Origin of the sequence: Pseudomonas sp. PDM21 (genome assembly GCF_014852505.2) — a bacterium.
Lineage (GTDB): Bacteria > Pseudomonadota > Gammaproteobacteria > Pseudomonadales > Pseudomonadaceae > Pseudomonas.
In genome coordinates this window covers 5,786,605-5,840,577 of the sequence record NZ_CM181223.1, presented here as the reverse complement: position 1 = coordinate 5,840,577, position 53,973 = coordinate 5,786,605, and the positions used below count along the sequence as shown (strand labels likewise).

59 protein-coding genes and 1 tRNA gene (2 of these 60 cut by a window edge) are annotated in these 53,973 nt (G+C 66.9%); 26 read left to right on the top strand and 34 right to left on the bottom strand.

The genetic code is table 11. From position 1 onward, the window contains the following. Positions 1-581, bottom strand: the 5' portion of a protein-coding gene (locus IB275_RS27015; RefSeq protein WP_192292848.1) for a LysR family transcriptional regulator. The gene continues 328 nt to the left of window position 1, outside the view; only the first 581 of its 909 coding nucleotides appear in the window; the start codon lies at positions 579-581; its stop codon lies off the left edge, out of view. A 115-nt stretch (positions 582-696) separates the two neighbouring features. On the opposite strand from IB275_RS27015, the gene IB275_RS27010 reads away from it, so the two are divergent. Together IB275_RS27010 and speB are read left to right on the top strand one after the other, a co-directional pair. Beyond that, a complete protein-coding gene (locus IB275_RS27010; protein WP_412548189.1) occupies positions 697-1,788 on the top strand; it encodes a polyamine ABC transporter substrate-binding protein in 1,092 nt (363 codons plus the stop codon). 107 nt (positions 1,789-1,895) lie between these two features. Further along, positions 1,896-2,858, top strand: a complete 963-nt coding sequence (speB, locus tag IB275_RS27005; protein ID WP_192292844.1) for an agmatinase — start codon at positions 1,896-1,898, stop codon at positions 2,856-2,858. Positions 2,859-3,069: 211 nt separating this feature from the next. On the opposite strand, the gene IB275_RS27000 is transcribed toward speB, so the two are convergent. Together IB275_RS27000 and IB275_RS26995 are read right to left on the bottom strand one after the other, a co-directional pair. After that, entirely contained in the window at positions 3,070-3,657 is a 588-nt protein-coding gene (locus IB275_RS27000; protein ID WP_405308126.1) for a methyl-accepting chemotaxis protein, read from the bottom strand. Positions 3,658-5,174: 1,517 nt separating this feature from the next. Next, positions 5,175-6,785 (bottom strand): GGDEF domain-containing response regulator, encoded by a 1,611-nt coding sequence (locus tag IB275_RS26995; RefSeq protein ID WP_192292840.1) that lies wholly within the window; start codon positions 6,783-6,785, stop codon positions 5,175-5,177. Positions 6,786-7,073: 288 nt separating this feature from the next. Here IB275_RS26995 and IB275_RS26990 point away from each other — a divergent pair, with 288 nt between their 5' ends. The 4 genes from IB275_RS26990 (at position 7,074) to speA (ending at position 11,565) form a co-directional block, all read left to right on the top strand. Continuing rightward, positions 7,074-8,138: a DUF2333 family protein gene (locus IB275_RS26990; RefSeq protein ID WP_045216423.1), complete on the top strand. Its 1,065-nt coding sequence runs from the start codon at positions 7,074-7,076 to the stop codon at positions 8,136-8,138. Positions 8,139-8,141: 3 nt separating this feature from the next. Then, the gene (locus tag IB275_RS26985; RefSeq protein ID WP_192292838.1) at positions 8,142-8,681 is read left to right on the top strand and encodes an NUDIX hydrolase; all 540 of its coding nucleotides are present in this window, start codon (positions 8,142-8,144) and stop codon (positions 8,679-8,681) included. Positions 8,682-8,990: 309 nt separating this feature from the next. Then, on the top strand, positions 8,991-9,362 hold the full coding sequence (locus IB275_RS26980; RefSeq protein WP_015479046.1) for a translation initiation factor Sui1: 372 nt from the start codon (positions 8,991-8,993) through the stop codon (positions 9,360-9,362). A gap of 289 nt (positions 9,363-9,651) precedes the next feature. Next, the gene (gene speA, locus IB275_RS26975; RefSeq protein ID WP_081515617.1) at positions 9,652-11,565 is read left to right on the top strand and encodes an arginine decarboxylase; all 1,914 of its coding nucleotides are present in this window, start codon (positions 9,652-9,654) and stop codon (positions 11,563-11,565) included. 73 nt (positions 11,566-11,638) lie between these two features. Here speA and IB275_RS26970 read toward each other — a convergent pair whose 3' ends face one another. The 4 genes from IB275_RS26970 to pdxR form a co-directional block, all read right to left on the bottom strand. Next, positions 11,639-12,337 carry an anaerobic ribonucleoside-triphosphate reductase activating protein gene (locus IB275_RS26970; protein WP_192292836.1) on the bottom strand — a complete coding sequence of 233 codons (699 nt, stop codon included), beginning with the start codon at positions 12,335-12,337 and terminating at the stop codon, positions 11,639-11,641. Beyond that, on the bottom strand, positions 12,334-12,480 hold the full coding sequence (gene nrdD / locus IB275_RS26965) for an anaerobic ribonucleoside-triphosphate reductase (protein ID WP_015479043.1): 147 nt from the start codon (positions 12,478-12,480) through the stop codon (positions 12,334-12,336). Before nrdD ends, IB275_RS26970 begins: the two co-directional genes overlap by 4 nt. A 53-nt stretch (positions 12,481-12,533) precedes the next feature. Further along, positions 12,534-14,552, bottom strand: coding sequence for a ribonucleoside triphosphate reductase (locus IB275_RS26960; RefSeq protein ID WP_192292835.1), 2,019 nt, complete (start codon positions 14,550-14,552; stop codon positions 12,534-12,536). A gap of 157 nt (positions 14,553-14,709) precedes the next feature. Continuing rightward, complete coding sequence (gene pdxR / locus IB275_RS26955) at positions 14,710-16,140, bottom strand: MocR-like pyridoxine biosynthesis transcription factor PdxR (RefSeq protein WP_192292833.1); 1,431 nt, start codon at positions 16,138-16,140, stop codon at positions 14,710-14,712. A 264-nt stretch (positions 16,141-16,404) separates the two neighbouring features. Between pdxR and cbpA the strand changes: the two genes are divergently transcribed. Together cbpA and IB275_RS26945 are read left to right on the top strand one after the other, a co-directional pair. Then, the gene (gene cbpA, locus IB275_RS26950) at positions 16,405-17,373 is read left to right on the top strand and encodes a curved DNA-binding protein (protein WP_192292831.1); all 969 of its coding nucleotides are present in this window, start codon (positions 16,405-16,407) and stop codon (positions 17,371-17,373) included. Next, on the top strand, positions 17,370-17,672 hold the full coding sequence (locus IB275_RS26945) for a chaperone modulator CbpM (RefSeq protein ID WP_225594885.1): 303 nt from the start codon (positions 17,370-17,372) through the stop codon (positions 17,670-17,672). Before cbpA ends, IB275_RS26945 begins: the two co-directional genes overlap by 4 nt. Positions 17,673-17,681: 9 nt before the next feature. On the opposite strand, the gene IB275_RS26940 is transcribed toward IB275_RS26945, so the two are convergent. After that, on the bottom strand, positions 17,682-18,437 hold the full coding sequence (locus IB275_RS26940; protein WP_192292829.1) for a hypothetical protein: 756 nt from the start codon (positions 18,435-18,437) through the stop codon (positions 17,682-17,684). A 156-nt stretch (positions 18,438-18,593) separates the two neighbouring features. Beyond that, positions 18,594-19,154: an NADPH-dependent FMN reductase gene (locus IB275_RS26935; protein ID WP_081515628.1), complete on the bottom strand. Its 561-nt coding sequence runs from the start codon at positions 19,152-19,154 to the stop codon at positions 18,594-18,596. A gap of 182 nt (positions 19,155-19,336) precedes the next feature. Between IB275_RS26935 and IB275_RS26930 the strand changes: the two genes are divergently transcribed. Genes IB275_RS26930 through IB275_RS26920 form a run of 3 tightly spaced genes read left to right on the top strand, consistent with a single transcriptional unit; the run spans position 19,337 to position 21,442 of the window. Next, positions 19,337-20,077 (top strand): NAD-dependent epimerase/dehydratase family protein, encoded by a 741-nt coding sequence (locus tag IB275_RS26930; protein ID WP_192292827.1) that lies wholly within the window; start codon positions 19,337-19,339, stop codon positions 20,075-20,077. Beyond that, positions 20,074-20,568, top strand: a complete 495-nt coding sequence (locus IB275_RS26925; RefSeq protein ID WP_192292825.1) for a cupin domain-containing protein — start codon at positions 20,074-20,076, stop codon at positions 20,566-20,568. The genes IB275_RS26930 and IB275_RS26925 overlap by 4 nt, the downstream gene beginning before the upstream one ends. Positions 20,569-20,590: 22 nt before the next feature. Further along, a complete protein-coding gene (locus IB275_RS26920) occupies positions 20,591-21,442 on the top strand; it encodes an arylamine N-acetyltransferase family protein (protein WP_192292823.1) in 852 nt (283 codons plus the stop codon). Here the strand turns inward: IB275_RS26920 and IB275_RS26915 are convergent. The 4 genes from IB275_RS26915 to IB275_RS26900 all read right to left on the bottom strand — a co-directional run bounded on the left by IB275_RS26915 (position 21,412) and on the right by IB275_RS26900 (position 25,091). After that, complete coding sequence (locus tag IB275_RS26915) at positions 21,412-22,080, bottom strand: hypothetical protein (protein WP_192292821.1); 669 nt, start codon at positions 22,078-22,080, stop codon at positions 21,412-21,414. The two genes, IB275_RS26920 and IB275_RS26915, sit on opposite strands and share 31 nt — an antisense overlap. Before the next feature lie 112 nt (positions 22,081-22,192). Beyond that, positions 22,193-22,648 carry a DUF2214 family protein gene (locus IB275_RS26910; RefSeq protein WP_138214130.1) on the bottom strand — a complete coding sequence of 152 codons (456 nt, stop codon included), beginning with the start codon at positions 22,646-22,648 and terminating at the stop codon, positions 22,193-22,195. 32 nt (positions 22,649-22,680) lie between these two features. Continuing rightward, entirely contained in the window at positions 22,681-23,724 is a 1,044-nt protein-coding gene (locus IB275_RS26905; RefSeq protein ID WP_081515638.1) for a sensor domain-containing diguanylate cyclase, read from the bottom strand. A gap of 17 nt (positions 23,725-23,741) precedes the next feature. Next, positions 23,742-25,091, bottom strand: a complete 1,350-nt coding sequence (locus IB275_RS26900; protein ID WP_192292820.1) for an MATE family efflux transporter — start codon at positions 25,089-25,091, stop codon at positions 23,742-23,744. Positions 25,092-25,374: 283 nt separating this feature from the next. On the opposite strand from IB275_RS26900, the gene IB275_RS26895 reads away from it, so the two are divergent. Next, complete coding sequence (locus tag IB275_RS26895; protein ID WP_192292817.1) at positions 25,375-26,289, top strand: fimbrial protein; 915 nt, start codon at positions 25,375-25,377, stop codon at positions 26,287-26,289. 42 nt (positions 26,290-26,331) lie between these two features. On the opposite strand, the gene IB275_RS26890 is transcribed toward IB275_RS26895, so the two are convergent. The 3 genes from IB275_RS26890 to IB275_RS26880 form a co-directional block, all read right to left on the bottom strand. Further along, positions 26,332-26,733, bottom strand: a complete 402-nt coding sequence (locus IB275_RS26890) for a YkgJ family cysteine cluster protein (RefSeq protein ID WP_192292815.1) — start codon at positions 26,731-26,733, stop codon at positions 26,332-26,334. A 104-nt stretch (positions 26,734-26,837) separates the two neighbouring features. Next, a complete protein-coding gene (gene idi / locus IB275_RS26885) occupies positions 26,838-27,377 on the bottom strand; it encodes an isopentenyl-diphosphate Delta-isomerase (protein WP_192292813.1) in 540 nt (179 codons plus the stop codon). Between the two features lie 50 nt (positions 27,378-27,427). After that, complete coding sequence (locus IB275_RS26880) at positions 27,428-27,877, bottom strand: DMT family transporter (RefSeq protein WP_081515646.1); 450 nt, start codon at positions 27,875-27,877, stop codon at positions 27,428-27,430. A 126-nt stretch (positions 27,878-28,003) separates the two neighbouring features. Between IB275_RS26880 and IB275_RS26875 the strand changes: the two genes are divergently transcribed. Further along, positions 28,004-28,405, top strand: coding sequence for an SRPBCC family protein (locus IB275_RS26875; RefSeq protein ID WP_192292811.1), 402 nt, complete (start codon positions 28,004-28,006; stop codon positions 28,403-28,405). 157 nt (positions 28,406-28,562) lie between these two features. Here the strand turns inward: IB275_RS26875 and IB275_RS26870 are convergent, their stop codons facing one another. Then, complete coding sequence (locus IB275_RS26870; RefSeq protein WP_192292809.1) at positions 28,563-30,587, bottom strand: NADPH-dependent 2,4-dienoyl-CoA reductase; 2,025 nt, start codon at positions 30,585-30,587, stop codon at positions 28,563-28,565. Positions 30,588-30,778: 191 nt separating this feature from the next. Here IB275_RS26870 and IB275_RS26865 point away from each other — a divergent pair, with 191 nt between their 5' ends. The 7 genes from IB275_RS26865 to selB all read left to right on the top strand — a co-directional run bounded on the left by IB275_RS26865 (position 30,779) and on the right by selB (position 40,389). After that, a complete protein-coding gene (locus IB275_RS26865; RefSeq protein WP_081515654.1) occupies positions 30,779-30,967 on the top strand; it encodes a hypothetical protein in 189 nt (62 codons plus the stop codon). 153 nt (positions 30,968-31,120) lie between these two features. Next, the gene (fdnG, locus tag IB275_RS26860; RefSeq protein WP_192292807.1) at positions 31,121-34,198 is read left to right on the top strand and encodes a formate dehydrogenase-N subunit alpha; all 3,078 of its coding nucleotides are present in this window, start codon (positions 31,121-31,123) and stop codon (positions 34,196-34,198) included. Positions 34,199-34,206: 8 nt separating this feature from the next. Beyond that, positions 34,207-35,139 carry a formate dehydrogenase subunit beta gene (fdxH, locus tag IB275_RS26855; protein ID WP_081515660.1) on the top strand — a complete coding sequence of 311 codons (933 nt, stop codon included), beginning with the start codon at positions 34,207-34,209 and terminating at the stop codon, positions 35,137-35,139. 57 nt (positions 35,140-35,196) lie between these two features. Then, positions 35,197-35,823, top strand: a complete 627-nt coding sequence (locus tag IB275_RS26850; protein WP_081515662.1) for a formate dehydrogenase subunit gamma — start codon at positions 35,197-35,199, stop codon at positions 35,821-35,823. A gap of 135 nt (positions 35,824-35,958) precedes the next feature. Beyond that, entirely contained in the window at positions 35,959-36,891 is a 933-nt protein-coding gene (gene fdhE / locus IB275_RS26845; protein WP_192292805.1) for a formate dehydrogenase accessory protein FdhE, read from the top strand. A 172-nt stretch (positions 36,892-37,063) separates the two neighbouring features. After that, positions 37,064-38,470, top strand: a complete 1,407-nt coding sequence (gene selA, locus IB275_RS26840; protein WP_192292803.1) for an L-seryl-tRNA(Sec) selenium transferase — start codon at positions 37,064-37,066, stop codon at positions 38,468-38,470. Next, the gene (selB, locus tag IB275_RS26835; protein WP_192292801.1) at positions 38,467-40,389 is read left to right on the top strand and encodes a selenocysteine-specific translation elongation factor; all 1,923 of its coding nucleotides are present in this window, start codon (positions 38,467-38,469) and stop codon (positions 40,387-40,389) included. Before selA ends, selB begins: the two co-directional genes overlap by 4 nt. 127 nt (positions 40,390-40,516) lie before the next feature. On the opposite strand, the gene IB275_RS26830 is transcribed toward selB, so the two are convergent. Both IB275_RS26830 and IB275_RS26825 read right to left on the bottom strand, forming a co-directional pair. Beyond that, complete coding sequence (locus IB275_RS26830; protein ID WP_192292799.1) at positions 40,517-41,971, bottom strand: alpha/beta hydrolase; 1,455 nt, start codon at positions 41,969-41,971, stop codon at positions 40,517-40,519. A 65-nt stretch (positions 41,972-42,036) separates the two neighbouring features. Continuing rightward, the gene (locus IB275_RS26825; protein ID WP_192292797.1) at positions 42,037-42,507 is read right to left on the bottom strand and encodes a hypothetical protein; all 471 of its coding nucleotides are present in this window, start codon (positions 42,505-42,507) and stop codon (positions 42,037-42,039) included. A gap of 246 nt (positions 42,508-42,753) precedes the next feature. Here IB275_RS26825 and IB275_RS26820 point away from each other — a divergent pair. Further along, positions 42,754-42,849, top strand: a tRNA-Sec gene (locus IB275_RS26820). Between the two features lie 7 nt (positions 42,850-42,856). Here the strand turns inward: IB275_RS26820 and IB275_RS26815 are convergent. Further along, on the bottom strand, positions 42,857-43,153 hold the full coding sequence (locus IB275_RS26815; protein WP_192292795.1) for a hypothetical protein: 297 nt from the start codon (positions 43,151-43,153) through the stop codon (positions 42,857-42,859). Between the two features lie 227 nt (positions 43,154-43,380). Between IB275_RS26815 and IB275_RS26810 the strand changes: the two genes are divergently transcribed. Then, on the top strand, positions 43,381-43,641 hold the full coding sequence (locus IB275_RS26810) for a DNA-binding protein (protein ID WP_192292793.1): 261 nt from the start codon (positions 43,381-43,383) through the stop codon (positions 43,639-43,641). Between the two features lie 10 nt (positions 43,642-43,651). Next, positions 43,652-44,074: a hypothetical protein gene (locus IB275_RS26805; RefSeq protein ID WP_192292791.1), complete on the top strand. Its 423-nt coding sequence runs from the start codon at positions 43,652-43,654 to the stop codon at positions 44,072-44,074. A gap of 12 nt (positions 44,075-44,086) precedes the next feature. Here the strand turns inward: IB275_RS26805 and IB275_RS26800 are convergent, their stop codons facing one another. From IB275_RS26800 to IB275_RS26780, 5 genes are all read right to left on the bottom strand, one after another. Then, entirely contained in the window at positions 44,087-44,410 is a 324-nt protein-coding gene (locus IB275_RS26800) for an excalibur calcium-binding domain-containing protein (protein ID WP_192292789.1), read from the bottom strand. Between the two features lie 77 nt (positions 44,411-44,487). Then, positions 44,488-44,706 carry a DUF6434 domain-containing protein gene (locus IB275_RS26795; protein WP_045216513.1) on the bottom strand — a complete coding sequence of 73 codons (219 nt, stop codon included), beginning with the start codon at positions 44,704-44,706 and terminating at the stop codon, positions 44,488-44,490. A gap of 83 nt (positions 44,707-44,789) precedes the next feature. Next, the gene (locus IB275_RS26790) at positions 44,790-44,993 is read right to left on the bottom strand and encodes a hypothetical protein (RefSeq protein WP_045216516.1); all 204 of its coding nucleotides are present in this window, start codon (positions 44,991-44,993) and stop codon (positions 44,790-44,792) included. Between the two features lie 72 nt (positions 44,994-45,065). Then, positions 45,066-45,689, bottom strand: coding sequence for a GrpB family protein (locus IB275_RS26785; RefSeq protein ID WP_192292787.1), 624 nt, complete (start codon positions 45,687-45,689; stop codon positions 45,066-45,068). Between the two features lie 319 nt (positions 45,690-46,008). After that, positions 46,009-46,425 (bottom strand): anti-virulence regulator CigR family protein, encoded by a 417-nt coding sequence (locus tag IB275_RS26780; RefSeq protein WP_192292785.1) that lies wholly within the window; start codon positions 46,423-46,425, stop codon positions 46,009-46,011. A gap of 179 nt (positions 46,426-46,604) precedes the next feature. On the opposite strand from IB275_RS26780, the gene IB275_RS26775 reads away from it, so the two are divergent. After that, positions 46,605-47,030, top strand: a complete 426-nt coding sequence (locus IB275_RS26775; RefSeq protein ID WP_192292783.1) for a hypothetical protein — start codon at positions 46,605-46,607, stop codon at positions 47,028-47,030. A gap of 30 nt (positions 47,031-47,060) precedes the next feature. Here IB275_RS26775 and IB275_RS26770 read toward each other — a convergent pair whose 3' ends face one another. The 5 genes from IB275_RS26770 to IB275_RS26750 are packed head-to-tail and all read right to left on the bottom strand — an operon-like array spanning position 47,061 to position 49,643. After that, positions 47,061-47,744, bottom strand: a complete 684-nt coding sequence (locus IB275_RS26770) for a M15 family metallopeptidase (protein WP_192292782.1) — start codon at positions 47,742-47,744, stop codon at positions 47,061-47,063. Further along, positions 47,741-48,223, bottom strand: coding sequence for a glycine cleavage system protein H (locus IB275_RS26765; RefSeq protein WP_405308124.1), 483 nt, complete (start codon positions 48,221-48,223; stop codon positions 47,741-47,743). Before IB275_RS26765 ends, IB275_RS26770 begins: the two co-directional genes overlap by 4 nt. Next, positions 48,199-48,573 (bottom strand): DsrE family protein, encoded by a 375-nt coding sequence (locus IB275_RS26760; protein ID WP_081515751.1) that lies wholly within the window; start codon positions 48,571-48,573, stop codon positions 48,199-48,201. The genes IB275_RS26765 and IB275_RS26760 overlap by 25 nt, the downstream gene beginning before the upstream one ends. Further along, on the bottom strand, positions 48,560-49,054 hold the full coding sequence (locus IB275_RS26755; protein ID WP_081515753.1) for a GNAT family N-acetyltransferase: 495 nt from the start codon (positions 49,052-49,054) through the stop codon (positions 48,560-48,562). Before IB275_RS26755 ends, IB275_RS26760 begins: the two co-directional genes overlap by 14 nt. 28 nt (positions 49,055-49,082) lie before the next feature. Continuing rightward, a complete protein-coding gene (locus tag IB275_RS26750; RefSeq protein WP_405308122.1) occupies positions 49,083-49,643 on the bottom strand; it encodes a DUF4136 domain-containing protein in 561 nt (186 codons plus the stop codon). 144 nt (positions 49,644-49,787) lie between these two features. Here IB275_RS26750 and IB275_RS26745 point away from each other — a divergent pair, with 144 nt between their 5' ends. Further along, the gene (locus IB275_RS26745) at positions 49,788-50,714 is read left to right on the top strand and encodes a glycerophosphodiester phosphodiesterase family protein (RefSeq protein WP_192292777.1); all 927 of its coding nucleotides are present in this window, start codon (positions 49,788-49,790) and stop codon (positions 50,712-50,714) included. Here IB275_RS26745 and IB275_RS26740 read toward each other — a convergent pair. Genes IB275_RS26740 through IB275_RS26725 form a run of 4 tightly spaced genes read right to left on the bottom strand, consistent with a single transcriptional unit; the run spans position 50,699 to position 53,322 of the window. Then, entirely contained in the window at positions 50,699-51,280 is a 582-nt protein-coding gene (locus IB275_RS26740) for a DUF4136 domain-containing protein (protein ID WP_192292775.1), read from the bottom strand. The two genes, IB275_RS26745 and IB275_RS26740, sit on opposite strands and share 16 nt — an antisense overlap. 53 nt (positions 51,281-51,333) lie before the next feature. After that, positions 51,334-52,104, bottom strand: coding sequence for a methyltransferase domain-containing protein (locus IB275_RS26735; RefSeq protein ID WP_192292773.1), 771 nt, complete (start codon positions 52,102-52,104; stop codon positions 51,334-51,336). Beyond that, a complete protein-coding gene (locus tag IB275_RS26730; protein ID WP_017520638.1) occupies positions 52,101-52,418 on the bottom strand; it encodes a nucleotide pyrophosphohydrolase in 318 nt (105 codons plus the stop codon). The genes IB275_RS26735 and IB275_RS26730 overlap by 4 nt, the downstream gene beginning before the upstream one ends. A 46-nt stretch (positions 52,419-52,464) precedes the next feature. After that, entirely contained in the window at positions 52,465-53,322 is an 858-nt protein-coding gene (locus IB275_RS26725; protein ID WP_081520039.1) for a MaoC family dehydratase, read from the bottom strand. A 205-nt stretch (positions 53,323-53,527) separates the two neighbouring features. Between IB275_RS26725 and IB275_RS26720 the strand changes: the two genes are divergently transcribed. Further along, on the top strand, positions 53,528-53,973 hold the beginning of the coding sequence (locus tag IB275_RS26720; RefSeq protein WP_081520040.1) for an AraC family transcriptional regulator. Its footprint extends 562 nt past the window's final position; the window shows 446 of its 1,008 coding nt (coding positions 1-446); its start codon is at positions 53,528-53,530; the stop codon falls past the right edge of the window.

Here is a 53,973-nt window from a genome sequence, read left to right as displayed (position 1 = left end):
TCGCGGGTCGGTTTCTTCTCGCTGAAGGCCGGGTGCCCGGCGCCGCAGTAGAGGCCCTGGGGTTCGCTGAACAGCACGACATGTTCCAGCGCCGCCTGGGTCCCGGCGAAATAGCCGACTGCCAGATGCAGGCGGTCCTGCAGCAGCAGGCGCTCCAGCTCGGCGGGTGTGGCGGTGATTAGTTCCAGGCTGACGGCTTCATTGCGCTGGCGGAAACGCCGGATGGCCCCGGACAGCTGCGCCAGTACCTCCACGTCCAGCCCTTCGGAAAGCCCGATGCGCACCTCGCCCAGTAGTTTGTCGGCGACACCGCGTGCCTCGTCGCGGAAGCCCTCGATGGCGACGAACAGGCGTCGCGTCGATTGCAGCAGGTGCTCGCCCTTGGGCGTCAGGCGAAAGCCGCCCTTGCCGCGCTCGCACAGGCGGTAGCCCAGGCGCGTCTCCAGCTTGGCCATCTGGATGCTGATGCTGGGCTGGCTCAGCCCCAGTTCGCCCTGCGCGGCACTGAAGCCGCCGCATTCCACCACGGTGACGAACAGCCGCAGCAGTTGCAGGTCGAGGTCGCGCAATTGGCTGAGCATGGCCGTCTCCAAACATTGTCAAAGGGAAATGCCAAAGTAATTAACTTTGTATTTTTACAAAGTAAAGCCCGCCCCATGCTCGCCCCATAACCACAACAACCCCGAGGCGATGATCATGCGTGCGTTCTTCCGGGCTTCTCTCACGGTGCTGGCCGTGGCCCTGGCCATGCCCCTGCAGGCGCAGGAGCGGGTGCTCAACCTCTACAACTGGGCGGATTACGTCGGCGCCGATGCCCTGCAACGCTTCCAGAAGGAAACCGGCATCCGCGTGAAATACGACACCTTCGACAGCGCTGAGGTGCTCGACAGCAAACTGATGACCGGCCGCAGCGGCTACGACGTTGTCTTTCCCGCCAGCAGCGGGCTGGCCCGCGCCATCCAGGCCAGGGCCGTACAGCCGGTGGACGACGCGCAGTTGAAGAACTTCGCCAACCTCGACCCGGACCTGCTGGCCAAGCTGGCCGCCATCGACCCCGGCAATCGCTTCGGCGTGCCCTACACCTGGGGCACGGTGGGCCTGGCGATCAACAAGGACGAGGTGCTCAAGCGCATCCCCGACGCACCGCTGGACAGCCTCGACCTGCTGTTCAAGCCCGAGTACGCCAGCCGTCTGGCCGACTGCGGCATCTCGCTGATCGATTCGCCGCAGGAAGTCATCAGCGTGGCGCTGAATTATCTGGGCAAGTCGCCGTACAGCACCGACGCGGCCGACCTGGCCGAGGTCCGCCAGTTGCTGGAGAAGTTGCAACCCAACGTGCGCTACATCGCCAGCGGCAAGCACATCAACGACTTGGCCAACGGCACGCTGTGCGTCGCCCTGACCTACACCGGCGACGCGCTGATGGGCGCTGCGCAGGCGAAGCAGGCGAACAAGCCGTTCGAGGTGATCTACCGGATTCCGAAGGAGGGCACGCTGATCTGGTTCGACACCATGGCCATCCCGGTGGACGCGCCACACCCGCAGGAAGCACGCGCCTTCATCGACTTCATGCTGCGCCCGGATTCCATCGTCGAGCTGACCAACACCCTGTACTTCGCCAACGCCAACCTGAAGGCCACGCCATTGCTGAATGCCGATGTCGCCGGCGACCCGGACGTCTACCCGGCGCCCGCCATGCGCCAAAAGCTGTTCGGCGAGCAATTGCTGACCTTGAAACAGCAACGCGAGCGCACCCGGCTGTGGTCGGCGTTCCGTACCCGTAGCTGAGGAGCAGGCTTTTGTAGGGCGGATAACCTGTTCCAGGTTATGCGCCCTACGTAGCGGACGTTCCCTGAATCACCGTGACCAACCGATTACTAAAAAATGAGGAAGCCATGGATCTCGCCCAAGACAACGACCAGGCCATCACCCGCGACAGCCTCTACGGCACCGCCGCCGAATCCACCTACGCCGGCATCACCAGCTTCATGCGCCGCCGCTACAGCCGCGATCTGCGCGGCGTCGATCTGGTGGTCAGCGGCGTGCCCTTCGATACCGCCACCACCAACCGCCCCGGCAGCCGCTTCGGACCGCGGGCGATCCGTGCCGCCTCGGTGCAGATGGCCTGGGCCCGGCACTTCCCCTGGGAATTCGACCCCTTCGACCACCTGGCGGTGATCGACTACGGCGACTGCTCCTTCGACCACGGCGTGCCGCAGGAAACCCCGGACGTCATCGAAGCCCACGCCGCGCGCATTCTCGATGCCGGCTGCGCGCTGCTGACTCTGGGCGGCGACCACTTCATCAGCTACCCGCTGCTCAAGGCCCACGCGAAGAAGCACGGGCCGCTGTCGCTGATCCACTTCGACGCCCACAGCGACACCTGGCCAGACGAGGATTGCCAGCGCATCGACCACGGCACCATGTTCTACCACGCCGCCCGCGAGGGGCTGGTCGACCCGGCGCGCTCGGTTCAGGTCGGCCTGCGCACCACCAACGACGACGTGATGGGCTTCCAGGTGCTGGACGCCCGCGAGGTGCATCGCAACACGCCGCAGGCCATCGCCGAGCGCATTCGAGCGCAAGTGGGCGACAACCCGGTGTACCTGACCTTCGACATCGACTGCCTCGACCCGGCCTTCGCTCCGGGCACTGGCACGCCGGTTTGTGGCGGGCTGAGTTCGCACCAGGCGCTGGAAATCCTCCGCGCGTTGCGTGGCATCAACCTGGTGGGGATGGACGTGGTGGAAGTCGCGCCGCCCTACGACAGCGCCGAGATCACCGCCCTGGCCGGAGCGACCCTGGCGATGGAGATGGTTTGCCTGTACGCGGCGCGGCACAAGCTGGGCGAGCGTTGATGAATTGATCTTGCAGGAGTGCTGATGAGGCGCTTCTAAAAGATCAAAGGCCCCTCACCCTAACCCTCTCCCGCAAGCGGGAGAGGGGACTGTTCGCTGCAGGATGAAACCGTGGCGTCAGCCGGCACATACGGCCCCCTCTCCCTTTGGGAGAGGGTTGGGGTGAGGGCTTGCCCGGGCACGAAAAGTTGATCCGACGGATACGGAACTATCAAACACGGAACGCCCGCACGGCGGTGTGCAACGCACCGCCCAGTTCCTGCAACTGCTCGCCCTGGCTGCGGCCCTGGCCGATCAGGCGCAGGTTCTCGCTGCCCAGTTCGTGGATGCGCTCGCTGTGCGAACGGATCTCGCTGACCGCACCGCTCTGCTGGGCGGAGCTTTCGGCGATGCGCTCGGCCATGCTGGCAATGGTGCGGATGGCGCCGACCACTTCGTCCAGCGCTCCCTCGGCGGCGCCAGCCTGGTTGGCGGTGACTTCCGCGTGCTCGACCTGGCTACGCATCGCGTCCACCGACTGCCGTGCGGCCTGCTGCAGGCGCGCGGTGAGCTGCTGGATTTCCTCGGTGGCGCCGGTGGTGCGCAGGGCCAGCGAGCGCACTTCCTCGGCGACCACGGCAAACCCACGGCCCTGCTCGCCGGCCCGCGCAGCCTCGATGGCGGCGTTGAGCGCCAGCAGGTTGGTCTGGTCGGCGATGGAGCGGATCACCCCCAGCACGTTGCCGATGGTGGCGGACTCCTCGGCGAGGTTCTCGATGGCCTGGGCGTTGCTCTGCACTTCGTCCACCAGCGCGCGCATGCCGCTCAGGCTGTTGCCGATCACCTGCTGGCCCTGCTCGACGGCCGTACCGGCCGCGTGGCTGGCCGAAGCGGCCTGGCTGGCATCGCCGGCCACCTGCTGGATCGCCGCTTCCATGTTGCCCAGCGCGTCGCGGATTTCTCCGGTATCGCTGGCCTGACGCTCGGCTCCGGCGTGCAGGCCGCCGCTGAGCTCGGCCAGGGCGCGGCTGCTGCCGGCCACTTCCTCGGCGCGCTGGTGGATGGTGCCGACCAGGGTGCCGAGGAAGTCGCGCAGGCGGTTCAGCGATTCCTGCAGCTCCACCAGGTCGCGGGTGCGGGTGGCCAGGGCGATGGGTTTGGCGAAGTCGCCACGGGCCCAGGTGGAGAGCGCCGGGACCAGTTGGCCGAGCACGCGCGCCAGGCGGCGTTGCAGGGTGTCGATAAGCAGCGCGGTGGCGAGGATCAGGGCGATCAGCGCGCCCTGGATGATGCGCACCTGGGTCTGGATCTTCGAGCGCTCCTCGCGCACCTGCGGCTCCAGGGTCGCCAGCGCCTGCTGCACGGCGCCCAGGCGCTGGGCGGTGGCATTGGCCAGCTCCTGGCGCTGGGCGATCAGCTGGCGGGTGCGGTTCAGCTCATCCGGGTAGCGGCGCAGCACGCTGGCGAGGTCGCGCTTCAAGGTGACGCCACGGTCCTCGCTCTGCGCCTGCGCAGCGGCTGGCTGGGATTCCAGGCCCATCATCGCGGCGAAGTCGTCGGAGGCGGAGGCCTGTTGTTCCAGCACGCCGAGCAGGGGCAGGGCGTCGATGCGTTCGGCCAGCTGGCGCAGGGTTTCCAGCTCGCGCTGGATGTCTTCGGCCAGCGCCGGGTTGCCGCTTTCCACCAGCTTGGCGCGGGCGTGGGCCAGGCGCGTCAGGTGCAAGCCGGCTTGCAGCAGCGGCGTGCGGTACTCGGCGGCGGCGGGGTTCTGGCTGGCGTCGGCGTAAGTGCCGAGCTGGTCCAGCGCGGCCAGCAGGTCACGCTCGGCCTGCAGCAGCAGGCCCTGCGGGTCGCCGGCAAGCTTGCCGGCGGCGAGCAACTGGTTGCCGCTGAACTGGCGCAGTTCGTCGAGGCTCTGGCCGAGCAGCTGGCTGAGGCTGTCCGGCAGTTGCGGCAGCTCCTGGGCCAGTTCGTCCAGGCCCTGCTGGGCGGCTTTCTGCTTGAGCGCGTCGCCGCTGGCGAGGTACGCCTGGATGTTCTGCGCGACCTTGCGCTCGAAGCCCTGGGAGAGCTCCAGGTAGCGGTCCATCAGCGTGAACGGGCGCTCCAGGGCGCGTTGCGACCACCACAGGGTGGCGCCCAGCGCGAGGCAGACGAGCAGGAGCAGGAAGGTGTTGAGGTTGGTGAGCAGCTTGAGGCGCATGGCAGGTCTCGACCGACAGCGAAAAAACGGCGAGCCCTGAACCTATTGCAGTTTCGTTACTGGCTGATGACACGGTGCCAGCATTCGGTCGGGAAGTGGCGCGGCAGAGCGCCGCGCCGGACCGCTGGTGGGTGTTACTTGTAGACCTCGACGCGGTTGCGGCCGCCGTGCTTGGCGGTGTACAGCGCCTCGTCGGCCTGCTTGGCAAGGGTCTTGATGTCCATCTCCTCGCCCAGCTCGGCGATGCCGCAGCTGAAGGTGCAGGACAGGTCGTGGGGCTGCGCCGGGTAGTGAATCTCGGCGAAGCGCTGGCGGATTTCCTCCAGCACCTTGTGCGCCGAGGCGGCATCGGTGTCCGGCAGCACCACGGCAAACTCTTCGCCGCCGTAACGGCCGATGTGGTCGGTCTTGCGCAGGCGCTGCTTGAGGAAGAGTGCCAGGCTCTTGATCACCCGGTCGCCCATGGGGTGGCCATAGGTGTCGTTGACCCGCTTGAAGTGGTCGATGTCGAGCATCGCGAAGGTCAGCGGACGCTCCTCGCGGCGCGCGCGGAAGCGGGCATCGTCGAGCAACTGCAGGGTGTGAGTGTGGTTGTACAGGCCGGTGAGGCTGTCGCGCACCATCCGCGCCTTCAGGCTGCGCGCGCGGGCGGCGCGGTTGCGCACGGTGGCGATCAGGTGGCGCGGCTTGATCGGCTTGGTGAGGAAGTCGTCGCCGCCTTCGCTCATGGCGTCGAGCTGCTTGTCCAGGTCGTCCTCGGCGGACAGGTAGATGATCGGCACGCTCACATAGCGCTCGTGCTGGCGGATCACCTTGGCCAGCTCGGTGCCCAGGCACTCGGGCATGTACATGTCGAGGATGATCAGGTCCGGCTGGAACTCGGCCAGTTCGGCCATCACCGAGAGCGGTGCGGTGAGCGCGCGGGTAACGATGCCGGCGCTGTTGAGGACCATCTCGGTATGCGCGGCCTGAGCGCGGGAGTCGTCGACGATCAGTACGCGGAACGGCTCGTAATGGGCCACGCGGGTCAGCGTCTCGATCTTCTCCAGCAGGCCGGAGGCGTCCAGCGCGCCACTGAAGAAGTCCTGGCCACCGGCGCGGGCAGCGGCCAGGCGGGTCGGGGTGTCGGTTTCCTCATGGCTGAAGAACAGCACCGGCAGCTTCTGCTTGAGGCCGGCCTGGGCCTCGTCGGCCAGCGCCAGGCCCTGGCCGTTGGCGAAGTCGATTTCCATCACGATGGCGGCCGGATGGCGGTCGGCCATGGCGGCGCGGAAGGCGTTGGCGTGCTCGCAGGGCTGCGCGGCCATGCCGAAGAATTCCAGCTGCTGGGCCAGGCGCTCGGCGCGCTCCTGGTCCTGCAGGGCCAGGTAGACCGGCTTGCGCAGTGGCGGAAGGTTGGTCTGCTCGAACTGGTCGCCGTGGCGCAGGCCGGTGCGCGACAGGCGCTGCATCAGGCGGTTGAGTTCGGTGATCAGCTCGCTGGAGAGACGCCCGCGATTGTCCTGCACGGCGCGCAGGCATTGGTCGATGGCCTTGGCCAGGTCCGCATGCTCGGCCTGCTCGAAACGTTCGGCATAGCGCTGCAGACGCAGGCAGGCCTCGGCCAGCTCGGCCATGCCGGCACTGTTCCACTCCGACCGCGACAGGCGCTGCCAGACTTCCAGCAGGTGACGCGCCTGGTGGATCACCCGCTGGGCGAAGTGATGCTTGAGGCGGTCGAGGGATGGATCGTCGAGCTCGGTCATCGCGCGCTTCTTTATAGAGCCGTACCGGCGGCCTGCGGGGCGAACATGTTTCCGCCGTGATACACAGTGGTGGCCCTATGCTACCAATCCTTGATGGCAATAACAGTGCCTTCGGTCAAACATCCGAAGCTTTGTATTTCGCAGCATTAACCAGCACCATGCGCAGGGTAGGCTGCGCCGACCCGCCTGCGTGCGGCATGCTTGCGCACAGCGGCCTAAAATCCCGGCACCCTGGGGCCGGTTGCGGGTCCAAGCTATCTTCGAATTCGGGACATCAAGGAACTTGCCATGTGGAACTGGAAGAAACGCGGCTCCGTGCGTGACCGCGTGAACGACTCGGTGGACGACGCGCGCGCCTATTTCGGCGGCCCCTGGCTGGGCCGCGTGCTCGGCGGTCTGCTGGGCGTCTACCTGGTGATCTGCGGCGCGATCGGCTGGTACTGGAGCCAGGAGCCGGACCTCTTCCCCGTGCAGCAGAACGCCCAGGCCGCCGCCGAGCGCGCTGGCCGGCAGATGGTGGTGGGCTATACCACGGTGGAAACCCTCAAGGAAGTGGTCGCCACGCTGCTCAACAAGCCGGGCGGCTACCTGTCCAACGACATCTTCCCGCCGGGCGTCTGGCTGGACAACATGCCCAGCTGGGAATACGGCGCCCTGGTCCAGGTGCGCGATCTGTCCCGCGCGCTGCGCAAGGACTTCGCCCGCTCCCAGTCGCAGTCCACCGAGGACGCTGACCTGGCACGCGCCGAGCCGCGTTTCAACTTCGACAACAAGAGCTGGGCGCTGCCGTCCTCCGAGTCGGAATACGCCGAGGGCATCAAGTCCCTGGACCGTTACCTGGGCCGTCTCTCCGCCGACCCGGCCGGCGCGCAGTTCTATGCCCGCGCCGACAGCCTGAACAACTGGCTGGGTGACGTTTCCACCCGCCTGGGCTCGCTGTCCCAGCGCCTCTCGGCCAGCGTCGGCCGGGTCAAGCTGAACACCAACATCACGCCGATGCAGCCGGTCACCCCCGGCCAGGCGCCGGAAGTCGAGGAAGTGATCCAGGAAACCCCCTGGATGCAGATCGACAACGTGTTCTACGAAGCCCGTGGCCAGGCCTGGGCGCTGTCGCACATCCTGCGCGCCATCGAGGTGGACTTCGCCGACGTGCTGGCGAAGAAGAACGCCACTGTCAGCGTGCGTCAGATCATCCGCGAGCTGGAGGCCGCCGAGGCTCCGCTGTGGAGCCCGATGGTCCTCAACGGCAGCGGCTTCGGCGTGCTGGCCAACCACTCGCTGGTGATGGCCAACTACATCTCCCGCGCCAACGCCGCGATCATCGACCTGCGTCAGCTGCTGGCTCAGGGCTGATCCATGGCTGGCATCAGCGACAAGGAGGCCGCCCACCGGGCGGCTTCGGACGCCGAGAAGATCGCCTGGGTCGACGAAGACGACCAGCTGCTGGGCAGCCTGCCGCGCGCCGAATTGCGCGCGCGCGGGCTGATCGGCCGCGGCACCTTCATCCTGCTGTTCAACTCTGCCGGTGAGCTGTGCGTGCACCGCCGCACCCTGAGCAAGGCGGTCTATCCCGGCTACTGGGACCCGGCCGCCGGCGGCATGGTGCAGGCCGACGAGAGCTACGCCGGGTCCGCCGCCCGCGAGCTGGAAGAGGAGTTGGGCATCGCGGGCGTAGAGTTGCGCGCCCACGGCACTTTCTTCTTCGACCAGCCGGACAATCGCCTGTGGTGCGCGGTGTTCTCCGCCGTGTCCGATGCGCCGCTGAAGTTGCAGCCCGAAGAGGTGCTGGAAGCGAAATTCATCGACCCGCACCAGGCGCTGGCCGAGGCCAAGGCGGGCACGCCTTACTGCCCGGACTCGCTGGCGGCGCTGCGCAAGTACCTGGTCAGTTTCTGATCCTCCAACCCATTGCGGGCTGCTCTTCGTAGGAGCGAGCATGCTCGCGAATGGCTTCGCAGCGGGGCTTGTTCGCGAGCAAGCTCGCTCCTGCAACAACCCTGCTGCGCCGGCATGTCGCCAAACCGCCGATCAATGACGCATTTTCGCTCTTAGCATTTGCCTTCAATGCTGCTAAATTGCGCGACCTTTCCGGCAGGGTCCTCCGCCGGGAATTGCGCAGCCCCTGCCTGAGTGGGGCGTCGCGGTCGGCGCCAGCCGGCCATTCGTTGACCTGGCCCGAAGAGGCCAATCCTGGGGAAACGCCCGGTGGTCAAGAAAGCATCCTCCCTGTCCGCCCTCGGCGGGCTCGTCTACTCCACTGATTCCGGCCGGCATTGCCCGGACTGCAATCAGCCCATTGGCGCGTGCATCTGCAAGCAGGCCGAGATTCCGGCCGGCGATGGCATCGCTCGCGTGCGTCGGGAAACCAAGGGCCGCGGTGGCAAGACCGTGACCACGGTGACCGGCGTGCCGCTGGCGGCCGATGCGCTGAAGGACCTGGCCACGGCGCTGAAGAAGCGCTGCGGCACGGGTGGCGCGTTGAAGGACGGCATCATCGAGATCCAGGGCGACCACGTCGACCTGCTGCTCGAAGAGCTGACCAAACGCGGCCTCAAGGCGAAGAAATCCGGCGGCTGAGCCGTCTTCCGCTGTCTGTCTCAACTGACAGGCGACTCTCCCCTGTCGAGAACGGGTTCCAGGCGATGCGCGCCCCGCGTATGGCCGGCAAGCCCTTTCCCTAGATGGGAGATTTATCGGCGCGCCCTGGGCGTGTCGTCGGATTTTCCTAAACTTACCGCCAAGCCCGGCGGTCAACACGGCAACGTCACGAGGCCCGGCTAGGTTTACTCCACCAGGCCTTGACGACTCACCCGCACGCCGGGCGGGCGCCTGCACACATTCGCGCAATCTGAGGAGACCACCCCGCATGGCCGCTAGACGGACCCGCAAAGACGACGGCAGCAACTGGACCGTGGCAGACAGCCGCAGCATCTACGGAATTCGCCACTGGGGCGCTGGCTACTACGCCATCAACGACGCCGGTAACGTGGAAGTTCGCCCGCAGGGCGCCGATGCCCAGCCGATCGATCTGCATGCGCTGGTCGAGCAGCTGCGCGAGGCGGGCCTGTCGCTGCCGCTGCTGGTGCGCTTCCCGGACATCCTCCAGGACCGCGTGCGCAAGCTCACCGGTGCCTTCGACGCCAACATCGCGCGCCTGGAATACACCAGCCGCTACACCGCGCTGTACCCGATCAAGGTGAACCAGCAGGAAGCGGTGGTGGAAAGCATCATCGCCACCCAGAACGTCTCCATCGGCCTGGAAGCCGGCTCCAAGCCCGAGCTGATGGCCGTGCTGGCGCTGGCCCCCAAGGGCGGCACCATCGTCTGCAACGGCTACAAGGACCGCGAGTTCATCAAGCTGGCACTCATGGGGCAGAAGCTCGGCCACAACGTGTTCATCGTGATCGAGAAGGAATCCGAGGTGCAGCTGGTGATCGAGGAGGCCGCCAACGTGGGCGTGCTGCCCCAGGTCGGCCTGCGCGTGCGCTTGTCCTCGCTGGCTTCGTCCAAGTGGGCAGACACCGGTGGCGAGAAGGCCAAGTTCGGTCTGTCCGCCGCGCAGCTGCTGTCGGTGGTCGACCGCTTCCGCGCCGCCGGCCTGGACCAGGGCGTGCGCCTGCTGCACTTCCACATGGGGTCGCAGATCGCGAATCTTGCCGACTACCAGCACGGCTTCAAGGAAGCCATCCGCTACTACGGCGAACTGCGCGCCCTCGGCCTGCCGGTGGACCACGTGGACGTCGGCGGCGGCCTGGGCGTTGACTACGACGGCACCCACTCGCGCAACGCCAGCTCGATCAACTACGACATCGATGACTACGCCGGTGTGGTGGTGGGCATGCTCAAGGAGTTCTGCGACGCGCAGGGCCTGCCGCATCCACACATCTTCTCCGAGAGCGGCCGCGCGCTGACCGCTCACCACGCGGTGCTGATCACCCAGGTCACCGATGTCGAGCGCCACAACGACGAAGTGCCGAAGATCACCGACCTCGCCGAACAGCCGGAGATCGTCCAGTGGCTGGCCGATCTGCTCGGTCCGACCGACGCCGAAATGGTCACCGAGACCTACTGGCGCGCCACCCACTACATGAGCGACGCCGCCGCGCAGTACGCCGAGGGCAAGATCAGCCTGGCGCAGAAGGCTCTGGCCGAGCAGTGCTACTTCGCCATCTGCCGTCGCCTGCACAACCAACTCAAGGCGCACCAGCGTTCGCACCGCCAGGTGCTCGACGAGTTGAACGACAAGCTGGCCGACAAGTACATCTGCAACTTCTCGGTGTTCCAGAGCCTGCCCGACACCTGGGCCATCGGCCAGGTGCTGCCGATCCTGCCGATCCATCGCCTGGGCGAGGAGCCGACCCGCCGCGCGGTGCTGCAGGACCTGACCTGCGACTCCGACGGCAAGATCACCCAGTACGTCGACGAGCAGAGCATCGAAACCAGCATGCCGGTGCACGACGTGAAGGAAGGCGAGGACTACCTGATCGGCACCTTCCTGGTTGGCGCCTACCAGGAAATCCTCGGTGACATGCACAACCTGTTCGGCGACACCGACTCGGTGAACGTCTACCAGAACGCCGACGGCAGCTACTACCACGCCGGCATCGAGACCCACGACACCATCGAGGACATGCTGCGCTACGTGCACCTGTCGCCCGAGGAGCTGATGACCCACTACCGCGACAAGGTCGCCGGGGCCAAGCTCACCGCGCGCGAGCGTACGCAGTTCCTCGACGCGCTGCGTCTGGGGCTGACCCGTTCGGCTTACCTGTCGTCCTGATCTCCCGGCAACACGTTGAGCAAAAGCCTCGCTCCGGCGGGGCTTTTTCTTGCTCTTCGTGGGAGCGTTGGGGTCAGGCTTCGCGCAGTTCGAAGGATGGGAACAGCGCGTGCAGCTCCTGCCAGAGGTCGAGCGCGCCATGGGGCGCCGGTGTGGCGATCAGCTCGGGATCGAGTTGCCGGTCGCTGCGGGCCAGTTGCACGACGAAGTTATCCACACCCCTCCCGCGCAATCGCGTGGCCAGTCGGCGCAGGCGTCCCAGATCGAACAATTGCCAGTGCACAGTCGTGCGGCACTCGTAGCCAACGCCGCTCTCCAGCAACAGCTCCAGGCTGCGCCAGTTGGCCAGCCCGCTGCGTTTCGCGCCGGTAATGGCGTCCATGTCCTCGGCCAGCCCCTTCACGTCGAAGCCGATCCAGTCGGCATGGGGCAGCGCGCGGGCGAAGGCCTCCGGGCGGATGCCGGCGCTGTGCAGCCCGGTGCGGAAACCCATCTCGCGCACGCTGGCCATGGCCTCCGGTAGCGTGTTCTGCAGCGTCGCCTCGCCGCCGCTGAACACCACGGCCTGCAGCAGGCCCTGGCGTCGCCGGAGGAAGGCGAGAATGGCGTCCCAGGGGATCTCCGCTTCGCCGCGCGGCGGGATCAGCTCCGGGTTGTGGCAATAGCGGCAGCGCCACGCGCAGCCCTGGCAGAACAGTACGCAGGCGAGCAGCCCGGGGTAGTCGAGGGTGGTCAGGGGCACCAGGCCCCCGACCCTGAGCGTACTGCTCATCGCGTCTCGCGGAAGTGGCGGCGCTCGCGGTGCTCGGATTGCTTGCCGGCGTTGAACGCCGTCACCGGGCGGTGATAGCCCATCACGCGGGTCCACACTTCGCAGCGCTGGCGCTGGCTTTCGGGCAGTTGGTTCGCGGTCATCGGTGGTGCTCCTTTTTTGCGGGGATGAATTTTCGGGATGAAGTGAATGAGCCTCAGCTGCCGCAGCAGCTCGTGGTTGCGGCTTTCTGCAGCGCGGCTTGGTCGCATTTCGGGCAGAACTCGTGTTCGCCGGCGAGGTAGCCGTGAACCGGGCAGATGGAGAAGGTCGGCGTCACCGTCAGGTAGGGCAGGCGGAAGCGTCCGAGGGCCGTGCGCACCAGGGTCTTGCAGGCCTCGGCGCTGGAGATGCGCTCGGCCATGTACAGGTGCAGCACGGTGCCGCCGGTGTACTTGCACTGCAGGGCGTCCTGCAGTTCCAGCGCCTCGAACGGATCGTCGGTGAGGCCCACCGGCAGCTGCGAGGAGTTGGTGTAGTAGGGCGCGTCCGGCGTGCCGGCCTGGAGCACGTCCGGGTGGCGCTTCTGGTCCTCGCGGGCGAAGCGGTAGGTGGTGCCTTCGGCCGGCGTGGCTTCGAGGTTGTAGAGGTGCCCGCTGTCTTCCTGGAAGCGCACCAGCCGCGCCCGCACATGGTCCAGCAGCTCTAGCGCCATCTGCCGGCCGACCTCGGTGTGCAGGCCTTCGCGGTCGTCGGTGAAGTTGCGCAGCATCTCGTGCAGGCCGTTCACGCCGATGGTGGAGAAGTGGTTGCGCAGGGTGCCCAGGTAGCGCTTGGTATAGGGGTAGAGCCCGGCGTCCATGTGCTGCTGGATGACCTTGCGCTTGACCTCCAGGCTGTCGAAGGCCAGCTCCAGCAGGTAGTCGAGCTGGGCGTAGAGGGCGGCCGCGTCACCGCGATGGCGGTAGCCCAGGCGCGCGCAGTTGATGGTCACCACGCCCAGCGAACCCGTCTGCTCCGCCGAACCGAACAGGCCGTTGCCGCGCTTGAGCAACTCGCGCACGTCCAGTTGCAGGCGGCAGCACATGGAGCGCACCTGATTGGGCTGCATGTCCGAGTTGAGGAAGTTCTGGAAGTACGGCAGGCCATAGCGCGCGGTCATCTCGAAGAGGCGCGTGGCGTTGTCGCTGTCCCAGGGGAAGTCGTGGGTGATGTTGTAGGTCGGGATCGGGAAGGTGAACACCCGGCCGTGGGCGTCGCCGGCCTGCATCACCTCGATGTAGGCGCGGTTGATCAGGTCCATCTCGGCCTGCAGCTCGCCATAGGCGAAAGGCATCTCCACGCCGCCGACGTAGGGAATCTGCTCGCGCAGGTCTTCCGGGCAGACCCAGTCGAAGGTCAGGTTGGTGAAGGGCGTCTGGGTGCCCCAGCGCGAGGGCACGTTGAGGTTGTAGATGAACTCCTGCAGCGCCTGGCGCACCTGTTGATAACTCAGACCGTCCTTGCGCACATAGGGTGCCAGGTAGGTGTCGAAGGAGCTGAAGGCCTGGGCGCCGGCCCACTCGTTCTGCAGGGTGCCGAGGAAGTTGACCATCTGCCCCAGCGCGCTGGACAGGTGCTTCGGCGGCCCGGCTTCGACCCGCCCCGGCACGCCGTTCAGGCCTTCGCTGAGCAGGGTGCGCAGCGACCAGCCGGCGCAGTAGCCCGCGAGCATGTCCAGATCGTGGATGTGCAGGTCGGCCTCGCGGTGGGCGACGGCGATGCCTTCGCTGTACACCTCGTCCAGCCAGTAATTGGCGGTGACCTTGCCGGACACATTGAGGATCAGCCCGCCCAGGGAATAGCCCTGGTTGGCGTTGGCGCGCACCCGCCAGTCCTCCCGCGACAGGTATTCGTTCATCGACGCGGCGACATCCACCAGCGTCTTGCGCTCGCGGCGCAGGCGGCCGTGGCGTTCGCGGTAGACGATGTAGGCGCGGGCGGTGGGGTAGTGGCCGGCTTCCATCAGGGCGCGCTCGACGACGTCCTGCACCTGCTCCACGTCCAGATCGTTCCGGGCCGGCAGGCGGGCCAGCACGCGACGGGTCAGTTCCCCGGCATGGGGCGCGGTGAACTCGCCGCTGGCCTCGCCGGCGGCGGCGATGGCGCGTTCGATCTTGCTCGGGTCGAAGGCGGCTGAGCTGCCGTTGCGCTTGCGCAGGCTGGCGGGAAGAGGGGCGATCCGTGTCAGGGGCATTGGCTTGATTCCACAGCATGCTGTGTCTCGAGTTATTCAAGACAACAAGATGTTGTGGGAATCTAACGGCATTGCCCGTAGGAAAATTGACCTCGGTCAACGTCGAGCGTCAGTCAATTTTTGCCATCGGAGGTATTGACCGGCACACCTCCCGGAATCAGCCGAGCAAGGGCGCCAGCCGCTCTGCCAGGCGCCCGGCGAGCTGCTCGTCGGTGACATTGGTGAAGCTCATGATCAGCGCCGGCTCGCGCCTGGCCTCGACGCACCAGGCGTTCAGTGCCTGCAGGCCTAGGCCCTCGGCATGGGCGCGGCGGGCGACGGCGAGGTCGTCCTGGTCCAGCGCGCCGATCAGGTGCAGGCCGCCGGGGGTGTCGGCGAAGCGCAGGCGCTCGCCCAGGCGCTCTTCCAGCACACTGCGCAGCCACTGGCGGCGCTGGGCGTAGAGCGTGCGGGTGCGCTTGAGGTGGCGGGCGAAATGGCCCTCCTGCATGAAGTCGCACAGGGTCGCCTGCAGCAGCTCCGCGCAGCCGGAAGGGAACACCTGCTGGGTGCGTACGAAGTCCTCCACCAGATGCGCCGGCACCACCAGATAGCCCAGGCGCAGGGCAGGGTAGAGCACCTTGCTGAAGGTGCCGGTGTAGAGCACGCGGCCGGCGCGGTCGAGGCTCTTCAGCGCCGGCAGCGGGAAGCCGGCGTAGCGGTACTCGCTGTCGTAGTCGTCCTCGACTATCCAGGCGCCGCTGCTGGCCGCCCAGTCCAGCAGGGCCAGGCGGCGCGGCAGGCTGAGAGCAACACCGGTGGGGCTTTGTTGCGATGGCGTGACCAGCGCAAAGCGCGCCTCCGGCGCGCGGGTGATGCCGTCTTCCACGCGCAGGCCATCGGCGTCCACCGCGATGGGCACTGGCACGCCGCCAGCCCGGCGCAGCAGTTCGCGGCCGCGCGGGTAGCCGGGGTCCTCGTGCCAGAAGCGCTGACCGGGTTCGAGCAGGGTGCGGCTGATCAGGTCCAGCGCGCCCTGATAGCCGGCGCAGATGAATACCTGCTCAGGGGCGCAGACGATGCCGCGAGAGATGCCCAGGTAACCGGCGACCGCCTCGCGCAGCGGCCCGTAGCCGCAAGGCTCCGGGTAGGCCAGCATGGACGCGCTCTGCTGGCGCAGACGCCGCGCGCACAGGCGCGCCCAGAGCGCGCGGGGGAAGGCATCCAGCGCCGGCACGCCGAGCTGGAACGGTCGCAGGGTCGGGCCGTGGGCGATCAGGCCGGGCAGGCTGCGTTCCACCGTCGCGGGCTCGACCGGCACCGGTGGTGCGGAGCTGGTGCGCCCCGCCAGCTGAGGCGAGACCACGGTGCCCGCCGGCCCACGCGCCAGCAGGTAGCCCTCGCTGGTCAGCAGCTGGTAGGCCAGCTCCACCGTGCCGCGCGCCACGCCCAGTTCGCCAGCCAGCCCCCGCACCGGCGGCACGCGCTCGCCGGGGCGCAGCGCACCTCGGGTGATGGCATCGCGGATGCGCTCGTAGAGCTGGCGGTAGATCGGCCGATCATGGCTCGGGTCCAGCGGTTGGCGGAACGAATCGAAGGGCGCGGTCATGGCCTATCCCGGGCGGCGGTTAATCCGGAGAGTGACTATGCCATGACCGGTATCAAGGCGTCCTGCCAGCCCCGATGCACGATCAGCGTCTAGGCTTGCAGGCAGTGTTGAAAAGCCGGCGCCGCGACTCCATCTGTTGTCGCAGAAGCCCGTTTTTCCCACCTGTTCGCCTCGCAGTGCGCGCAGCGGCTCCGGCTGTCCGCGCGAATTCCCCGTGTCCCAGGCGCCGACAGGTCCAACGCATGTGAGGAGTGACCGCTACCGATGGAATTCAAGGACTATTACGCCGCGCTCGGGGTCGAGCCCGACGCCGACGAGAAGGCGATCAAGACCGCCTACCGCAAGCTCGCGCGCAAGTACCACCCGGACGTCAGCAAGGAGCCGGACGCCGAGACGCACTTCAAGGAAGTCTCCGAGGCCTACGAAGTGCTGAAGAGCCCGGAGAAGCGCGCCGAATACGACGAACTGCGCAAGTACGGCGCGCAGGGGCCGCAGTTCGAGGCGCCGCCCGGCTGGCAGCCGCGCGGTGGTTTCGACGGCCCGTCGCCGGGGCACGAGCAGGACTTCAGCGACTTCTTCGAGCAGATCTTCGGCGGCCGCGCCGGCGGCTCCCACGGTGGCTTCGGCGGTGCGCGCCAGCCACAGGCCCACCGTGGCCAGGACGTGGAGATGGAGGTCCCGCTGTTCCTCGAGGAAACCCTCTCCGGGGACAGCCGGCCGATCAGCTTCAGCCTGCCCAGCTTTGATGAGTACGGCCGCAAGCTGCCGCCGCAGAACAAGACGCTGAACGTGAAAATCCCCGTGGGCACCGCCGACGGCGAACGCATCCGCCTCAAGGGGCAGGGCGCGCCGGGTATCAACGGCGGGCCGGCGGGCGACCTGTACCTGGCTATCCGCCTGGTGCCGCACCCGGTGTTCGACGTCGACGGCCGCGACCTCGTCGTCACCTTGCCGGTGGCGCCGTGGGAAGCGGCGCTCGGCGCCAAGGTGGAGGTGCCCACGCTGGGCGGGCGGATCAACCTCGGCATCCCGGCCAACAGCCAGGCCGGCCAGCGCCTGCGGATCAAGGGCAAGGGCCTGCCGAACAAGGGCGAGGCCGCCGCTGGCGACCTGTACGCCGTGCTCAAGGTGGTGATGCCGAAGACGGCGGACGAAGCGACCCGCAAACTCTGGGAAGAACTGGCTGCCAAGGCGGCCTTCGACCCCCGTGCCGATTGGGGTAAACGCGCATGACGACGACAGTGATGGTGGTGGACCTCGACGAGCTCTGCCAGTCGGTGAATCTCCCCCGCGACGTGCTCGTCGAGATCGTCGAGGTGGGTATCGTGGAGCCCCGCGAACAGCGCGCGGGGCACTGGGTCTTCGATTACCAGGCGGTCAGCGTGGTGCGCCGTGCGGTCCGATTGCGCCGCGAGTTCGAGCTGGACTGGCCGGGCATCGCCCTGGCGCTGCGCCTGCTGGACGAGGTGGACGAACTGCGCGCGGAGAACCGTTACCTGCGCCAGCGCCTGGCGCGCCTGCTGGAGGACTGAGCTGCTGAGTTACTGGGCGCTGGTCGCCGCAGTAGCGGCGTTCAGCGGGATGAACTGGAACAAGCCCAGCAGCGGTGCGGCGAGTATGCCCTGCACGTAGTTGATCCCGCTGCGTCGCAGGCTCTCGTGGGTCATCTGCGCCAGCAGCTCCAGTCGGCCGATCATGCGACCGAACTCGCGCTCGAAGGACAGGTTGCGCCCATTGGCGCTGAGCTCGTTGGACAGCAGCAGCGGCTGGCCCTGCTCGTCGGTGCGGCTGGCCAGCAGCCAGGCCGCCACCTCGATGTTCCAGGCGGCGTTGGCGGTCATCTGCGCGTTCAGCCCGCTGAGCAGGTGCTGGGTGTCGGTGCCGCCGTACAGTTCGTAGAGCATGCTGCCGAGCCCGTAGATCAGCGCTCCGGCGCGGTCGCCCTGGAAGTCCGCGTCGAAAGCCAGGGGCAAGGCGGCCACCGATGTCCTGCCGCCCAGGCCGGGCAGCGGCTGCTGCTTGCGGATGGCGTCCATCACCCGCTGGTGGGCTGCATCGCGTGAGGCAGCGCCGGTTTTCTTCCATTCCCGCGGGTTGCGCTTGTAGAGCTTGTCGAGCAGCAGCGACAGGCTGTCGAGGTTATCGCGCATGGCCAGGTTGGCGGCGCGGTTGGCGTCGTTCTGCAGCATCTGCCCGGAGCTGAAGCCCACACCGTCGACGTCCTTCTTCACGGGCGGCGAAGTGCAGCCGGCGAGCAGGGCGAGGGCAAGGAAACAGAACAGAAGGTGGCGCAGCATCGACAGTCCGGGCGCGGGAAGCGGGCCTGAACCTTGGCGTGAGAAAGGGCGTGGAGCCAGCCGCAATGATGGCCAATGCCGGGTGTCGCAGCGGCCTGCGACGAGCTGCTCAGAATGGCGGGGGAAAGCGCCGGCGGGTGCCGGCGCCTGGGCAGATCAGCGTGGCTGGTTCTGCACGATCCAGCCGGAGAAGGCATCGATGATGCTCTTCAGGAAGGGCTCGGTCTTCTCCGACAGCTTGCCGGATTCGTCGAAGAAGCCGCCGGCGCCGCCCAGGTAGGCTTCGGGTTGCTGCAGCACCGGCATGTTGAGGAACACCAGCGACTGGCGCAGGTGGTGGTTGGCGCCGAAGCCGCCGATGGCGCCCGGCGAGGCACTGACCACGGCGCAGGGCTTGGCATTCCAGGCGCTCTTGCCGTAGGGGCGCGAGCCGACGTCGATGGCGTTCTTCAGCACGCCGGGCACCGAGCGGTTGTACTCGGGGGTAACGAAGAGCACCGCATCGGCGCGGGCGATGCGCTCGCGGAAGGCGGTGTAGCTGGCGGGCGGGGTGCCCACGTCGAGCTCTTCGTTGTACAGCGGCAGGTCGCCGATCTCCACGATTTCCAGCTTCAGGTTGGCCGGCGCCAATGCGGCGAATGCCTTGGCGATCTTGCGGTTCAGGGATTCCTTGCGCAGGCTGCCGACGACAACGGCAACATCGAAGACTTGGCTCATGGCGACTCCTAGGGATCGGGGTAGTGAGCCGTTTGTTATAGACGATGAGCGTGACATTGCGTGGACATGGATCAAGGTTCGGCAATCATGTCCCAGTCGTTCTGCATGATCTTGGCTCTGTGGGGTAGGTCATCGCATCACTAGAGTGGCGACGTGTCCCTGCCGCCCGATTCGAGGTCCCCATGTGCATGAAAGTCTTCTTCGCCGGAGCCAGCGGTGCCATCGGCCAGCGCCTGCTGCCGATGCTGCTGGAACGTGGTTATCAGGTGCTGGCAATCAGTCGCTGCGCGCAGCGAGCCGCCGTGCTGGAGGCCGCGGGAGCGCGGGCGCTGGTGCTGGACGTCTATGACGCGCAGGCCCTGAGTGCCGCCATGCAGGGGTTCCAGCCACGCTGGGTGATCCACCAGCTCACCGACCTGCCCGCGGGCCTCGACCCTGCCCTGATGCCTGCCGCCCAACCGCGCAACGCGCGGGTTCGCCGGGAAGGTACCGCCAACCTCGTGGCCGCAGCTCGTGCCGCTGGTGTCGAGCGCATGGTGGCGCAGAGCATCGCCTGGGCCTACGCGCCAGGTGAGCTGCCGCTGCACGAGGAACAACCGCTGGACCTGGGGGCCGAAGGCCCGCGCGCCATCAGTGTCGGCGGCGTCGCCGCGCTCGAACAGGCGGTGCTCGGTGCGCGGCCGATGGAGGGCATCGTGTTGCGTTACGGCCGACTCTACGGGCCGGGTACGGGCGCCGATGCGGCAGACCCGAGGCTGGCCGTGCATGTGGACGATGCCGCCCGCGCCGCCCTGTTGGCGCTGGAGTGGGGCGCGCACGGCGCCTACAACATCGCCGAACAGGACATCGAAGTCAGCTCGGCCAAGGCGCGCCATCGCCTGGGCTGGCAGTCGGGCTTTCGCCTGACCGGAGGACCGGCGTGAACCGCGCGTCCGGGCATGAGGCTCGGACCGGTCTGGTGCTGGTCATTGCCCTCAGCGCTGGCGCACTGCTCTGGCAGCCCTGGTCGCGGCCGCTGGTGAGCCTTGCCGAGAACCCTGCCGCGCAGTCAGCTGGCGCGCGGCCGGCCACAGAGGTGAAGCGCCTGTCCTGCGAGCCGCTGGTCGACATACCCGGCAAGGTCGTGACCACGCTGCAGGTGGACTTCCCGCCCAACGGCTTCACCCCGGCCCACCGCCATCCCGGTGCGGTGACCGCCATCGTGCTCAGTGGTCAGGTGCGCTCGCAGATGCACGGCCAGCCGGCGCAGACTTACAGCGCGGGCCAGACCTGGTTCGAACCCAGTCGCGAGCTGCACCTGTTCGCCGAGAACCCCAGCGCCAGTGAGCCCGCACGCTTGCTGGCAGTCATCGTCAGCGACGAGCACTGCGGCCCGCTGGTGATCCCCGAACCGACCGCCGACCACCGCTATTGATGCTTCGCGAAAGGAGATTCGCATGACCCCGCTCACCCCCTTCAGCGCTGCCCAGCTCGACGCGACCCTGACCCGCCTAGGCCTGTCGCCGGAGCGCCCCGCGCCGACGCTGGAAAACCTCGACCGGCTGATCGTCGCGGCGCTGCATCACCTGCCTTTCGAAAACCTCGACGTGCTGCTGGACCAGCCCATTCTGATCGAGCCGGAGGCGGTGTTCGCCAAGGTCGTCGAACATCAGCGCGGCGGTTACTGCTTCGAGCTGAACAGCCTGTTCGCCCGTCTGCTGGCCAGCCTGGATTATCGCGTGACCCTGCTGGTGGCGCGGGTGCGCTGGGGCCTGCCGGCGGATGCGCCGCTGACGCCGAAGACGCACCTGCTGCTGCGCATCGACCTGGCCGAAGAGCCGCACCTGGTGGATATCGGCTTCGGCGGCCCGGCCTCGCCGAAAGCCCTGCCGCTGCGGGTGAACGAAGAGCTGCCCGGCGGCTGGCGTATCAGCGGTCCGGCCGAAGAGGAGCTGGAGATGGCCACACGCTCGGCGTCCGGCTGGCAGCCGCTGTACCGCTTCACCCTCGAGCCGCAGCACTGGGCCGACTACGGCATGCGCAACTGGTACACCTCGACCTACCCGCAGAGCGTGTTCCGCAATTCTCTGCGCGTGGCGCTCAGCGAGGACGGTGCGCGGCTGTCACTGTTCAACGGACAGTTCACTCGGCGTGGCGCGGACGGCGAAGTCGAGCAGCGCAGCATCGAGAGTGCCGATGAGCTGCTGGACGTGCTGCGCGAGCGCTTCCACCTGCACCCGGCGGCGACGGACTTGCCGGCCCTGCGCCGTCGGCTGGCTCAGTTGCTGGAGTCGGCCGTCAGCGGCTGAGTGCCGCGAGGCTCGGCCGAGGCGGCAATGTCCGGCGCCACGCCGATGGCCAGCCGGACGATGCGGCCGGGCAGTTCGTCGCGCTGCAGTTCGCCGCCGGGCCTGCCGGCGAGCCAGTTGCCGTCGATGTCCGAGGCCCGGCACTGCAGCTGGCGCTCGCCGCCGGCTGAGTCCGGCAACAGCCAGCGGCAGCGCCCGTCGAAGATGCGCGCGCCCTTTTTCGGCATTCCGGCGTTGCCGGCGGAGAGCTGGCTGCGGACAGCCAGGTTGGCGAAGCTGATATCGGGTGGCACGGCGTCCAGGGGGTGGGTGGCCGATTCGCCGTCCATTTCGATGAGGATGTGCCGGAGCTCGCGCCTGCAACCGTCACTGCTCAGGCTCAGCGGCACCTGGTAGCTGATCCGGTAGGGGCGCTCACCGTGGCCGGGCGTGGCAAAGAGGCGTTGCGTGAGGTCGTCATTCGCCGGGGAATTGCAGTGGCTGCCCTCGGGTGGCGAGTAACGCGCATTACCCACCAGGCTGAAATCGCCCGGCAGGTCGGCTTCGAAAGTGAATTCGTCGCTCGCGCAGCCGCTCAGGGCGAGAGCGGCCAGCGAGAGGAACCACCACAGGGGGCGGCTGGAGGAGCGGGAAGGCATGGGGAGGTCCTGCGGCAGTCGAAGCTGCGCAGGAGCATCCACGGATCAGTTGAGCGACTGTATCGGATTGCTCGGTACTGGTTGTAGGAAAGCGGCCAGTCAGTCCGGCGGCTCAGCCGATCATTCCGAAACCACGTGCCATCAGGGTTGCCAGCAGCGGCAGGATCATCAGCGCCAGCAGCTCCACGCGAATGGTCATGATCACCAGCTTCGCCTGGCGCTCGCTGGGCACTGGAACGCGGCCAGCCTTGAGCTCGTTGCGCCAGTTGAGGAAGGTCATGGTCGGCAGGATCGACAGCAGTGCCACCAGCACGAAGAGGCCGATCTTGGCGTGGAACAGGCTGTTGTGCAGGTAGTAATCCGTACCCTTGGCGAACCAGACCACACGTGCCGCGCCGGTCAGCAGTACCACGCCGGCGCAGGCGCCGTAGGCCAGGTCGACTATCACCAGGCTACGTGCCCGCGACAGGTCCAGTGGCAGGCGGAACAGCTGGTGCTCCAGCACCAGCAGGGCGAACAGGATGAAGATCGACAGGTAGTGCAGGTACGCGGCGATGGCTTGGGCCATGAGTGGGTCCTCTGCTGGGGCCTTGCTTCTGATCAGGCTGAGGCCGGCGGCGCGCTGAAGTTTACCCGGTTGCGCCCGGCCTGCTTGGCACTGTAAAGCGCGCCGTCGGCGCGTTCCAGCGCCTGGTCGACAGGCTCTTCACCTGCCAGCAGGGTGCAGCCGATGCTCAGGCTGACCGGCAGCGGCCCGCAGGGGAGTTGCACCGGCTCGTGGCCGATCAGCTCGCGTACGCGTTCGGCGACGCGCTGCAACTCCTCGCCGTCCTTCACCTTGAGCAGAGCGACGAACTCCTCGCCGCCCTGGCGCACCAGCAGGTCGTCTGGCCGCAGCGCGGCGCGCAGGCGGCGGGCGCATTCGCAGAGCACCTGGTCGCCGGCGGCGTGGCCGTGCTGGTCGTTGATCGCCTTGAAGTGGTCGAGGTCGGCGTAGATCACGCCCAGCTGCACGTGGTTTTGCCGCGCCAGGCGGCACTCGCGGTCCTGGAAGGCGAGCAGGCCACCGCGGTTCCACAGCTGGGTCAGTGGGTCGAGCAGGGCCTTGCGCTGCTCGCGGTCCATCTCCACGCGCAGGTCGCGGTTGCTCTGGATCAGCGTGCGCAATTGCAGGTAGCCCTCGGCGAGGGTGGCAAGGTCACGGAAGTTGGCCTGCTGCGCCTCGGTCATGCTGCGCGGCCGCGGGTCGACCATGCACAGGGTGCCGATGGCCTGGCCATTGCCGGCGCGCAGCGGGCGACCGGCGTAGAAACGGATGTAGGGCGGTCCGAGCACCAGCGGGTTGTCGGCGAAGCGTTCGTCGAGGGTGGCATCGGGCACCAGCAGGGTATCCTCGCCGAGAATCGCATAGCCGCAGAAGGACACGTCGCGCGTGGTCTCGGTGGCGTCCAGACCGACGCGGGCCTTGAACCACTGACGATCCTGGTCGATCAGGCTGATCAGCACGGTATCGACCTTCACCAGGTCCTGGGTCAGCTGGACGAGGGTATCCAGGTAGTGCTCGGCCGGGGTGTCGAGCAGGTTCATCTCATCCAGGGTCTGCTGACGCAGGGTTTCGTCAACGGGAATGGGACAAGCCGGCATGGCGTCTCCTCAACAGGTCAGGGGCTGGCAGGCGCCTGCCAGGCATCTTGGCGTGTCAGTTGCCACGCGTAGCCGGCGAGGACCAGCGCGCGCAGCAACATGAAGCATAGGAAGGTTAGCCACAATCCGTGATTTCCCCAGCCCTGCAGGGCGAAACCCAGCGGCAGGCTGGCGGCGCAGGCCAGCAGCATGGCGTTGCGCATTTCGCGGGCGCGGGTGGCGCCGATGAACAGGCCGTCGAGCAGGTAGCTCCACATGCCGATGAGCGGCAGGCAGGCGAGGTAAGGCAGGTACTGGTCGGCGGTGGCGCGCACTTCCGGGATGTCGCTCTGCAGGGCGATGAACAGGTGGCCGAAGAGGCTGAAGAAGGCGACGAACAGCAGGCTGGCGATGAGCGACCAGCCGCAGGCGACTACCAGCGACCGGCGCAGGGCGGTGCGGTCGCGGCCACCGATGGCATGGCCGCACAGCGCCTCGACAGCGTGGGCCAAGCCGTCGAGGGCGTAGGCAGTGACCATCAGGCCGTTGAGCAGCAGCGCGTTGGCCGCCACTGTGGCGTCGCCCAGGCGTGTGCCCTGCACCGTGAGCAGGAAGAACACGCCCTGCAGCGCCAGGCTGCGGATGAAGATGTCGCGGTTGACCATCAGCAGCGGCCGCCAGCTGGCCCAGGCGCGCAGGCGTGACCAGTCCGGCAGGCCGGGAAAGCGCCTGAGCGCGCCACGGGTCCGCGCCAGGCCGAGCAGCGCGCCGCCCCATTCGGCGGTCACCGCGGCCTTTGCTGCGCCGGCCACGCCCCAGCCCAGGCCCAGCACGAACCACAGGCTGAGGACGATATTGATGAGGTTGGTGGTCAGCAGGATCGCCAACGGTGCGCGGGCGTTCTGCGTGCCGAGAAACCAGCCGACCAGCGCATAGGTGGCCAGCGCCGCCGGCAGGCCGAACAGGCGGATGTGGAAGAACTCGCGGGCCAGCACATCCAGCTCGGGGGACGGGCGCATCAGTGCAAGCGCGGGGCCGGTCAGCGGCACCGCCAGCAGGCTGAGCAGCAGGGCGAGGCCCAGCGCCAGCAGCAGGCCCTGGCCGAGAATCCGCCGCAGGGCTCCGCCGTCTTCACGCCCGGCCGCCTGGGCGGCGAAGCCGGTGGTGCCCATGCGCAGGAAGCCCAGCACGCCGACCAGCAGGGTATAGAGCCCGCCGCCGACCGCCACGGCACCCAGTTGGTGGGCGTGCGGCAGGTGGCCTATCACCGCGCTGTCCACCAGGGTGACCAGCGGCACGGAAACGTTGGAGAGAATCATCGGCGCGGCGAGCGCCCAGACACGACGGTGGGTCGGTGAATGTCGCCAGGCTTCGAGCAGGGAGTTCATGCAGAGCGGACCATTGGTAGTTCGCCCGGATTGGGGCGGAAATTCTGTTCTTAATAGCGGAGTTTTCTTGTTTTTACTGTCGACTGAGGATTCTCAGGCATTCCTATTTATTCTCGCGCAGTAATCACTTTCTCCAAAATCAAGGACACGCTAGATGCCAGTCTCAAAGGCTCCGATTGGGTTGAGCCAATGGGGGCGTCACCTCGCCCCATGTTCCGTGTTGGTGCTCATGTCGTTTTCCGGAAGTGTGCGGGCCGATTGTGGTTTCGACAGCGGCGCCAGAATGAACTCCGCTGTCGTGACGTTACCTGGTTCACTCAACGTAAAGCGCGATGCCGCAGTGGGTACCATCCTTTTTGATTCGGGCTGGGCCAATGGAGGCAGCACTCGGGTCGGTTGCTTCGGCTCCGGATTGGCGACCTACGGCTATTCGTCATTCATGCAGGCGGTCCCAGGACAGGCACACGTATATCAAACTGGCGTTCAGGGCGTTGGAATCAAGGCGGCCTACTCGAACAGCTATGGTTCTCAACCCTCGAACATCGACAGCGTCAACCTCAACAGTGGTTCGTCGCTGATGGACTGGCCTCGCTTATCACAGGCCTATACGTCGGTTCTGTACACGCCGGCTGGGCTTTATCGCGTTCAGCTGGTCGTGACGGGGCCGCTGGCGACTGGCAGTAATACCATGACGTTGCCCAGCCCTGCTGCGCGGACCTACTACGGAAGCCTGCTCAGCAACCAGGCCGTTTTCACCAATACGACAGTCGTGGTGCAGACGGTTGCCTGCACAGTCACGACGCCCAGTGTCACGGTGCATTTGAGGCCAGTAAAAATCAGCGATTTCAAGGGCGTCGGGAGCTCCATCGGACAAACGCCTTTCACCGTGCGCATGAACTGTCCCAAGGGCGCTGTGGTCTCGTACCAGTTTGACGGCACAAGTCCTGCGGGGGTTTCCGGCACGGGTCTGTTGGCCAATGGCACAGGAGCCAATATGGCAACGGGGGTAGCGGTCCAACTGGTCAATGCCAGCGGCACGAGTGCCTTCCCCTTGGCTACCAAGACCTCACTGGGCACGGCAACGGTCGATAACCAGCCGATGAACATCGATCTCTTCGCTCGCTATTACCAGACGCAAGGCCGTATCAGAGGCGGCAAAGTGAGTTCGACTGCTTACGTGACCATGCACTACCAATAGCCGGCAATGGCTGGGCGGCGAGTGTGGTTCGAGGCGAGGCGGTCAGCTGGTCTTCTTGCGGTAGGCGCAGTAGCCGGGGCGCGGGCCGACCTGCGGGTGGTTGCGGCAGGTGTCCGGGCGCTTGGCGTAGACGCTGCAGAGGCGCGTCTTGCGGTCGAGGAAGTAGCAGTCGCCGTTGCTGGTGCGGGTCAGGGTGAAGATGCCGCTCTTCTGGTTGAAGCGCTCGACGACGCCTTCCTTGAGCAGGCGCTTGGCGATGTTCTTCGCTGGTTCGTCGCGCTCGAATTCGTCGACCACGCCGATACGGATCAGGTCGTTGACGTTCACTTCCGCCGGCATGGTGCAGCAGGTGGCATTGCAGTCCTTGCACAGGCCCGAGGTGTACTTCGCCCAGGTTTCCAGGCGGTCCAGTTCGGCGTTGGCAATCAGCGGTGGTTTTCTCATGGCGGCAAGTCGGTAGCGGTGGCGCGAAGGCGCGCATCATAGTGGTCGGCGCGCAGATTTGCTTGGCCTTTCGACGAACAGAGCGGCGATCAACAGAGGGCGTTCTACAGAGCGGCGATTCCGCCGTTATCGCGCAGATAGTCCCTGAAGGTCGGGTAGCAGATGAGGAACCAGGGCGTGAAACGCTCCGGGTGCGCAGCCATCTCGGCTTCCAGTTCGGGCAGGGCGACGTAGCGGAAGTCGTCGGCTTCCTGCGGATCGGGGTGCGGCGGCTGCTCGTCGACGGCACCGAACAGGTGGCCGTACTCGTGCTCGGTCATGCCGTTGGCCAGCTCCAGGCGATAGCTGAACTCGAACAGCTTGCGCAGCTCGACCTGTACGCCCATCTCCTCGCGCAGCCGGCGTTCGGCGGCGTGCTTCGCGGACTCATCGGGGTAGGGGTGGCCGCAGCAGGTATTGCTCCACAGTCCGCCGCAGTGATACTTGCCCGCCGCGCGGCGCTGCAGCAGCAGTTCACCGGTGCGGTTGAACACGTAGGCCGAGATGGCACGGTGGCGCAGCCCGAGATGATGGGCCTGGTGTTTTTCCATCGTGCCGGTCGGGTTGTCGTGTTCGTCGACCAGGATCACCTGGATATCGGTCATGGAAATCTCCTGCGGGCGAGCCATCCGTGCTCAGAGTAGACGGATGGTTTTCAGCCCTTGCGGATCATCCAGATACCCACGGCGATGGCGGCCATGCCGGCGATCTTCAGGGTGCTCACCGGCGCTTCCTTGAAACCGGCCCAGCCGAAGTGATCCAGCGCCAGTGCCATGCCCAGCTGGCCGGCGAGCACCAGCACCATGAACATCAGCGCGCCGACGCGCGGTGCGGCGAAGGCGGCGATGAAGATGAAGAACATCCCCAGGAAGCCGCCGCACCACTGCCACCAGGGCATCCCGCGCATCGCCGCAAGGCTGGGGAATTCGCGGTTGGCCAGGGTCAGGGCGAGCAGGCCGAGCATGCCGACGAAGAAGGAAATCAGCGCGGCAGCCAGCACGCTGGACACCTGCTTGGCCAGTTGGCCGTTGATGCCGGCCTGAAGTGGCAGGCAGGCGCCGGCGATCAGCGGAAGGACGAACAACCACCAGGGCGGCGTAGGCATGGGAAACTCCGGAAAGGGTCGCAAAGCAGGGCAGCGAAGGGCTGGCCAGCGGTCGATCGAGAATAGTCAGCCGCGTAGTATGCACCAGACTGGAGCATCGCTCCCGCCCCGATGGAGGTCCCGACCATGGCCACCCGTGCTTCCCGCGTGCTGAGCGTCCGCATCGAGCGGCCGCGCGACACTGCCTACGAGTTCCTCGCCGACCCGAAGAACTTCCCCTGCTGGGCCTCAGGCTTGTGCAGCTCCATCGAACCGCTGGACGGTGATCTCTGGCTGGCGCAGACGCCGCAAGGCCCCCTGCGCGTGCGCTTCTCGCCGCGCAACGCGTTCGGCGTGCTCGACCATGACGTGCTGCCCGAGCAGGCGCCGGCCGTCCACATCCCGCTGCGACTGATCGCCAATGCCGAGGGCTGCGAGCTGCAACTCACTCTGCTGCGCCAGCCACAGATGGACGACGCCACTTTCGAGCGCGACGCGCAGTGGGTGGAGCGCGACCTGCAGGCGATCAAGGCGTTGCTGGAGGGGTGATCGCTAGCTCACCGATCACAGAACAAGCACTGAGTAGGATGGGTAGAGCGCAGCGATACCCATGCTGTCCGGGCTAGGAATTGATGGGTATCGCTGCGCTCCACCCATCCTACGTTGAAGAGCACCGGGCATGTCGGTGGGCGCTGAACCTCGGCGGCTACAGCCGCGCTGCCAGCTCCGCACCCTCGCGGATCGCCCGCTTGGCATCCAGCTCCCGCGCCACGCTGGCGCCGCCGATGATGTGGTAGCGCAGGTTCTGCGCCGCCAGCGTCGGCTGCAGGTCCAGCAGCGGTTCCTGGCCGGCGCAGATCACCACGTTGTCTACCGCCAGGCACTGCTCCTGGCCGTCGATGCGCAGGTGCAGGCCGTCGTCGTCGATGCGCCGGTACTCCACGCCACCGAGCATGCGCACGCCGTGCTGCTTGAGGTGCGCGCGGTGAACCCAGCCGCTGGTCTTGCCCAGCCCGGCGCCGGGTTGGCCAGCCTTGCGCTGCAGCAGCCAGAGCTGCCGGCGGGGGGCGGTGGCGCCCGGCGGGATCAGCCCGCCGCCGGTGGCGTTGTCCAGGTCGATGCCCCACTGGCCCAGCCACTGGCCCAGCGGTTGCGGGCCGTCGCGGTCGGTCAGCAGGAAGCTAGCGACGTCGAAGCCGATGCCGCCGGTGCCGATCAGCGCGACCTTCTCGCCCACCGCTGCGCCGCGCAGCACATCGAGATAGCTGAGCACCTTGGCATGGCCGATTCCCGGAATTGACGGCGTACGCGGCTGGATGCCGGTGGCGACTATCACCTCGTCGTACTCGCCGCTCAGTTCGCCGCGCCGGATGCGCCGGCCCAGTTGCACCTCGACGCCCAGTTCACCCAGGCGTACGGCGAAGTAGCGCAGCGTCTCGTGGAATTCTTCCTTGCCCGGCACGCGCTTGGCCAGGTTGAACTGCCCGCCGATCTCCCCGGCGGCTTCGAACAGCGTTACTCGATGGCCGCGCTCGGCGGCGACGCAGGCGGCGGACAGCCCGGCCGGCCCGGCGCCGATCACCGCGATGCGCTTGTGGACGCGTGCCTTGCGGTAGCGCAGTTCGGTCTCGAACGCCGCACGGGGGTTGACCAGGCAACTGGCGCGGCGGTTGGCGAAGGCGTGGTCCAGGCAGGCCTGGTTGCAGGCGATGCAAGTGTTAATCGAGGTAGCGCGGCCGGCGGCGGCCTTTTCTACGAACTGCGGATCGGCCAGCAGCGGCCGGGCCATGGAAACGAGGTCGGCGTGGCCCTCGGCGAGCAAACGCTCGGCGACTTCCGGCGTGTTGATCCGGTTGCTGGCGATCACTGGCACGCGCAGTTCACGGCGCAGGCGTGCGGTCACTTCCGTGAAGGCTGCACGCGGCACCGAAGTGACGATGGTCGGCACCCGTGACTCGTGCCAGCCGACTCCCGTGTTGAGCAGGTCGATGCCGGCGCCTTCGAGGGCTCGCGCCACGGTGCGCACTTCGTCCCAGGTGTTGCCGCCTTCCACCAGGTCGAGGAGCGACAGGCGGTAGCTGATGACGAAGCGCTCGCCCAGCGCACGGCGAGTACGGCGGACGATCTCCAGCGGCAGGCGCATGCGGTTGCCCAGGTCGCCGCCCCAGCGGTCTTCGCGCTGGTTGGTGCGCGGGCAGAGGAACTGGTTCAGCAGGTAGCCTTCGCTGCCCATGATCTCCACGCCGTCGTAGCCGGCGGCGTGGGCGAGCTTCGCGCAGCGCACGAAGGCGGCGATGGTGCGCAGGATGCCGCGCTCGGACAGCTCGCGCGGGGCGAACCAGCTGATCGGCGATTTCACCGGCGAGGCCGAGACCACCAGCGGGTGATAGCCGTAGCGCCCGGCGTGGAGGATCTGCAGCAGGATGCGCCCGCCCTCGCGGTGCACCGCCTGGGTCAGGCGCCGGTGCGCCGGCACCTGCAGGCCGCTGGTGAGGCTGCTGCCCAGCGGCAGCAGCCAGCCTTCGCGGTTGGGCGCAAAGCCGCCGGTGATGATCAGCCCGACACCCCCGCGCGCCCGCTCGCGGTAATAGGCGGCGAGCTTGCCGAAGTCCCACAGGCGGTCTTCCAGGCCAGTGTGCATCGAGCCCATCACCACGCGGTTGCGCAGTTGAATCGGGCCCAGGTCGAGCGGGGCGAGCAAGTGAGGGTAGGGCGAGGCGGCGGACGGCATGGAAGCGCTCTTGGGCAATCAGGTCCTGCCACCCTAACGGGCCGGCGGTGGGCTGGTTAACGGCCCGGCTGCCGTACCGTTCGGGCATTTCGGTCAAGCGCTTCGGTTGACAGACTGGCCACAGGTTCCAGACTCAAACCCATGGCAGGGCTGCAAAGCCCCGATCGCAGGCTGAAGTGACGGAGGTCGTCATGAAAGCGATAAGAACAAGACACGCGCGCCATTACCTGCTCGCTGCCCTCATCGGCGTGGCCCTGCTCGGGCTGCACGAATCCCTCCAGCCGGATCGCGCGCAATCCGCCTGCCGCCCCGACGGCGAGAGTATCTCCTGCGCCTACCCGCCCGTTGCCCATTTGGGGGTACTCGGCAGCGCGTTCTGAGTGACGGGCTGACGCGCGTCAATGCGCCGCTGATCCTCCGCGTGCATGGTCTGCCCCGCTCAAAGCTGGCGCATCGCGCCTGCTTGGCTATCTTTTAAGCAGCAAGGGTCCGGCCATGTCCCGGACGTACGCTGCCTGATCAGGAGACGCACGATGGATATGAACCGTCGGCAATTTTTCAAGGTCTGCGCCGTGGGCCTTGGAGGATCGAGCCTGGCGGCACTCGGGATGGCACCCCCGGATGCATTCGCCGACCAGATCCGCCACTTCAAGCTTGCGCGCACCGTCGAGACCCGCAACACCTGCCCGTACTGCTCGGTCGGTTGCGGCATCCTGCTTTACAGCCAGGGTGACGCGGCCAAGAACGTCGCGCAGAACATCATCCACATCGAGGGTGATTCCGATCACCCGGTCAACCGCGGCACGCTCTGCCCCAAAGGCGCAGGCCTCCTGGACTTCGTCCACAGCCCCAACCGCCTGAAGTATCCGGAAATCCGCGAGGCGGGCTCCAGCGAGTGGAAGCGCATCGGCTGGGACGAGGCGCTCGACCGCATCGCCAAGCTGGTGAAGGAAGACCGCGACGCCAACTTCATCGAGAAGAACGCCCAGGGCCAGACGGTGAACCGCTGGCTGACCACCGGCTTCCTGGCCGCGTCGGCGTCTTCCAACGAAGCGGGCTACATCACCCACAAGGTGGTTCGTTCTCTCGGCGTACTGGCGTTCGACAACCAAGCGCGTGTCTGACACGGCCCGACGGTGGCAAGTCTTGCCCCGACGTTTGGCCGTGGAGCCATGACCAACCATTGGACCGACATCAAGAATGCCGATCTGATTCTGATCATGGGCGGAAACGCCGCTGAAGCGCACCCGTGCGGCTTCAAGTGGGTGACCGAAGCCAAGGCGCACAACAAGGCGCGCCTGCTGGTGGTCGACCCCAGGTTCACCCGTTCCGCTTCGGTGGCCGACTACTACGCGCCCATCCGTACCGGCACGGACATCGCCTTCCTCGGCGGTCTGATCAACTACCTGCTGGAAAACGACAAGTACCAGAAGGAATACGTGCACAACTACACCGACGTCTCCTTCATCGTGAAGGAAGGCTTCGGCTTCGACGATGGCCTGTTCAACGGCTACGACGCGGAGAAGCGCACCTACCCGGACAAGTCCTCCTGGCAGTACGAGCTGGGCGAGGATGGTTTCGCCAAGGTCGACACGACCCTGGCGCACCCGCGCTGTGTGTTCAACCTGATGAAGCAGCACTACAGCCGCTATACGCCGGACGTGGTGAGCAACATCTGCGGCACGCCCAAGGACATGATGCTCAAGGTGTGGGAAGAGATTTCCACCACCGCGGCGCCGACCAAGGTCATGACCATCATGTACGCCCTTGGCTGGACCCAGCACTCGGTGGGCGCACAGATGATCCGTACCGGTGCGATGGTTCAGCTGCTGCTGGGCAACATCGGCATGCCCGGCGGCGGTATGAACGCCCTGCGCGGCCACTCCAACATCCAGGGCCTGACCGACCTGGGGCTGCTGTCCAACTCGCTGCCCGGCTACCTGACTCTGGGCATGGATGCGGAGCAGGACTACAACGCCTTCATCACCAAGCGCACCAGCAAACCGCTGCGCCCGGGGCAGTTGTCCTACTGGCAGAACTACCCGAAATTCCACGTCAGCCTGATGAAATCCTGGTTCGGCAAGGCCGCGACCAAGGAGAACAACTGGTGCTACGACTGGCTGCCGAAGCTGGACATGCCCGGCGCCGGCTACGACGTGCTGCGTTACTTCGACATGATGTACCAGGGCAAGGTCAACGGTTACTTCTGCCAGGGCTTCAACCCCATCGCCTCCTTCCCCAACAAGGCCAAGGTCAGCGCTGCGCTGGCCAAGCTGAAGTGGATGGTGGTGATGGACCCGCTGGCCACCGAGACCTCGGAGTTCTGGCGCAATGCCGGCGAGCACAACGACGTCGACACCAAGGCCATCCAGACCACGGTGTTCCGCCTGCCCACCAGCTGCTTCGCCGAGGAAGACGGCTCCATCGTCAACTCCGGGCGCTGGCTGCAGTGGCACTGGAAGGGCGCCGAGCCGCCGGGTGAAGCGCGTACCGACATCGCCATCATGAGCGGCCTGCTGCATCGCCTGCAGGCGGCCTATCGCAAGGATGGCGGCGCCTTCCCCGACCCGATCCTGGGTCTGGACTGGCCATACCTGCGGCCGGACGAACCGAGCCCGGAAGAGGTGGCCAAGGAGTACAACGGCAAGGCACTGGCGGATCTCGTCGACCCGAACAACGGCATGGTCCTGGCGAAAGCCGGCGAGCAGCTACCGGCCTTCGCGCTGCTGCGCGACGACGGCAGCACCGCCAGCGGCTGCTGGATCTTCGCCGGTTCCTGGACGCAACTGGGCAACCAGATGGCCCGCCGCGACAACAGCGACCCGTACGCCATGGGCCAGACCCTGGGCTGGGCCTGGGCGTGGCCGGCCAACCGACGGATCCTCTACAACCGCGCCTCCGCGGACGTCAGCGGCAAGCCGTGGGACCCGGTGAAGAAGCGTCTGGTGTGGTGGAACGGCAAGGCCTGGGGCGGCACCGACGTGCCCGACTACAAGGCCGACGTACCGCCGGAAGCGGGAATGAACCCGTTCATCATGAACCCCGAAGGTGTGGCGCGCTTCTTCGCCGTCGACAAGATGGCCGAGGGCCCGTTCCCCGAGCACTACGAGCCGTTCGAGACGCCGATTGGCGTCAACCCGCTGCACAAGAACCCGCAGGCGATCAGCAGCCCGGCGGCGCGGGTGTTCAAGAACGACATGGAGCTGTTCGGCAAGGCCGACGAGTTCCCCTACGCCGCGACCACCTACCGGCTCACCGAGCACTTCCACTTCTGGACCAAGCATTGCCGTCTGAATGCCATCGTCCAGCCGGAACAGTTCGTCGAGATCGGCGAGGCGCTGGCCAAGGAGCTCGGGATCAAGGCCGGCGACCGCGTGAAGGTCTCCTCCAACCGTGGCTTCATCAAGGCGGTGGCGGTGGTGACCAAGCGCATCCGTCCGCTGCAGGTCAACGGCAAGACCGTGCACCACGTGGGCATCCCCCTGCACTGGGGCTTCTCCGGGGTTGCGCGCAACGGCTACCTGACCAACACCCTGACCCCCTTCGTGGGCGACGGGAATACGCAGACGCCGGAGTTCAAGTCCTTCCTCGTCAACGTGGAAAAGGCGTGAGGTGAAGCATGAGTAGTCAAGACATCTACGCCCGCTCCGCCACGACCTTGCCGTCACCCTCGGTGCGGCACGAGCAGGAAGTGGCCAAGCTGATCGACGTGTCCAAGTGCATCGGCTGCAAGGCCTGCCAGGTCGCCTGCTCGGAATGGAACGAGCTGCGCGACGAGGTGGGCCACAACCACGGCACCTACGACAACCCGATCGACCTCACGGACCAGTCCTGGACGGTCATGCGCTTCACCGAGCATGAGAACCCGGCCGGCAACCTGGAGTGGCTGATCCGCAAGGACGGCTGCATGCACTGTGAGGAGCCCGGCTGCCTGAAGGCCTGCCCGAGCCCCGGCGCGATCGTGAAGTACGCCAACGGCATCGTCGACTTCAACCAGGACCACTGCATCGGCTGCGGTTACTGCATCACCGGCTGCCCGTTCAACATCCCGCGCATCTCGCAGAAGGACCACAAGGCATACAAGTGCACCCTGTGTTCCGACCGCGTGGCGGTGGGCATGGAGCCGGCCTGCGTGAAGACCTGCCCGACCGGCGCCATCGTCTTCGGCACCAAGGAGGACATGAAGGAACACGCCGCCGAGCGCATCGAGGACCTGAAGTCCCGCGGCTTCGAGAACGCCGGCCTGTATGACCCGCAAGGCGTGGGCGGCACCCACGTCATGTACGTGCTGCACCACAACGACCAGCCCTCGCTGTACGCTGGCCTGCCCGACAAGCCGGCCATCAGCCCGATGGTCAGCCTGTGGAAAGGCCTCACCAAACCGCTGGGCCTGCTGGCCATGGCGGGCGTGGTGCTGGCCGGGTTCTTCCACTACACCCGCATCGGCCCCAACCGGGTCGAAGAGGACGAGGAAGACGGACCCGACCCGCAGGCGCCGGTGCACAAGGTCGACCCTTCGGTGCATGGCTACGATCCGCGTGATCCCCGCTGACTGACTTCTGCCCTCCTCGCGGGGAGGGCGGAAAAGGGCAGCAAGGAGCCCGACGACATGAAAAAAGATATTCAGCGCTACAACGCCAACGAACGGAGCAACCACTGGATGGTGGCCATTCTGTTCTTCCTCGCCGGCCTCTCGGGGCTGGCGCTGTTCCACCCGGCCATGTTCTGGCTGACCAACCTGTTCGGCGGCGGGCCGTGGACGCGCATCCTCCACCCCTTCCTCGGGGTGGCGATGTTCCTGTTCTTCCTCGGCCTGGTGATCCGCTTCGCCCACCACAACCTGGTGGAGAAGCGCGACGTGCAGTGGCTCAAGCAATGGAAAGACGTGGTCACCAACCGCGAGGAAAACCTCCCGGAAGTCGGCCGCTACAACGCCGGGCAGAAGCTGCTGTTCTGGACCCTGCTGCTGTGCATGCTGGTGCTGCTGGTGACCGGTTTCGTGATGTGGCGTGCCTACTTCAGCCACTTCTTCGGCATCGACATCATCCGCATCGCTTCGCTGCTGCATGCCTTTGCCGCCTTCGTGCTCATCTGCAGCATCCTGGTGCACATCTACGCCGGCATCTGGGTGAAGGGTTCGATGGGCGCCATGCTCTACGGCTGGGTCAGCCGCGGCTGGGCGCGCAAGCACCATGCGGCCTGGCTCAAGGACGTGGACAAGGGCAAGGGTCACTGACCTGCAACGCTGCTGAAATGAATGCCGGCTGACACTGGATTGCCAGCCGGCACGGACAGTCCCCTCTCCCCTCAGGGAGAGGGTCAGGGAGAGGGGCTCCTCAGGCCCCGCTCCAAACCCAACAAGGAGTCCTGCGTGTCAGGCCGAATTCTCGAACCCGGGCAGATCGAAGCTGCCGCCAACATCCCCCCGCTGTTCAACCTGCCGTCCCCCGATCTGTTCTCCCGCCGCGCCGCGCGCCTGCGTGAACTGGCGCCGGGCAATCCCCTGCAGGGCTACCTCGAACTGATCGCCGGCGTCTGCGAAGCCCAGCAGGCGCTGCTCGATCGCAAGCTGTTCCTGCAATCGCCGGACGCTGCCGCGCTGGCCCGCAGCCGCGAGCACCGCATGCCGCCGCTGGCCTACGAAGTGCTGGTACGCGAAGGCGCGTGGCTGCCACTGCTGGACGCCTTCCTCGACGCCTATGAAGTCACCGCCAACCCGGCCGTGGCCGAGGCACTGAGGGTCCTGCGCAGCGCCGATTCCGGCCAGCGCAAGGCCTGGGCACTGGGTCTGCTCAACGGCCAGTTCGACCTGTTGCCGCCGGCGCTGGTGCCTTTCCTCGGTGCCGTGCTGCAGGTCGCCTTCAGCCAGTGGCTGCTGCAACTGCCCGACGACACCCTGGCGGAAACCGACAGCCAGACCCTCTGCCCGGCCTGCGGCGCGCCGCCGGTGGCCGGGATGATCCGCAGCCAGGGCAAGCATGCCGGGCTGCGTTACCTGTCCTGCTCGCTGTGCTCCTGCGAATGGCACTACGTGCGCGTCAAATGCAGCCACTGTGCCGAGAGCAAGGGCCTGGCCTACTACTCGCTGCAGCGCGAAGGCGTGGCCAGCGACCAGGCGCCGCTCAAGGCCGAAACCTGCCCCGGCTGCCAGTCCTACCTCAAGCAGTTCTACCAGCAGCACGACAAGCACGCCGAGGCCCAGGCGGACGACCTGGCCAGCCTCGCGCTGGACATCCGCCTCGCCGAAGACGGCTACCTGCGCACCGCACCGAACCTCCTGCTCGCACCCGGTGGCGGCGGTTAGAACCGCCCCTCGTAGGGCGCATAACGCGGAACGCGTTATCCGCCGCCAACCCCATGGCGCGGACATGGCGGATAACCGCAAGCGGTTATGCGCCCTACGAATGCAGCACTTCCGCTGCCACCCTGGTCTCCTACACTGACTCCAGCCATCGCCTCCTGCACAAGGTTCGTCCATGACCTCGGTACGTTTGCCCTCCATCGACCGCCTGCTGCGCAGCCCGGCCTGCCAGCCATTGCAGCAACGCTACGGCCGCGAGGCTCTGCTCAAGACCCTGCGCGACCTGCTTGACGAACTGCGCGATCCCGCCCGTCACGGCCAGTTGGCCGCCGTCGAGCTGGAAGAATCGGTGCTCGCCGGCCGCGCAGGCGAGCGTCTCGCCGCGCACCACGCCAGCCGCGTGCGGCGGGTGTTCAATCTCACCGGCACCGTGCTGCACACCAACCTCGGCCGCGCCTTGCTGCCGGAGGAGGCCATCGAAGCGATCACGCTGGCTGCGCGCTACCCGCTCAACCTCGAATTCGACCTGGCCACCGGCAAGCGCGGCGACCGCGACGACCTCATCACCGGGCTGATCCGCGAGCTGACCGGCGCCGAGGCCGTCACCGTGGTCAACAACAACGCCGCCGCCGTGCTGCTGGCGCTCAACAGCCTGGGCGCGCGCAAGGAAGGCATCATCTCCCGCGGCGAGCTGATCGAGATCGGCGGCGCCTTCCGCATTCCCGACATCATGTCCCGCGCCGGCGTGAAGCTGGTCGAGGTCGGCACCACCAACCGCACCCACGCCAAGGACTACGAAGCCGTGATCGGCCCGCGCTCCGGCCTGCTGATGCGCGTGCATACCAGCAACTACAGCGTGCAGGGCTTCACCGCCAGCGTCGCCACCCCGCAGCTGGCGCAGATCGCCCACGCCCACGGCCTGCCGCTGCTGGAGGACCTGGGCAGCGGCACCCTGGTCGACCTCACCCGCTGGGGCCTGCCCAAGGAGCCCACCGTGCAGGAAGCCCTGCGCGACGGCGCCGATATCGTCACCTTCAGCGGCGACAAACTGCTCGGCGGCCCGCAGGCCGGGCTGATCCTCGGCAGCAAGGAACTGATCGGGCGGATCAAGAAGAACCCGCTCAAGCGCGCCCTGCGCGTGGACAAGCTGACCCTCGCCGCACTGGAGGCCGTGCTCAACCTCTACCGCGACCCCGACCGCCTCGCCGACCGCCTCACCAGCCTGCGCCTGCTCAGCCGTCCGCAGGCCGACATCCGCGTCCAGGCCCAGCGCCTGGCGCCTGCTTTGGCAGCGCTGCTGGGTGAGCGCTGGAGCGTCAGTGCCGTGGATGCCTTGGGCATGATCGGCAGCGGCGCCCAACCGGTCGCGCGCCTGCCCAGCGCTGCGCTGTGCCTGCGCCCGAACCAGCCCAAGCGCCAGCGCGGCCGCGCCCTGCTGGACCTGGAAGAGCGCCTGCGCTGCCTCCCGGTTCCGGTGCTCGGCCGCATCGATGACGACGCGCTCTGGCTCGACCTGCGCCAGCTCGACGACGAGCCCGGCTTCGTCGCGCAACTGCCGCTGCTGGCCGAGGACGAGGCGTGATAGTCGGAACCGCCGGCCACATCGACCACGGCAAGACCTCACTGCTGCGCGCGCTCACCGGCATCGAGGGCGACCGCCGCCCGGCCGAGCGCGAGCGCGGCATCACCATCGACCTCGGCTACGTCTATGCCGACCTTGGCGACGGCGCGCTCACTGGTTTCATCGACGTGCCGGGCCACGAGCGTTTCGTCCACAACATGCTCGCCGGCGCCAGCGGCATCGACCTGGTGCTGCTGGTGGTGGCCGCCGACGACGGCGTGATGCCGCAGACCCGCGAACACCTCGCCATCGTCCAGTTGCTCGGCATCCGTCGCGCCATGGTCGCGCTGACCAAGGCCGACCGCGTCTCGGGCGAACGGCTAGCACAGGCTGCTGCGGAAGTACGCGAACTGTTGGCATCAGGACCGCTCGCCGGCGCGCCGATCTTCCCGCTGTCCAGCGTCAGCGGAGAGGGCGTCGATGCATTGCGTGGCGCTCTCGCCGCTGCCGCCCGCGAGACCCGCGAGCGCGCCGCAACCGGTGGCTTCCGTCTCGCCGTGGACCGCGCCTTCAGCGTCAGCGGCGCCGGCATCGTCGTCACCGGAACAGCCTTTGCCGGCACCGTGAATGTCGGCGACGAATTGCTGCTGGGCAGCGCTGGCCGCCGCGCTCGCGTGCGCGGTTTGCACGCACAGAATCGCGAGGCGCAGCAGGCCCACGCGGGCCAGCGCGTGGCGGTAAACATCGTTGGCGAGCGCCTGAACCTCGAACAGATTCACCGGGGCGACTGGCTGATCGCCGGCAAACTGCATGCGCCCACCACGCGCATCGATATCGACCTGAACCTGCTGCCCAGCGAAACCCGCGCCTTCGCCCACTGGACGCCGGTGCATGTGCACCTCGGCGCGCAGGACGTCACCGGCCGCGTCGCACTGCTCGAAGGCGAACGCCTGCAACCCGGCGAGCGCGTCTTCGCGCAGCTGGTGCTGAATGCGCCCAGCCATGCCGTGCATGGCGACCACCTGGTGCTGCGCGACCAGTCCGCGCAACGCACCCTCGGCGGCGGGCGCGTGCTCGACCCCTTCGCGCCCGCGCGCAACCGGCGCAGCCCAGAGCGCCTGGAGCAACTTCGTGCCCTGCAGGGCGAAGGCCTGGAAAGCGCCTTGCCAACCCTGCTGGCCCACGCCAGCAACGGCCTCGATCCCGCGCTGCTGGCGCGCCAGTTCAACCGCCCGCGCGAAGGCTGGCAGCTGCCCGGCGAAACGGTCGAAATCCACACCCGGCTCGGCGCGCGACTGCTCTCCGCCGAACGCTGGTCCGCGCTGCAACAGCAATTGCTCGATGCGCTGCAACGCTTCCACGCCGAAGCTCCCGACGAGCTTGGCCCCGACCGCGACCGCCTGCGCCGCTATGCCTTCTCGCAGCTGGAGCGACCGGTGTTCATCGCTCTGCTGGAAAGCCTGCTGGCGCCGGGGCAAGTCGACAGCAGCGGCCCCTGGCTGCACCTGCCTGACCACCGCGTGCAGCTGGGCGAAGCCGACGAACAACTGCGCGAACGCCTCTGGCCCTTGCTGCTGGCAGGCTCCTTCGACCCGCCCTGGGTACGCGACCTCGCCCGCGAACTGAAGGCGGAGGAGGGCGACGTGCGCCTGCTGCTGCGCAAGCTCGGCCGCCTTGGCCAGCTGCACCAGGTGGTGAAAGACCTGTTCTACCCCGAACAGACCCTGCGCCAACTCGCCGGCCACGCCCTGCACCTGCGCGACGAAACCGGCATCATCCGCGCCGCCGCCTTCCGCGACCGCATCGGCATCGGCCGCAAGCGCTGCATCCAGTTGCTGGAGTACTTCGACCGCATCGGCTTCACCCGCCGTTTCGGCAATGAGCGGCGGATCAGGGAGGATTCGGCGCTGGCGCAGTCGACCGCTGAAGAAACTTTCTGAACTCCCGATCCCCACGCCCCCTCGATACCCCTGTTGACTACCGGGGAGTGGGTCCAATGAGTTCCTGGCTGATTCTGCTGTTCATCGCCGTCACCCTGATTGCCGTCGTGCTCGACGTCGGCAAGCGCTAGCGCGACGGCAACACCCGATCGACCCGTTGCACGAGGTAGTCGTAGAACGGGTTGGAGGTCACCCGCTGGAACAGGTCCAGCCCGACGATCAGTACGCCGCGTTCACCGCGCGGCGTGAGTGTGCCCAGGTGGATGCCGAAGTCTTCGCCGGCCGCCGGATGCTGGCCGTAGAGTGCGTCGTCGGGCGGGAAGGGCAGTGCCACGTGGGAGAGTGAGAACAAATCCGGCGGGTAGTTGGCTGCCAGCGGCTGGCTCTCCTGTCGCTGGCTGTGGGCGGGTGTGTGCAGGGCGCTGGTCTGGCTGCTCTGCGGGCTGTTGGAGATCACCGTCAGGTCATAGTTGCGCTGACGCTCGGGCAGCAGACGGTCGCCGAGTGTGGCCATTTCCGGGCGCAGCAGCGGGCCGTAGTTCAGCGAGCGATTGAGGTCGAACAGCACCAGCTGGCTACCGTTGTCCGGCAGGCGGTCGTAGAGGTTGCTGATCACCGCCGGGGTGCTCACGGTGCTGTCGGCAAGCGACTGGAAGGTGAGGATCGGCGGCAGGCGCGCGAGGTTGCCGCTGCGGCTGGCGCTCTCCAGGCTGCCCTGCACGGCGTCGGTCAGCTCCACCGTCTGGCGCGCCGCCGCGATGGGGAAAGAGTTGTACTTGAACGGGTTGAACTCCGGCAGCACGCTCAACCAGGCCGCCTTGGCGAAGGCCGGCAGCAACGCCGGCAAGCCCGCCAATCCGGCGAACTGCGCATAGCGGGTGACGCCGATCATCGGCGAGATCAGCACCACCTGTTTCGGCATCGCCAGGCTCGGGTCGCCCAGTGCATCCAGGCTGTACTTCATCGCCAGCGCGCCGCCATTGGAGAAGCCCACCATCAGCAGCGGCGCGCCCTTGGGCAGCTGCGCGGAAGCTTCGCGCACGGCCAGCCGGGTGGCGGCCATCCAGTCTTCCCAGTCCGCGTCGGTGAGACCGGCCGGTACGGTGCCGTGGCCCGGCATGCGGATTGCGATGACCACGAAACCCTGTTGCCGCAGGTGCTCGCCCAGGTGGCGCAGGCTGTAGGGCGAATCGGTCAGCCCGTGCAGCAGCACCGCCGCGCCGCGCACTTCACCGGTGGGGCGCATCTCGTACGAGCGATTCCAGTCGGTGGCGAAGTGGCCGGGGTAGACCTGGCTCTGGTCGAAGTAGCGGTTGTAGGCGACGCGCTCGAAGGGTTGCAGGCTGGCCGCCATCTCCTTGCGCATGGCCTGCATCAGCTTGTCCTCGGCGGCCAGGTAGCCGGCCCAGTCGGTGCGGTCGATGGCGTCGCTGTGCAGGTCCTCGGGCACCCAGGTGTGCCAGGGCTCCAGCGGCGGAATGTTGCGCAGCGCGGCGACCCGCAGTACCAGCGCCAGCACGGCGAGGGCGAGGATGAGGATGACCAGCCAGAGCAGCGCCCTGGTGAGTTTCGCGTTCAGCATGGAGTTCCCTTGTCGGCGTGCAGGACAAGCATAGAGCCCCTGGCGCTACAAAGTCCGCTCACGGGTCAAAGGGCCGAGACCGCCTCGACGTAACCGGGGTTGCCGATACCGACCTGAGCCCAGACCGGGCGTGTCTCGTTGCCCTGGCGGTCATACTGCTCGTCCGCGTCCCACAGCGTGATGATCTGCCCCGGAAACAGGTACTCGCAGTCGTTGAATTCGTGCGCGCCGGAGTCGTCCGCCGCAGCGATCAGCGAGAACAGCTCGCCAGCCGTCAGCGCAAACACATCCACGCCCTGGTAGCGCGCGAGGTACTGCTCGCTCTCGGACAGGCCGATGAACCAGATGAACCCCTGCTCGTCGCACTCGGTCTGGATCGCCGCCTGGCAGAAGTAATCCGTCGGCCCGTTGGACGATTCCAGCGGGAAGCCCACGGCGGCCAGCGCGTCCCGCGCCATGGCCCGCGTATCGCCGAGACAGACCGGGCCAATGCCCAAGTGTGGGGAAATATCGAGGATGGGTAGAGTGGGCTTCATGCCGTGGAGCTCCCTGGGTACTGCTAGCGAGGGTAGAGCACGGGCAGCCAGTTCGCTGCCTTTTTCTGGCCAATAAGTGGCCTTTTGATGTTGATTGGCCAGAATGTCATTAACAGGTCGCGCGAGACTCATCGGGCGACCCAGCACTCACTGCGGCATCGCTGCGCTGGCATCGGTCATGGCAATAGTGGCAACATCCGGGCTCCCGCTTTCGCCGCTGCACTTGCGCAGCCGGCTTCTGACCAGGGAAGGCAATCACGCCCGGTGGCGTGGCCGGGCTTCAAACCCGGTGGGGGACGGCAGCCGTTCCTGGGTGAGTTCGACTCTCACTGCCTTCCGCCAATTCCTTTCAGCAGATCATGATCCCCTCTTCAGGCAGCAATTCTCCGTGAGCGCTTGCCGTCTTGGAGCCGAGCACCATCAGCGACTGGATGTTGTGCCAGAACAGTTCTTCGGGAAATTTCGACGGGACGAGCAGGTCCATGACGAGAAAGTAGGGATGCTCGATGACTCCGGCCAGGGGTGGCACCACCCCGACGAATTGCATGCAGTACTGTTCGGGAATTGCCTCGGAGTCGCAGATGGTTTCGACGAGGACGTAGCTACCAATGAGATTGGCGGCCTGGGTTAGGTCGAGATCAACCATGTCTTTCTCCTGGGCATCGAGGATTCCACCCTGGCGGCTCCGTGACGAATTCACGTCCTTCGCCCCCGACGAGCAACCCGGGTTGCCGTGCTTTTCGTTGTTGATTCATTCATTCAGTATTCGAGCGATAACGCCCATGGCGAATGGGCCGGCATTCACTTACGGTTCAAATATTACTCCCGTGATTTGTTCGGGGTGAATATTGAACTCTGCATGAAATTTCCGATATGGATGAAATCCTCGGCAGGGCAGTCCAGTTGGTTCGTTTGGCTGGTCCCAAATATCTGAGCTTCCAGGGTGATACGAACCACCAGCGCTGGAAGAACATCAGCAAAGGCATCATTCGCATGGGCACCGAAGAGGTGAGCATTCTGCTGAGGGTCTATCCGCAGTACGCCGTCTGGCTGCTGACAGGAGACGTCGTGCCTCAGGTGGAGCAGCTCAAACCTGACTTCGGGGTTCCTGCCGAAAACGACAGCGACTCTTGAAGCGAGCGCCATGGTCAGACTGGACCAGTTCACCGAAGACCATCTGGAACTGAGCGACCTGTGGCGCTGGCAGGACGGCGTTCGCGAGGATGCCTTTCTGGTGCCGCTGGCCACGGCGGCGGAGCTGGCGCCCGGTGTTTCGTTGCTGCTGGTGCGGGCGCTGTTCCGGTTGCCGGCGGGCATCGATTTGCAGGGACTGCTGGCGTACGACCCGGCCGGGCAGGACGTGTACGCGGTGCAGGTGCTGATCGGCCGCGACAGCTACTCCTTCAACAAGTACCTGCCGGAGGCTTCCTTCGAGGAGGTGCTGGCGCTGGCCGATCGCTTGAAGATCAGTACCGGCGGTGTGCTGCCGCTGCGCTATAGCGTGGTGCGGGAGGCGCTGGCCGTGCGCGACGGCCAGTTCACGCTGTGGCTGGGTGGTGGTTTGTAGCGTCGCCAGTCCTTACATGCGGCACAGCTGGTCTTCGCAGGGAATGCCGTCGTGGTCGCCATCCATCTTCATGCCCGGACAGCTGCGCAGGAACGCCTTGGCTTCCGCGCAGGAGGTCATCTGCGAGCAGTGCTGGCGGCCATCGCAGCGCACGCTGAGCGTGGGTTCCGGCCTGGTTTCGAGCGTTGCGACGGGTTCGGGGGCGGGCTCGCTGGGAGCTACGGGCGCGCTGACGGACGATGGCGCCGGGCGGAAGAAGCGCGACTGCCAGTTCGGGTTGTCCATGTATTGCCAGGCGAGCAGGGCGATAACAGCGAGGAAGATCCATTTCTTCATGGTGGCGTCCGAAGTGAGTGCTCTGCGGAGTCTAGCGGGCAGCCTGGCCCGCGCACCATCGGCAGCGTGCGGCGTGTTCAGCCAATGGCGAGGCCTTTCCGGCGGCGCCACTCATCCACTACTGCGCCCATGTCCGCTGGCGCGCCGCTGCGTATCCAGGCCATGAACGCGCGGTCGAAATGGAAGCCGTCGCCGCAGTGCTGGGTCATGAAGCGGCGGACGTTCTGGGTGTTGCGGTAGTGGGCGTCGAGCGGGGTCTGGCGGGTGATCGGGTCGCTGTGCCAGTCAAAGGCCATGGTGTCCGTTCCTGTGCCTTGGGGGAGCACCCGTTATAGCGCAATCGGCAGCCGCTGGCGCGGTCTGCCGAGGTGTTGCGGCGTCACTGGCCCCACATCATCCGCTGTTGCTGCGCCGAGTAATCGTCGCTTTGCAGGCGCACGCGGGTGGGCTGGCGTTCGAGGTTGTCTTCGCCGAAGGATTCGCGCACCGGCGATTCGATGGCGCTGAAGTGGCTGAAGTGCGGGGAGTCGGCGCAGCCGACCAGGGTGAAGCAGGCGAAGGTGACCACGGAGAGCTTGAGCATGGGACTTCCTCCTGAGGGGGAGTCCCGAGCTTCGGCCGGCTGGATTAACGGCGGATTAACGCGCAGCGTTCTTCAGCGGCGGTCCGGCCCCTGGATTTCGCCGCCGTGGACTGCTTCGCCGTCGCGGTGGTGCTCGGGCGGGTTGAGTGCGCGGCCGAGTATCTGCGCGACGACTTCGTCCTTGCCTTCGGTGTAGGCATCGCGGTCGGTGGGGAAGCGCTTCGCCAGTTCGTGCTTCACCTGGGCGTAGAGCTGCGCGTCGTCGGGGTGGGTGCGCAGCCAGTCGCGGAACAGCAGGCGGCGCGAGGCGTCGCTCAGGTCCATGACGTGGACGTGATGGCTGCGCCCGCTGCCCAGCGGCGGCATGCCTTTGACGAAGAACATCCGCGAGGTGTCGGGGTTTTCGGCCCAGTACTGGTAGCCCAGCTCTTGCAGCGGTTCGATCAGTTGGTGCGGGTCGCTGCCCGGTGGCGGCAGCAGGAGGATGTCGATGATCGGCTTGGCGTCCAGCCCCGGCACGGCGGTGCTGCCGATGTGCTCGATGCCGAGGCCGGGGAGGTCGGCGGCACGGGCGATGGCGTCGGCTTCTTCGGCGAAGCGCTGGGGCCAGCGGGGATCGGCGGCGACGACTTCGATGCGGTCTTCTTCGGCGTTGCTCCAGCGCTGGCCGTCGAATTCGGGGGCTTGCGGGGTCATGCGGTAACTCCAGCGGTGGGGCGGTGGGGGCGAGGGTTGGAGGTTGATCCGGTGGGCGGAGTTCCGAGTAATCCTGTAGGAGCGCCCCAAGGGCGCGATCGCGGGCATGGCCCGCTCCTACCGGATAGATCTGTGCTCGGATCGGCCCTCACCCTAACCCTCTCCCAGGGGGAGAGGGGACCGTTCGGTGCCGGATGAAACCACAGCGTCAGCCGGCACGATTTGCCCCCTCTCCCTGAGGGAGAGGGCTGGGGTGAGGGGGAAAGCACAAACACGGAACTACCAGGTAAAGACCGTTGCTCCTACAGGGGAAGCAGCGTCAATCCAGCACGTTCTGCAGCACTTCGTAGATGACGCCGGTGGCGATGGTCACCAGCAGCAGGTCGGTGCCGGCCTGCTGCCATTCGTAGCCGTCGTAGTGGGGGAGACGGTCGACCAGGCGGCCGTCGAGCTTCTTGGCGATGCCCGGCGGCAGCGGCTTGCCGCGGGCCAGGTTCTTCTGGATGCCGGGCGGCAGCGCCGCGCCGGGGCTCCAGTAGTTGCGATTGTCGTTGAGGATGACCTGCACGCCGCCGATGTCGATGCTCGGGCCGCCTTGCCAGTTGTTGCCCTGATTGCCGTGTTGGCCGCCTTTGTCGTGTCCTTTGTTCTTGCCCGGATCGGCCATCAGCAGGGGGCTGGTGCCCAGCAGGGTGACGCCGATGACTGCCGCCAGAAGGGTGTTGATTCTGGACATGTCCGTGTTGCCTCCATGGTGAGACTCCTGTGCCGGTGAGCGTAGCCGTTGCCGCAACACTCCGGCGCCGGCCAAGTTGGCACATGCGTGCTGGCACTTCGTCGGCAGGCCGCGAACGGCGGGGCCTGCGCCAGGGTCATAGAGGTATCCCAAGACCCGCCCATGGAGGCGATAACAAGATGAAAATTTCCCTGGTTGTTGCAGTAGCCTGTGCAGTCGCACTCGGCACGACAGCCTTGCTGCCTGCCGATCTCTCGCCCATCGGTTCGGCCTATGCCAAGGGTGATGGTGGCGGTCACGGTGGTGGCAATGGCGGCGGAAACGGTGGTGGTAATGGCGGTGGCCACGGTGGTGGCAAGGGCGATGCCGGCGGTAACCACGGCAGCAACAGCAATGGCGCGAACGACGGTGGCGAGCACGCCGGCAAGGCCACCCGCGACCATGGCCTGAGCGGCAATCACTACGGCAGCGAGAAGAACGACAGCAAGGGCCATGGGCAAGCGACGTCCGCCGTGGCGCACTCCAAGGATACCCAGGGCAAGACCAAGGCTACGGCGATCTCCGCCACCAAGCCGGCCCACAAGAACACCCAGCACGACAATTGATCCACCACGGCCAGGGACGGCCGCTGTCCTTCACTGCACCGGGAAGTCGAAGTAGGTCTGCGGGTAAGGCTCGGCCTTCAGCGTGTAGTGCCACCACTCGGCGCTGTAAGGCTCGAAGCCGTGCCGCAGCATGGCCTGGCGCAGCGTCTCGCGGTTGCGCGTCTGCTGCACGCTGACCAGCGCAGTGCCGTGATGGGAGATGGGCCCGAAGAAGTCGAACGGGCTGCCCATGTCCAACTCCTCCCCGGTTTTCGAATCCACCAGCGTGAGGTCGACGGTGCTGCCGCGCGAGTGCCCGGAGTGCTTGGCGATGTAGCCGTCGCGGAACAGCGCGGGCTTGTCCATCTGTGGGTAGTAGCGGGCCTTCTGGCGGATGTCCTGCGGGTCGGCGGCCCAGCGGCGGAAGTCTTCCACTGCGCGCTGCGGGCGATAGCCATCGAAGATCTTCAGCGCCAGGCCGCTCAGGGCAACGTCCTTTTCCACGGCAGCCAAGGCGGTGGCGGCTTCGCGGGTGAGGATGATCCGCGCCTTCTGGTAACCGTCGATGGGCTCGCCGACGAAGTTGTCGGTGCCGGCATAGCGCACGTCATAGCGCGCGGTCTTCAGCACCTGGTCGAGATAGACGAAGCCGTCCTGGGTGGGCTGGTCGGCGCGTAGCGGCGGGCTGATGAGCAGGCAGAGCAGCAGCGTGAACTGCGCGCCTGCCCGGCTCATGGGCGCAGGGCCTGGACCCCGTCGTCGTCGGGGTCGAAGTTGTCCAGGTGCATGCGCTGGGCGAAGGCCTCCAGTGCGGCTTCGCCCTGGAGGAAGCGAGCGCGGGCGGCGCTCCAGTCGTCGGGCTTCAGGCGCACCATCCAGCCTTCGCCATAGCAGTCCTGGTTGATCAGCCCTGGCCTGCGCACCACTGCTTCGTTGCTGGCGAGGACGGTGCCGTCCAGCGGGCTGCGCGCCGACGAGGCGGCCTTGGCGAATTCCACCACGCCGAAGCTGCGGTCGCAGTCGATGTGCCAGCCGTCGCGCTTGGGGGTGAAGGCGAATATCTGCCCGTAGACCGCGCAGCCGTAGGCGGTGAGCCCGAGGGTGACGGCGCCGCCTTCTTCCTCGCGCAGCCAGAGGTTGTAGTCGGGCGCGTAGAGCAGGTCGTCCGGGAACTCCAGGCCGTGCAGCTTCACAGCGTCAGCACCCGGTCGTATTCGAGGATCATGCGCGCCAGCTCGCCGCCGCTGGCGATCTCGTCGACTTCCTCGATCAGCCGGCTTTCGTCGATGGCCACGCCCGGTGCGCGGCACATCAGCAGGCGGGCGCCGGCTTCCTTGGCCTGCTGGATGAAGTGGCTGATGGGCTCTCCGTCTTCGGCGGCGTAGAGCGTGTCGGCGATGTCCTGGAAGGCCAGGCGTGTGCCTTCGCCGCTGAGGAACAGGGTGACCTTGGCATCCATGCACGCCAGCAGGGTGGCGGTGTAGAAGGGCGCGGCGCAGCGCGCCGGGGTGCTCGGGCCGCTGCTGACGATGATCAGCACACGCTGGGGCTCAGGCGTGGACAAGGGCTTTCTCCAGTTGGACCAGGGCGATGCGCCGGCCCTGCGGGTCGGCGCGCTCGACGATGCCCTGCGGCTTGTAGCCCAGGCGTGCGTAAAGCAGCAGGCCGGCGGCGTTGGCGTTGAAGCAGGACACCTTCATGACCTGCGCCTTGTACTGGTCGCGGGCGAGATTCTCCATGACCTCGATCAGGTACTGCGCCACGCCGTGCCGCCGCGCCCAGGGCGCGACCATCATGTTGCCCAGCGCGCAGAATTCGTGGGGTTGCCACTGGTAGAAGTTGGCGAAGCCGGCGACCCGGCCACCCTGCAGCGCCACGGTGCTGCCGCGTCGCTCGGCGATGGCGGCGGCGAGCTGGCCGATGGTCAGCGGCCAGCTCGCCTTGGGGTAGCAGTAGAAGAGTTCGTCGGCGTCCTGGGGAAAGCCGACCACCTCGCCGAGGTCGTCGGCGAGGGCGGGGCGGTGTTGCAGGGCGGGCTGGTTCACGCGGTCTCCCGTGTCATGGTCGGGCCGATCAGTGCGGCGGGTACTGGGCGATGATCTTCTGCACCGTCTCGCGGATCGCCGCTTCGCGCTCGGCGGGCGTCGGCGGGCTGCTGCGCATGATCTGCTCGCCGCTGCCGCGCCAGACCAGCTTGCCGTCCTTGCCGTCGAACATGTCCACCTGGATGGTGGCGACCTTGTAGGTCACGGTGCGGCTCTCGGCCATGGGGGGCGGGCCCCAGTAGCCTCCCCAGTAACCGCCCCAGTAGCCGCCGCTGTAGGTGGTGACCTGGTCCTGGCGCTGGTCGACGATCAGGTAGGCGCGCAGTTTTACGTCGCCGGGGGTGCCGCCCTGTGCCTGGCGCAGGCCGCGCTGGTCGAACTCGCCGGCAATCGCATCGCTGATGCGCTGCTCGGTGAGGTCGCTCTTGATGCGCGGGTCATCCGGGCGGTACTCGAAGGCCGGCTGTGCCCAGCTCCAGGTCAGGTAGCGGGAAAAGTCGCGGGTGGTGTCGTAGTCGCGGCTGACACTGGTGGTTTCGCAGGCGGCGAGGCCGAGCATCAGGCTCAGCAGCAGTGAACGGGACAGCAAACGGCGGATCATGATCGCAATACTCCTGTCAGAGAATTCCATCCAAGCGCAAGGCAGAAGGATTGGCAAGCGGGGAATGTTCCGCGTCTAGCGCGGTGCTTCCGGTTGCTAGAGTCGTCGCTCGTTCAAGGAATGGAGAAGGACATGAAGCATGGGCTGCCCGTGACGACACTGGGGATGCTGCTGCTTGCGGGATGCAGCTTCGACAGCGTGCGGCCGGCGCTGCCACAACCCGAGGTGGTGGCGCATCGAGCCGGCACGGCGGATGCGCCAGAGAACACGCTGCTGGCGATAGGCAAGGCGCTGGCCAACCACAGCGATGTGCTCTGGCTGTCTGTTCAGGCTTCCGCCGATGGTGTTGCGGTGCTGTACCGGCCGGCGGACCTCGGGGCATTGACCGATGCCCAGGGCGCCGTGGGTTCGAAGTCGCTGGAACAGCTGCGCCCGGTGAATGCGGGTTATCAGTTCAAGGATGCGGCGGGCAATTACCCGTACCGCGCGCAGCCGCAGGCGATCCCGACACTGGCCGAGGCACTGCAGGCCATTGCACCGACAGTGCCGGTGTTCCTCGATATCAAGGCGCAACCGGTGGGCGAGGTCATCGACGCGGTGGCCCGCACGCTGGATCAGCAACAGGCGTGGTCGCGGGTGCGTTTCTACTCCACCGAGCGTGATGCCAGCGATTACCTGGCACAGCACTACGGCGACCGCGCGCGGCGTTTCGAGAGCCGCGACGCCACGCGCAACCGGCTGGTCGATCTGGCGCTGGCCGGCCGTTGTTCGCCACCGGCCGATGGCGCCTGGATGGGCATCGAGCTGGAGCGCGATCTGACGGTGACGGAGCAGTTCACCCTGGGCTCATCGTCCTACCCAGTGAAGCCCGCGAAGTTGTGGACGCCGCAGGCGATGGCCTGTGTGCGCCGCGCCAAGGGGACGAAGGTGGTGATGTTCGGCATCAATTCGGCAGCCGCCTATGGCGCGGCGCGCGAACTGGGAGCGGATGCGGTGATGGTGGACTCGCCGGCGAGCGTGCCTGCCTACCGGCGCGCCGGGCTTCAGCCCGGCGGGTAACCGTCCATGGCCTTGCGCGCGGCTTCGCGCAGGGCGCGAGCCTGGTCGGTCTGGCTGCTGCCGTTTTCGTATTCGGCGCTGCCACTCCAGATTTCCTGGTGGTTATGGGCGTCGTACAGGGCGATGCGCACCACGCTGACGGTGACCACGTAGGTGCGGGTGACGGGGTAGGAAGCGCCGCCGTACCAGGGGTCGTTCCAGCCGCCGTAGTAGCCGCCGCCGTAATAGTCGGTGGTCTGCCGGGTGCGTTGCTCGCTGGACAGGTGCGCGCTGACGCTCAGGTCCGCCGGGGCATTCGAGCGCGCCGGGCGCAGGCCGCGCTGGTCGAGGGCTTCGCTGACGGCGTCCTGCAGCGGGCCGCCGAAACCGGTGCCGTCCATCCAGCTCCACGAGCGGTAGCGCCCGTAGTCCAGCGGCGGGGCCGGGTAGCTGCCGGGGTCGAGGCCGGGGTTGGCGGCCTGCGCGGGCGCGGGCGGGATCGGCAGCGAGGTGTTGCTGTAGGGGTTCTGGCCCTGGCAGGCCGCCAGGGCGCTGAGCAGCGGCAGGATCAACAGGTAACGCGGCATGACAGACTCCCGCACGCCGGTTTGGTGAGGCGTGCGCAGTGGCAACTATGCACCTAATCCTGCGGCCGGCACAGCCAGTGCAGGTAGCGGCCGAGGCCGGCGAAGGCAGGGTGTCGACGGTATTGCAGTTCCATCTCCACCAGGTCCAAAGGCTCGGCCTTGTGCTGGAACTCCACCGGCATGTAGTCGTGGAACACCCGCACGCCGCTGCGCGCCTCGATGCTCCAGTGCCCGGCCATGGCGGCTTCGAGTACGCGCGGGTCGAGCGGTTCCTGCGGGGTCAGGCTCTGGCCTTCGCCGGAGAAGCGGTTCTTGCGCAGCTTGCGGAAGTGGCCCTTGAGCAGGTTGCGGTAGATCAGCGCGTCGCGGTTGTAGAAGGCCAGGGACAGCCAGCCATCGGCGCGGGTCAGCTGGTGCAGCACGGGCAGGATAGCCAGCGGCTCGGCCAGCCATTCCAGCACGGCGTGGCAGATCACCAGGTCATAGGGTTCATTGAGCTGGCCGAGCAGGTCCTGCCAGGGCGCGGCGATGAAGGTGGCTGGCAGGCCGGCTTCCTCGAAACGCTGGCGTGCGCCTTCGAGCATCGGCGCGGCGGGTTCGGCGAGGGTGACGTCGTGGCCGCGCCCGGCCAGCCACAGCGACATGTGGCCCAGCCCCGCGCCGATATCCAGCACGCGCAGCGGGCGGTCGGGCAGCGCCTCGGCGAGGTCGGCCTGCAGCACGGCAAGGCGAATGGCACCCTTGGCGCCGCCATAGATCTTCTCGGCAAAGCGCGTGGCCAGTTCGTCGAAATGGCGGTCGCCGGTCTTCGGGGAATCGCTCACTTGGCGCCCCCCTCGATGAAGCGCCGCTCGCTGTCGGCCAGCTTGGCGAGCACGGCCTGGTCCATGTCGATGCCCAGTTCCGCGCACATCAGCAGCAGGTAAAGGACGATGTCACCGACTTCCTGCCCGGCGTGGGCGAGTTTCTCCGGCGGCAGCTGGCGCGACTCGTCCTCGCGCAGCCACTGGAAGATTTCCACCAGCTCGGCCATTTCCACGCTGGCCGCCATGGCCAGGTTCTTCGGGCTGTGGAAGCGACTCCAGTCGTTGTGGTCGCGGATGGCGTGCAGGCGCGCGGTGATGGCTTCGAGGTTCATGCAGATGGGGCTCCAACGTGAGCCCCATAGCTTCAAGCCTGGCGCGTCAAACGTCCAGCGGGCTCCAGCTGCCGGCCATGTGCGGCAGGCCGTCCTTGCCGCGCAGGCTGAACTGCCCGGAAGGCGCCGGCTCGCTGGCCAGCAGGTTGACTTGGGACGGCAGCAGCACCGGCTTCTGGAAGCGCACGTCGACCCGATAGCCGGCCATCGGCAGGCGCTCGCCCAGGGCGGCCAGACTGCGCGCCTTGTTCCACAAGCCATGGGCGATGGCGCGGGGGAAACCGAACAGCTTGGCGCTGGCGGCGGACAGGTGGATCGGGTTGTAGTCGCCGGCCACCCGCGCGTAACGCCGGCCGATATCCGCCGGGCAGTTCCAGGCGTCGATCTGCTCCAGCGGCAGCTCGGCCACCTCTTCGCGGGCCGGCGGCGTGCCGTCCAGGCGCATGCCGCGGAACAGGATGCGGCTGTCACCCTCCCAGAGCAGCCCGAGCTGGTCGTGCAGTTGGGTAATGATGCTGAAGGTCACGCCTTTCTCGTGGGGTTGCAGGTCGTCCACCCGCACGCTGACGTTGAACGGCCCCAGGCCGCCGAGCGGACGCAACACGCTGATACGGTTTTCCAGGTGGACCAGGCCCAGCAGCGGGAAGGGGAAGCGCGCGTCCGTCAGCAGGCCCATCTGCAGGCCGAAGGCGAGGATGTGCGGGTAGGTGGGCGGCAGCAGGTGGTTGTCGGCGAAGCCACAGACCTTGCGGTAACGCTCCAGGTGCTTCGGGTCGACCGTGACCGGGCAGCGCAGGCCGCGGGTCGGCAGGCTGCGGCCACGCACGCCGCGGCGCACGGCGGCGCGGGCGAACAGGCCGGTGAGGGCGGGTGGGGCGGACAGGTCAAGCCAATCGCGGGGCATCGGGTATCTCCTGACGAATATTCACTCAGCTTAGCCGCCGGTCACCCACGGGCATTGGCCGTGGCAACGCGGCGCGCGGCAGGCAAGTCAATGTGACCGTCCGATTGCCCGGATATTTCCCGCACGCTTGTTCCTGATTCTCTTGAGGGGCGATAGGAAAGCTGCCTAAGATGGGCCCGCCTCATGGATAACTAGAAAAAACACCATGCGTGATCTGACCGACGATGTGGCGCTGATGCGCCCGGTGATCGACGCCCTGCGCGCCAGCGGTACCGACCCCGACCGCGTGCTGGCTCGCGTCGGCCTGCCGGCCGGCAGCCTGCCTGCCGGACGATTCCCCCACAGCGCACAGAACCTGTTCTGGAAGGCGGCCGCCGAAGAGTGCGGCGAAGAGCACGTCGGCCTCTATCTGGCCGGCCACCTGCCCGCGTTCCATGGCCTGCTGCTGGAGTACCTGTTCCTTTCCAGCGCCACCTTCGGCGAAGGCCTGCGTCATGCCCTGCGTTACGTGCGCCTGCTCTCCGACACCCTCAACGCCCGCCTGGAAGTGGAGGGCGAGAAGGCCGTGCTGCTGCTCGGCCATACCGCTGGGACCAACCGTCACTTCCCCGAAATGCTCGCCGGTGCGGTGGTTCGCCTGTTCCACGCGCT

Excerpts from the sequence above, each read along its gene's own strand:
- IB275_RS27010 (WP_412548189.1), top strand. The coding sequence starts at position 697 with ATGCGTGCGTTCTTCCGGGCTTCTCTCACGGTGCTGGCCGTGGCCCTG.
- speB (WP_192292844.1), top strand. The coding sequence starts at position 1,896 with ATGGATCTCGCCCAAGACAACGACCAGGCCATCACCCGCGACAGCCTC.
- IB275_RS27000 (WP_405308126.1), bottom strand. The coding sequence starts at position 3,657 with ATGCGCGCGCTGGTGGACGAAGTGCAGAGCAACGCCCAGGCCATCGAG.
- IB275_RS26995 (WP_192292840.1), bottom strand. The coding sequence starts at position 6,785 with ATGACCGAGCTCGACGATCCATCCCTCGACCGCCTCAAGCATCACTTC.
- IB275_RS26990 (WP_045216423.1), top strand. The coding sequence starts at position 7,074 with ATGTGGAACTGGAAGAAACGCGGCTCCGTGCGTGACCGCGTGAACGAC.
- IB275_RS26985 (WP_192292838.1), top strand. The coding sequence starts at position 8,142 with ATGGCTGGCATCAGCGACAAGGAGGCCGCCCACCGGGCGGCTTCGGAC.
- speA (WP_081515617.1), top strand. The coding sequence starts at position 9,652 with ATGGCCGCTAGACGGACCCGCAAAGACGACGGCAGCAACTGGACCGTG.
- IB275_RS26970 (WP_192292836.1), bottom strand. The coding sequence starts at position 12,337 with ATGAGCAGTACGCTCAGGGTCGGGGGCCTGGTGCCCCTGACCACCCTC.
- nrdD (WP_015479043.1), bottom strand. The coding sequence starts at position 12,480 with ATGACCGCGAACCAACTGCCCGAAAGCCAGCGCCAGCGCTGCGAAGTG.
- IB275_RS26960 (WP_192292835.1), bottom strand. The coding sequence starts at position 14,552 with ATGCCCCTGACACGGATCGCCCCTCTTCCCGCCAGCCTGCGCAAGCGC.
- pdxR (WP_192292833.1), bottom strand. The coding sequence starts at position 16,140 with ATGACCGCGCCCTTCGATTCGTTCCGCCAACCGCTGGACCCGAGCCAT.
- cbpA (WP_192292831.1), top strand. The coding sequence starts at position 16,405 with ATGGAATTCAAGGACTATTACGCCGCGCTCGGGGTCGAGCCCGACGCC.
- IB275_RS26945 (WP_225594885.1), top strand. The coding sequence starts at position 17,370 with ATGACGACGACAGTGATGGTGGTGGACCTCGACGAGCTCTGCCAGTCG.
- IB275_RS26940 (WP_192292829.1), bottom strand. The coding sequence starts at position 18,437 with ATGCTGCGCCACCTTCTGTTCTGTTTCCTTGCCCTCGCCCTGCTCGCC.
- IB275_RS26935 (WP_081515628.1), bottom strand. The coding sequence starts at position 19,154 with ATGAGCCAAGTCTTCGATGTTGCCGTTGTCGTCGGCAGCCTGCGCAAG.
- IB275_RS26930 (WP_192292827.1), top strand. The coding sequence starts at position 19,337 with ATGTGCATGAAAGTCTTCTTCGCCGGAGCCAGCGGTGCCATCGGCCAG.
- IB275_RS26920 (WP_192292823.1), top strand. The coding sequence starts at position 20,591 with ATGACCCCGCTCACCCCCTTCAGCGCTGCCCAGCTCGACGCGACCCTG.
- IB275_RS26915 (WP_192292821.1), bottom strand. The coding sequence starts at position 22,080 with ATGCCTTCCCGCTCCTCCAGCCGCCCCCTGTGGTGGTTCCTCTCGCTG.
- IB275_RS26910 (WP_138214130.1), bottom strand. The coding sequence starts at position 22,648 with ATGGCCCAAGCCATCGCCGCGTACCTGCACTACCTGTCGATCTTCATC.
- IB275_RS26905 (WP_081515638.1), bottom strand. The coding sequence starts at position 23,724 with ATGCCGGCTTGTCCCATTCCCGTTGACGAAACCCTGCGTCAGCAGACC.
- IB275_RS26900 (WP_192292820.1), bottom strand. The coding sequence starts at position 25,091 with ATGAACTCCCTGCTCGAAGCCTGGCGACATTCACCGACCCACCGTCGT.
- IB275_RS26895 (WP_192292817.1), top strand. The coding sequence starts at position 25,375 with ATGAACTCCGCTGTCGTGACGTTACCTGGTTCACTCAACGTAAAGCGC.
- IB275_RS26890 (WP_192292815.1), bottom strand. The coding sequence starts at position 26,733 with ATGAGAAAACCACCGCTGATTGCCAACGCCGAACTGGACCGCCTGGAA.
- idi (WP_192292813.1), bottom strand. The coding sequence starts at position 27,377 with ATGACCGATATCCAGGTGATCCTGGTCGACGAACACGACAACCCGACC.
- IB275_RS26880 (WP_081515646.1), bottom strand. The coding sequence starts at position 27,877 with ATGCCTACGCCGCCCTGGTGGTTGTTCGTCCTTCCGCTGATCGCCGGC.
- IB275_RS26875 (WP_192292811.1), top strand. The coding sequence starts at position 28,004 with ATGGCCACCCGTGCTTCCCGCGTGCTGAGCGTCCGCATCGAGCGGCCG.
- IB275_RS26870 (WP_192292809.1), bottom strand. The coding sequence starts at position 30,587 with ATGCCGTCCGCCGCCTCGCCCTACCCTCACTTGCTCGCCCCGCTCGAC.
- IB275_RS26865 (WP_081515654.1), top strand. The coding sequence starts at position 30,779 with ATGAAAGCGATAAGAACAAGACACGCGCGCCATTACCTGCTCGCTGCC.
- fdxH (WP_081515660.1), top strand. The coding sequence starts at position 34,207 with ATGAGTAGTCAAGACATCTACGCCCGCTCCGCCACGACCTTGCCGTCA.
- IB275_RS26850 (WP_081515662.1), top strand. The coding sequence starts at position 35,197 with ATGAAAAAAGATATTCAGCGCTACAACGCCAACGAACGGAGCAACCAC.
- selA (WP_192292803.1), top strand. The coding sequence starts at position 37,064 with ATGACCTCGGTACGTTTGCCCTCCATCGACCGCCTGCTGCGCAGCCCG.
- IB275_RS26830 (WP_192292799.1), bottom strand. The coding sequence starts at position 41,971 with ATGCTGAACGCGAAACTCACCAGGGCGCTGCTCTGGCTGGTCATCCTC.
- IB275_RS26825 (WP_192292797.1), bottom strand. The coding sequence starts at position 42,507 with ATGAAGCCCACTCTACCCATCCTCGATATTTCCCCACACTTGGGCATT.
- IB275_RS26815 (WP_192292795.1), bottom strand. The coding sequence starts at position 43,153 with ATGGTTGATCTCGACCTAACCCAGGCCGCCAATCTCATTGGTAGCTAC.
- IB275_RS26810 (WP_192292793.1), top strand. The coding sequence starts at position 43,381 with ATGGATGAAATCCTCGGCAGGGCAGTCCAGTTGGTTCGTTTGGCTGGT.
- IB275_RS26805 (WP_192292791.1), top strand. The coding sequence starts at position 43,652 with ATGGTCAGACTGGACCAGTTCACCGAAGACCATCTGGAACTGAGCGAC.
- IB275_RS26800 (WP_192292789.1), bottom strand. The coding sequence starts at position 44,410 with ATGAAGAAATGGATCTTCCTCGCTGTTATCGCCCTGCTCGCCTGGCAA.
- IB275_RS26795 (WP_045216513.1), bottom strand. The coding sequence starts at position 44,706 with ATGGCCTTTGACTGGCACAGCGACCCGATCACCCGCCAGACCCCGCTC.
- IB275_RS26790 (WP_045216516.1), bottom strand. The coding sequence starts at position 44,993 with ATGCTCAAGCTCTCCGTGGTCACCTTCGCCTGCTTCACCCTGGTCGGC.
- IB275_RS26785 (WP_192292787.1), bottom strand. The coding sequence starts at position 45,689 with ATGACCCCGCAAGCCCCCGAATTCGACGGCCAGCGCTGGAGCAACGCC.
- IB275_RS26780 (WP_192292785.1), bottom strand. The coding sequence starts at position 46,425 with ATGTCCAGAATCAACACCCTTCTGGCGGCAGTCATCGGCGTCACCCTG.
- IB275_RS26775 (WP_192292783.1), top strand. The coding sequence starts at position 46,605 with ATGAAAATTTCCCTGGTTGTTGCAGTAGCCTGTGCAGTCGCACTCGGC.
- IB275_RS26770 (WP_192292782.1), bottom strand. The coding sequence starts at position 47,744 with ATGAGCCGGGCAGGCGCGCAGTTCACGCTGCTGCTCTGCCTGCTCATC.
- IB275_RS26745 (WP_192292777.1), top strand. The coding sequence starts at position 49,788 with ATGAAGCATGGGCTGCCCGTGACGACACTGGGGATGCTGCTGCTTGCG.
- IB275_RS26740 (WP_192292775.1), bottom strand. The coding sequence starts at position 51,280 with ATGCCGCGTTACCTGTTGATCCTGCCGCTGCTCAGCGCCCTGGCGGCC.
- IB275_RS26730 (WP_017520638.1), bottom strand. The coding sequence starts at position 52,418 with ATGAACCTCGAAGCCATCACCGCGCGCCTGCACGCCATCCGCGACCAC.
- IB275_RS26725 (WP_081520039.1), bottom strand. The coding sequence starts at position 53,322 with ATGCCCCGCGATTGGCTTGACCTGTCCGCCCCACCCGCCCTCACCGGC.